The organism is Arthrobacter silviterrae, from assembly GCF_011045165.1.
GTDB lineage: Bacteria > Actinomycetota > Actinomycetes > Actinomycetales > Micrococcaceae > Specibacter > Specibacter silviterrae.
Genome location: NZ_JAAKZI010000014.1, coordinates 1 through 57671, shown reverse-complemented (window position 1 = coordinate 57671; position 57671 = coordinate 1). Strand labels below are relative to the sequence as shown.

50 protein-coding genes, 2 tRNA genes and 1 pseudogene (1 of these 53 running past the window's edge) are annotated in these 57671 nt (G+C 67.6%); 30 read left to right on the top strand and 23 right to left on the bottom strand.

The features are described 5' to 3' along the window. Positions 1–206, top strand: partial view of an ATP-dependent DNA helicase UvrD2 gene (locus G6N77_RS09735; RefSeq protein WP_276609789.1) — the 3' portion only. It extends 1942 nt beyond the left edge of the window; only the last 206 of its 2148 coding nucleotides appear in the window; its start codon lies off the left edge, out of view; it ends in the stop codon at positions 204–206. Here G6N77_RS09735 and G6N77_RS09730 read toward each other — a convergent pair. Beyond that, positions 167–1270 carry a ThiF family adenylyltransferase gene (locus G6N77_RS09730; protein WP_165181944.1) on the bottom strand — a complete coding sequence of 368 codons (1104 nt, stop codon included), beginning with the start codon at positions 1268–1270 and terminating at the stop codon, positions 167–169. The genes G6N77_RS09735 and G6N77_RS09730 overlap by 40 nt on opposite strands. A 167-nt stretch (positions 1271–1437) precedes the next feature. Here G6N77_RS09730 and G6N77_RS09725 point away from each other — a divergent pair, with 167 nt between their 5' ends. Continuing rightward, positions 1438–2229, top strand: coding sequence for a M48 metallopeptidase family protein (locus G6N77_RS09725; protein ID WP_165181942.1), 792 nt, complete (start codon positions 1438–1440; stop codon positions 2227–2229). A 5-nt stretch (positions 2230–2234) separates the two neighbouring features. Here the strand turns inward: G6N77_RS09725 and G6N77_RS09720 are convergent, their stop codons facing one another. After that, positions 2235–3653, bottom strand: coding sequence for a zinc-dependent metalloprotease (locus tag G6N77_RS09720; protein ID WP_165181940.1), 1419 nt, complete (start codon positions 3651–3653; stop codon positions 2235–2237). A 243-nt stretch (positions 3654–3896) separates the two neighbouring features. On the opposite strand from G6N77_RS09720, the gene G6N77_RS09715 reads away from it, so the two are divergent. The 4 genes from G6N77_RS09715 (at position 3897) to G6N77_RS09700 (ending at position 9388) form a co-directional block, all read left to right on the top strand. After that, on the top strand, positions 3897–5000 hold the full coding sequence (locus tag G6N77_RS09715) for a YlbL family protein (protein WP_240901841.1): 1104 nt from the start codon (positions 3897–3899) through the stop codon (positions 4998–5000). A gap of 116 nt (positions 5001–5116) precedes the next feature. Next, positions 5117–8146 carry a UPF0182 family membrane protein gene (locus G6N77_RS09710; protein WP_165181938.1) on the top strand — a complete coding sequence of 1010 codons (3030 nt, stop codon included), beginning with the start codon at positions 5117–5119 and terminating at the stop codon, positions 8144–8146. Between the two features lie 141 nt (positions 8147–8287). After that, positions 8288–8361: transfer RNA gene (locus G6N77_RS09705), tRNA-Met, on the top strand. A 148-nt stretch (positions 8362–8509) separates the two neighbouring features. Then, the gene (locus G6N77_RS09700; RefSeq protein ID WP_165181936.1) at positions 8510–9388 is read left to right on the top strand and encodes an SDR family oxidoreductase; all 879 of its coding nucleotides are present in this window, start codon (positions 8510–8512) and stop codon (positions 9386–9388) included. 292 nt (positions 9389–9680) lie between these two features. Here G6N77_RS09700 and G6N77_RS09695 read toward each other — a convergent pair whose 3' ends face one another. Further along, positions 9681–10352, bottom strand: coding sequence for a TetR/AcrR family transcriptional regulator (locus tag G6N77_RS09695; protein ID WP_205678167.1), 672 nt, complete (start codon positions 10350–10352; stop codon positions 9681–9683). Continuing rightward, positions 10349–11200, bottom strand: coding sequence for an enoyl-CoA hydratase-related protein (locus tag G6N77_RS09690; RefSeq protein WP_165181934.1), 852 nt, complete (start codon positions 11198–11200; stop codon positions 10349–10351). The genes G6N77_RS09695 and G6N77_RS09690 overlap by 4 nt, the downstream gene beginning before the upstream one ends. Before the next feature lie 70 nt (positions 11201–11270). On the opposite strand from G6N77_RS09690, the gene G6N77_RS09685 reads away from it, so the two are divergent. The 7 genes and pseudogenes from G6N77_RS09685 (at position 11271) to G6N77_RS09655 (ending at position 20590) form a co-directional block, all read left to right on the top strand. After that, on the top strand, positions 11271–12428 hold the full coding sequence (locus tag G6N77_RS09685; protein ID WP_165181932.1) for an acyl-CoA dehydrogenase family protein: 1158 nt from the start codon (positions 11271–11273) through the stop codon (positions 12426–12428). Between the two features lie 43 nt (positions 12429–12471). Beyond that, the gene (locus G6N77_RS09680) at positions 12472–13695 is read left to right on the top strand and encodes an acetyl-CoA C-acetyltransferase (protein ID WP_165181930.1); all 1224 of its coding nucleotides are present in this window, start codon (positions 12472–12474) and stop codon (positions 13693–13695) included. Positions 13696–13699: 4 nt separating this feature from the next. Then, a complete protein-coding gene (locus tag G6N77_RS09675; RefSeq protein ID WP_165181928.1) occupies positions 13700–15868 on the top strand; it encodes a 3-hydroxyacyl-CoA dehydrogenase NAD-binding domain-containing protein in 2169 nt (722 codons plus the stop codon). Continuing rightward, a complete protein-coding gene (locus G6N77_RS09670; RefSeq protein WP_240901839.1) occupies positions 15868–16743 on the top strand; it encodes a crotonase/enoyl-CoA hydratase family protein in 876 nt (291 codons plus the stop codon). The genes G6N77_RS09675 and G6N77_RS09670 overlap by 1 nt, the downstream gene beginning before the upstream one ends. A 192-nt stretch (positions 16744–16935) precedes the next feature. Continuing rightward, positions 16936–18423 (top strand): annotated as a pseudogene (locus tag G6N77_RS09665) (long-chain-fatty-acid--CoA ligase); the annotation flags it as partial. After that, positions 18423–19556, top strand: coding sequence for a CaiB/BaiF CoA transferase family protein (locus tag G6N77_RS09660; protein WP_165181926.1), 1134 nt, complete (start codon positions 18423–18425; stop codon positions 19554–19556). The pseudogene G6N77_RS09665 and the gene G6N77_RS09660, both read left to right, overlap by 1 nt. Next, positions 19553–20590 carry an MBL fold metallo-hydrolase gene (locus G6N77_RS09655; RefSeq protein ID WP_165181924.1) on the top strand — a complete coding sequence of 346 codons (1038 nt, stop codon included), beginning with the start codon at positions 19553–19555 and terminating at the stop codon, positions 20588–20590. Before G6N77_RS09660 ends, G6N77_RS09655 begins: the two co-directional genes overlap by 4 nt. Before the next feature lie 69 nt (positions 20591–20659). Here G6N77_RS09655 and G6N77_RS09650 read toward each other — a convergent pair whose 3' ends face one another. After that, a complete protein-coding gene (locus G6N77_RS09650) occupies positions 20660–21196 on the bottom strand; it encodes a MarR family winged helix-turn-helix transcriptional regulator (RefSeq protein WP_165181922.1) in 537 nt (178 codons plus the stop codon). Between the two features lie 193 nt (positions 21197–21389). On the opposite strand from G6N77_RS09650, the gene G6N77_RS09645 reads away from it, so the two are divergent. From G6N77_RS09645 to G6N77_RS09610, 8 genes are all read left to right on the top strand, one after another. Continuing rightward, positions 21390–22157, top strand: coding sequence for an electron transfer flavoprotein subunit beta/FixA family protein (locus G6N77_RS09645; protein ID WP_165181920.1), 768 nt, complete (start codon positions 21390–21392; stop codon positions 22155–22157). Between the two features lie 12 nt (positions 22158–22169). Beyond that, the gene (locus G6N77_RS09640; protein ID WP_165181918.1) at positions 22170–23135 is read left to right on the top strand and encodes an electron transfer flavoprotein subunit alpha/FixB family protein; all 966 of its coding nucleotides are present in this window, start codon (positions 22170–22172) and stop codon (positions 23133–23135) included. Positions 23136–23243: 108 nt separating this feature from the next. Continuing rightward, the gene (locus G6N77_RS09635) at positions 23244–24176 is read left to right on the top strand and encodes a cytochrome b/b6 domain-containing protein (RefSeq protein WP_165181916.1); all 933 of its coding nucleotides are present in this window, start codon (positions 23244–23246) and stop codon (positions 24174–24176) included. 76 nt (positions 24177–24252) lie between these two features. Next, positions 24253–25392, top strand: coding sequence for an acyl-CoA dehydrogenase family protein (locus tag G6N77_RS09630; protein WP_165181914.1), 1140 nt, complete (start codon positions 24253–24255; stop codon positions 25390–25392). Then, positions 25389–26525, top strand: coding sequence for an enoyl-CoA hydratase/isomerase family protein (locus G6N77_RS09625; RefSeq protein WP_205678164.1), 1137 nt, complete (start codon positions 25389–25391; stop codon positions 26523–26525). Before G6N77_RS09630 ends, G6N77_RS09625 begins: the two co-directional genes overlap by 4 nt. After that, entirely contained in the window at positions 26522–27460 is a 939-nt protein-coding gene (mmsB, locus tag G6N77_RS09620; protein WP_165181912.1) for a 3-hydroxyisobutyrate dehydrogenase, read from the top strand. Before G6N77_RS09625 ends, mmsB begins: the two co-directional genes overlap by 4 nt. Positions 27461–27473: 13 nt before the next feature. Then, positions 27474–28250 (top strand): enoyl-CoA hydratase, encoded by a 777-nt coding sequence (locus G6N77_RS09615; RefSeq protein WP_165181910.1) that lies wholly within the window; start codon positions 27474–27476, stop codon positions 28248–28250. A gap of 148 nt (positions 28251–28398) precedes the next feature. Continuing rightward, positions 28399–28475, top strand: a tRNA-Met gene (locus G6N77_RS09610). Between the two features lie 78 nt (positions 28476–28553). Here the strand turns inward: G6N77_RS09610 and G6N77_RS09605 are convergent. The 7 genes from G6N77_RS09605 to G6N77_RS09575 form a co-directional block, all read right to left on the bottom strand. Continuing rightward, positions 28554–29621, bottom strand: coding sequence for a sulfate/molybdate ABC transporter ATP-binding protein (locus G6N77_RS09605; protein ID WP_165181908.1), 1068 nt, complete (start codon positions 29619–29621; stop codon positions 28554–28556). Beyond that, on the bottom strand, positions 29618–30556 hold the full coding sequence (locus G6N77_RS09600; RefSeq protein ID WP_165181906.1) for an ABC transporter permease: 939 nt from the start codon (positions 30554–30556) through the stop codon (positions 29618–29620). Before G6N77_RS09600 ends, G6N77_RS09605 begins: the two co-directional genes overlap by 4 nt. Then, a complete protein-coding gene (gene modA, locus G6N77_RS09595; RefSeq protein ID WP_165181904.1) occupies positions 30534–31337 on the bottom strand; it encodes a molybdate ABC transporter substrate-binding protein in 804 nt (267 codons plus the stop codon). The genes G6N77_RS09600 and modA overlap by 23 nt, the downstream gene beginning before the upstream one ends. Continuing rightward, a complete protein-coding gene (locus G6N77_RS09590) occupies positions 31334–31741 on the bottom strand; it encodes a TOBE domain-containing protein (RefSeq protein ID WP_165181902.1) in 408 nt (135 codons plus the stop codon). Before G6N77_RS09590 ends, modA begins: the two co-directional genes overlap by 4 nt. 134 nt (positions 31742–31875) lie before the next feature. Further along, a complete protein-coding gene (locus G6N77_RS09585; RefSeq protein WP_165182001.1) occupies positions 31876–32859 on the bottom strand; it encodes an NAD-dependent epimerase/dehydratase family protein in 984 nt (327 codons plus the stop codon). A 74-nt stretch (positions 32860–32933) separates the two neighbouring features. After that, positions 32934–33905, bottom strand: coding sequence for an aldo/keto reductase (locus G6N77_RS09580; protein ID WP_165181900.1), 972 nt, complete (start codon positions 33903–33905; stop codon positions 32934–32936). Continuing rightward, complete coding sequence (locus G6N77_RS09575) at positions 33902–34795, bottom strand: helix-turn-helix transcriptional regulator (protein WP_165181898.1); 894 nt, start codon at positions 34793–34795, stop codon at positions 33902–33904. Before G6N77_RS09575 ends, G6N77_RS09580 begins: the two co-directional genes overlap by 4 nt. Positions 34796–34961: 166 nt before the next feature. Here G6N77_RS09575 and G6N77_RS09570 point away from each other — a divergent pair, with 166 nt between their 5' ends. Beyond that, positions 34962–35813 carry an aldo/keto reductase gene (locus G6N77_RS09570; protein ID WP_165181896.1) on the top strand — a complete coding sequence of 284 codons (852 nt, stop codon included), beginning with the start codon at positions 34962–34964 and terminating at the stop codon, positions 35811–35813. Between the two features lie 103 nt (positions 35814–35916). On the opposite strand, the gene G6N77_RS09565 is transcribed toward G6N77_RS09570, so the two are convergent. Beyond that, the gene (locus G6N77_RS09565) at positions 35917–36702 is read right to left on the bottom strand and encodes a PspA/IM30 family protein (RefSeq protein WP_165181894.1); all 786 of its coding nucleotides are present in this window, start codon (positions 36700–36702) and stop codon (positions 35917–35919) included. A gap of 118 nt (positions 36703–36820) precedes the next feature. Further along, positions 36821–38863: a TPM domain-containing protein gene (locus G6N77_RS09560; protein ID WP_165181892.1), complete on the bottom strand. Its 2043-nt coding sequence runs from the start codon at positions 38861–38863 to the stop codon at positions 36821–36823. A gap of 293 nt (positions 38864–39156) precedes the next feature. Here G6N77_RS09560 and G6N77_RS09555 point away from each other — a divergent pair, with 293 nt between their 5' ends. From G6N77_RS09555 to G6N77_RS09545, 3 genes are all read left to right on the top strand, one after another. Continuing rightward, positions 39157–40872, top strand: coding sequence for a S1C family serine protease (locus G6N77_RS09555; RefSeq protein ID WP_240901837.1), 1716 nt, complete (start codon positions 39157–39159; stop codon positions 40870–40872). A 293-nt stretch (positions 40873–41165) separates the two neighbouring features. Further along, positions 41166–41957: an electron transfer flavoprotein subunit beta/FixA family protein gene (locus tag G6N77_RS09550; protein WP_165181999.1), complete on the top strand. Its 792-nt coding sequence runs from the start codon at positions 41166–41168 to the stop codon at positions 41955–41957. Between the two features lie 9 nt (positions 41958–41966). Next, positions 41967–42935 carry an electron transfer flavoprotein subunit alpha/FixB family protein gene (locus G6N77_RS09545; protein WP_165181890.1) on the top strand — a complete coding sequence of 323 codons (969 nt, stop codon included), beginning with the start codon at positions 41967–41969 and terminating at the stop codon, positions 42933–42935. A gap of 94 nt (positions 42936–43029) precedes the next feature. Here the strand turns inward: G6N77_RS09545 and G6N77_RS09540 are convergent, their stop codons facing one another. From G6N77_RS09540 to G6N77_RS09525, 4 genes are all read right to left on the bottom strand, one after another. Next, positions 43030–44226 (bottom strand): S53 family peptidase, encoded by a 1197-nt coding sequence (locus tag G6N77_RS09540; protein WP_165181888.1) that lies wholly within the window; start codon positions 44224–44226, stop codon positions 43030–43032. Positions 44227–44386: 160 nt separating this feature from the next. Then, entirely contained in the window at positions 44387–45190 is an 804-nt protein-coding gene (locus G6N77_RS09535; protein WP_165181886.1) for a class I SAM-dependent methyltransferase, read from the bottom strand. Positions 45191–45245: 55 nt separating this feature from the next. Next, on the bottom strand, positions 45246–45719 hold the full coding sequence (locus G6N77_RS09530) for a tRNA (cytidine(34)-2'-O)-methyltransferase (RefSeq protein ID WP_165181884.1): 474 nt from the start codon (positions 45717–45719) through the stop codon (positions 45246–45248). 17 nt (positions 45720–45736) lie between these two features. Continuing rightward, on the bottom strand, positions 45737–46714 hold the full coding sequence (locus G6N77_RS09525) for a J domain-containing protein (protein ID WP_306987090.1): 978 nt from the start codon (positions 46712–46714) through the stop codon (positions 45737–45739). Positions 46715–46847: 133 nt separating this feature from the next. Here G6N77_RS09525 and G6N77_RS09520 point away from each other — a divergent pair, with 133 nt between their 5' ends. After that, positions 46848–47612, top strand: coding sequence for a hypothetical protein (locus G6N77_RS09520; RefSeq protein WP_165181870.1), 765 nt, complete (start codon positions 46848–46850; stop codon positions 47610–47612). Between the two features lie 29 nt (positions 47613–47641). Here the strand turns inward: G6N77_RS09520 and G6N77_RS09515 are convergent, their stop codons facing one another. The 4 genes from G6N77_RS09515 to folE form a co-directional block, all read right to left on the bottom strand. After that, entirely contained in the window at positions 47642–48490 is an 849-nt protein-coding gene (locus G6N77_RS09515) for a pyrimidine reductase family protein (protein WP_306987087.1), read from the bottom strand. Then, positions 48487–49458: a dihydropteroate synthase gene (folP, locus tag G6N77_RS09510; RefSeq protein ID WP_165181882.1), complete on the bottom strand. Its 972-nt coding sequence runs from the start codon at positions 49456–49458 to the stop codon at positions 48487–48489. The genes G6N77_RS09515 and folP overlap by 4 nt, the downstream gene beginning before the upstream one ends. An 8-nt stretch (positions 49459–49466) precedes the next feature. Then, positions 49467–50705, bottom strand: coding sequence for an NAD(P)/FAD-dependent oxidoreductase (locus tag G6N77_RS09505; RefSeq protein ID WP_240901835.1), 1239 nt, complete (start codon positions 50703–50705; stop codon positions 49467–49469). Positions 50706–50774: 69 nt separating this feature from the next. Then, the gene (gene folE / locus G6N77_RS09500) at positions 50775–51380 is read right to left on the bottom strand and encodes a GTP cyclohydrolase I (protein ID WP_165181880.1); all 606 of its coding nucleotides are present in this window, start codon (positions 51378–51380) and stop codon (positions 50775–50777) included. A 115-nt stretch (positions 51381–51495) separates the two neighbouring features. On the opposite strand from folE, the gene G6N77_RS09495 reads away from it, so the two are divergent. Continuing rightward, positions 51496–52182 (top strand): helix-turn-helix transcriptional regulator, encoded by a 687-nt coding sequence (locus G6N77_RS09495; protein WP_165181878.1) that lies wholly within the window; start codon positions 51496–51498, stop codon positions 52180–52182. Between the two features lie 68 nt (positions 52183–52250). On the opposite strand, the gene G6N77_RS09490 is transcribed toward G6N77_RS09495, so the two are convergent. Beyond that, complete coding sequence (locus tag G6N77_RS09490) at positions 52251–53747, bottom strand: S8 family serine peptidase (protein ID WP_165181876.1); 1497 nt, start codon at positions 53745–53747, stop codon at positions 52251–52253. A gap of 156 nt (positions 53748–53903) precedes the next feature. Here G6N77_RS09490 and G6N77_RS09485 point away from each other — a divergent pair, with 156 nt between their 5' ends. The 3 genes from G6N77_RS09485 to G6N77_RS09475 all read left to right on the top strand — a co-directional run. Beyond that, complete coding sequence (locus G6N77_RS09485) at positions 53904–55124, top strand: cysteine desulfurase family protein (protein ID WP_165181875.1); 1221 nt, start codon at positions 53904–53906, stop codon at positions 55122–55124. A 110-nt stretch (positions 55125–55234) separates the two neighbouring features. Next, a complete protein-coding gene (gene mnmA / locus G6N77_RS09480) occupies positions 55235–56374 on the top strand; it encodes a tRNA 2-thiouridine(34) synthase MnmA (RefSeq protein WP_165181873.1) in 1140 nt (379 codons plus the stop codon). 550 nt (positions 56375–56924) lie between these two features. Continuing rightward, the coding region (locus tag G6N77_RS09475) for a DDE-type integrase/transposase/recombinase (RefSeq protein ID WP_165181871.1) at positions 56925–57671 on the top strand (747 nt) is incomplete at its 3' end.

Sequence of the window (57671 nt, the reverse complement as noted above, 5' to 3'; positions counted from 1 at the left end):
TCTTCGAGGAATTGCGTGCCTGGCGGCTGGGGGAGGCCACCTCGGCGGAGGTACCTGCCTTTGTGGTCTTCACGGATGCCACGCTGATGGCCATTGCCGAGGCCGCCCCGAAGGACCTGGCGGAGCTGGCCGCCCTGCCCGGCGTGGGGCCCTCCAAGCTGGAGCGCTACGGCGAGGCCGTGCTGGAAATCGTGGCCAGCGCCTGACGCTGCAGCTGGCAGCCGCAGTCCGGGTGGGCCGGGTACTCCTGCCTGCTCCACCGCCCATTGGCCGGATGGAACGTCATGACGGAGGACCAGGCACCGGGCTGGTTCACGGCATCCAGAAATAGGAGGACCTGGGCCGCCGCCGTGCCCGCCAGGGCGGTGGCCAGCGCGGCCCCCTCCAGCAATTCCGTGCGTGGCCGCCGCCCGTCCGGCGCTGCAGGCCCGGCACTGCCCGCGGCGAGCTGCTCGCAGACCTCGTGCCACAGGGGATCGCCCGCGCCGCGGTGGCGTTCCACACATTCCGCGCACGCCGTTTCACCGGGCAGCACCAGCGGCCCCACCGTGCCGTCCTGCTCGCGGATCAACACAAAGAGGTGGGGACGGTCAGTGCTCATGAACCGGGCGGCCGTTTCAGCGCTGACGGCGTCGTGGGCCACCACCACGGCCAAGTCCAGGCACCGGGCGTCCGGCCCGCCGGAGCCGCCGTCGTGCAGCACGTGGGCGTGGCAGCTGGGATCCTCCCGCAGCAGGTGGCGGCGCACCGCGGCTGAACGGGCAAGCCCGATGTCCGCCAACCTGAACGATCCCGGGCTGACATCCACTGCGGTGACTGTTTGGTCATCCTCCAGCAGGATGGTGCCCACCCCGGCACTGACCAGCGCCCGGGCCAGCGCCGCCCCCGTGCGGCCCAGCCCCATGACATGCACGACGCCGTGTTCCCGCCTGTCGATGTACGTCCGGCTGGGTGTCCGGTACAGGCCCAGCATGGCCGAGCGTTCCGGCTCGAGCCGTTCGGCACGAAAACCGTGCACCGCCAGGTCTGCGTCCCCAAAGAGCATCCCGTTCAGGGTTGCCAGGATTTCCTGCGCCCGCCCCTGGGTCAAGCCCAGGGACTCGGCGCAGCCCGCCACCTGGCCGTCAGGGATGCCACGGCGAAGTGCGTCAATGAAAAGCAGGTCGTCCGGCTGCAGCCCGTCAATGACGGTGCCCCCGGCCCCCACCCCGATTTGGATGCTGTGGGCTCCGCGGCGGACCACCCGAAGCCCGGGGTTGATGGTTGTCATGTCGGCCTCCTGCAGCACTGGCTCCCTGCCCGCGACCCGGGCAGGGATGCTGCCTTGATTTTGGCACGGGACCGGTAATCCTGCACGAAGTTATCCACAGGCGGCAGTTGTCCACAATTTGGCTTTTCCGTTCGATGGCGCTGCCGCCGGCGTAGTACGGTCGATGCATGGCAGCACAAATCCTTCCGGCCTCCAACCGTCCGCCGCAGCCCGGCCAGCAGCGGCCCGAGCCCCGCCGTGCGCCCCTGGGCAGGGGAACGCCGGGGCCGCTCGGCGATTCCATCTCCGCGCACCGTGCAGCGAACGGTGCCCCGGTGGTGGTGAGGCGCACCCGCCGTCGCAAAACAGGCATCGCCGCGTTTTGGGAAGCGGGCCGGGCCGTCATCGCCGTGCCGGCGCGCATGACCCTGGAGGATGAGGACTACTGGGTGCCCCACATGGTCTCCCGCCTGGATGCCGACACGCGCGCCAGGGCCGGGGGCCGGCGTCGTGCTGCGCCCGCCAGCGATGACGCGCTGATGCAGCGGTGCCGGCTGCTGTCGGCGCGGTACCTGGGTTCGCGGGCCGAACCGGATTCCGTGCGGTGGGTGCGCAACCAAAACGGCCGGTGGGGCTCGTGCACCCACGCACGCCGGACCATCCGCATTTCACACCATGTGCAGGGAATGCCCGAATGGGTCCTGGACTATGTCTTGCTGCACGAGCTGTCCCACCTGATCCACCCCAACCACAGCGCAGCCTTTTGGGCGGAGCTTGCCGGCTACCCCCACCTGGAGCGCGCCAAGGCATTTTTGGAGGGGGCTTCCTTTGCCTCGGCGCGCAACATCCAGGGCATGGCCGGCGACCTGGACGACGAATCCCCCGGTGACGGGGAATCACCGGGGGACCAGGGGGACGGCGTCGACGGGGACGCCGGCGGACCGGGCTCCGGGGAGCAGTGGGCCGCCGAACTGTTCTGAGGCAGTTACTGGCCCGTCTCAGGCCCTTCCGGGTGCTCAGGCCCTTCCGGGTGCTCAGGCCCTTCAGTGGTCTCTTCCGGGGGGACTTCGTCAAAGCCGCCGTCCAGGAGCTTCGCCAGGGCCGCGTCAACGTCGGACTCGGACGCATCCGAGGCGGAGCGGCGGGCGCTGAAGCCTGCAGCGTCATCCAGGTCCGCGGAGGTGGGCAGCAGGTCGGGGTGCGCCCAGATGGCGTCGCGCCCGGCAATGCCGCGCTGTTCCTTGAGGGAGGACCACAGCGCCGCAGCCTCGCGCAGGCGCCGCGGGCGCAGCTCCAGGCCCACCAGGGAGCCGAACGCGTGCTCGGCGGGGCCGCCGGTGGCCCGGCGCCGGCGGATGGTCTCGCGGATGGCCGCCGCGGCAGGCAGGTTCGCGGCCGCGGCGAAGGTGACTTCATCCACCCAGCCCTCCACCAGTGCCAGGGCCGTTTCCAGCTTGGACAGGGCGGCTTCCTGTTCCGGCGTGCGGGCCGGCATGAAGACGCCTTCGGACAGGGCGGCCTGCATTGCCTCAGGGTTGGAGGGGTCCAGGTTGTGGGCCAGGTCCTCGATGCGGGACATGTCGATGTGGATGCCGCGGGCGTAGGACTCAATGGCGCCGAGCAGGTGCCCGCGCAGCCACGGCACCTGCACAAACAGCCGCGCGTGTGCGGCCTCGCGCAGGGCCAGGAACAAGCGGATTTCCTGCTCGGGAACCTCCAGCCCTTCACCAAACGCCTTCACATTTGCCGGCAGCAGCGCCATTTGCAGGTCCGCCAGCGGTATACCGATGTCGGTGGAGCCCACCACTTCCTTGGCCAGCGCACCCACGGCAGCACCAAGCTGCAGGCCGAACAGGGCCCCTCCCATGTTTTGCATCATGGAGGCCGCACCGCCCATCATGGACTTCATTTCCTCGGGGAGCTGCTCATTCATGGCGGTGGAAATGGCGAACGCAATGCTGTTGGCCACGGGCTCGGTGAGGCGCTGCCAGGTGCCGAGGGTTTCCTCCACCCATTCCGCGCGGGACCAGGCCTTGCCGATGATCGCCGTGGCGGCCAACTCGGTGAACGGATCCAGCCACATTTCGGCCAGCCGGAGCGCCTCATCCACCTCACGGGACTGGGCCGGTGACACGGACGGGTCATCGCCGGCGGCCGCCTTCCTGGCGGCGTCCCGGGCCAGGTCCCAGTTGACGGGGGTGTCGGAGGATCCGCTCATCATGGCCTGGACCTGGGAGAACATTTGGGCCAGGACCTTGGGGTCCGACGGCAGGCCGGCAGCCTTGGCCAGTTCGGCAGCATCAAAGCCCTCCATGCCCTGTCCACCCAGCAGATTGGCCAGCATTTCGGACAGCGGATCCTTCGGCGTGTCGTCGTCGTCGTTGTTTGCTGGTGTGGGTGACATGATGGCCCGATCGTTGCAGGGGATGCTGATGAGGTTCACGTTACCGCCGCCGTGCACGCTTGTCTCCCCGCGGGTCGGTCCTGTTCGCTACAGGCAAAGGTGCCCCAAACCGCCACAAAACCGGGCACCTGTTCCCGGTGCATTCACAGCCCGGACACGGGCTGACACAGTAGGCTGGTGGATGGTGTTCGCCGCCCGGCGGCACAGGGCCCACCGCCGCGCAGCCTGGAAAGGTACAAAGAATTGAGCCAGCAGAACCAGGAGGACCGGCCCGCCGCCGCACCCCGCACAGGGACCCGCGACAGGCGGCTGCCGCTCATGGCGGTCTCCGGCGTGGTGGCCCTGGTGCTGGCCGTTGCGGCCCTGGCCATACCGGTTCCCTACGTGGTTGAATCGCCCGGCCCGGCCATCAACACGATCGGCAAGGTGGACAACCAGCCAGTCATCAGCGTTGCGGGCCACGACAGCTTCCCGGCCAACACAGGCAGCCTTGACCTGACCACGGTGCACCTCACCGGCGGGCTGCCCGGGAGCCAGGTGAACCTTTTCGAGGTCCTCGCTGCCTGGCTCAACCCCTCGGACTCGATTTACCCCGAGGAGCTCATTTATGCGCCCGGCGTCAGCCAGCAGGCTGTCAACAGTGAAAACACCGCGGCCATGACCGGCTCCCAGGAAAACGCCACGGCCGCGGCCCTGACCGCGCTGAACATCGGCTACAAGACTGTGCTGGCCGTGGCCTCCGTGCCGGCCGACGGCGCCTCCGCCGGCATCCTCAAGCCCGACGACGTCCTGGTCTCCATTGGCGGCAAGCCCGCCTCTGCGCTAACCACCATCCAGGGCGTGCTGGCTGCCGGCCAGGGCGCCCCCGTCACGGTGGACGTATTGCGCGGCGGGGCTGCCAAGTCCGTCACGGTCACGCCCCGCAAAGGCACGGACGGAAAATACCTCCTCGGGATTGCGCTGCAAAACAAGTACACCTTTCCGTTCGACGTGAAAATTTCGCTGAGCAACATTGGCGGCCCCAGCGCCGGCATGATGTTTGCCCTCGGCATCATGGACACCCTGACACCCGGCGAACTGACGGGCGGGCGGCACTTTGCCGGCACGGGAACCATTGACAACACGGGCAATGTGGGCGCCATTGGGGGCATTGCGCAAAAAATGGTGGGCGCCCGCAACAGCGGTGCCGACTACTTCCTGGCACCTGCCGCAAACTGCACGGACGTGGTGGGCCACGTCCCCAACGGGCTTCAGGTCATCAAAGTCGCTACCCTGAAGGAAGCATATGACGCTGTTTCTGCCATTGGCTCCGGCAAGGACGGATCCAGCCTGCCCACATGCAAGTAACAATTGAGCATCATGCGGAACCCGGCCGCGCCGCCATTCGTGGCACCAGTGTGGCCGGATTGCGCAAGGACCGCCCGGCACCACCGTCGAATCACCACCAGTAAGCAGAGGTAAGAGTGACATCCCGCCCAGCACCGTCCCCGAGCAGTTCCGCCAGGCCCAGACGCCGCAGTGCCCTCCTGCCCACCATCATCGTGGTGGCAGCGCTGGTCATTGGCCTGGTGATTTTCGCCGGCGTCTACACGGACTTCCTCTGGTTTGACCAGCTGGGCTACAGCACCGTGTTTTGGCGAGAGCGCCTGGCCAAGCTGATCATTTTCCTCGCAGCCTTCCTGGTCATGGCCGTTGCCGTGTACTTCTCCATCCGCGTTGCGTACCGGGCCCGCCCCATTTATGCCCCGGACAACGCCCGCGACGACAACCTCAACCGCTACCAGGTGCAGCTGGAACCCATCCGCCGCGTGGTGATGGTGGGCGTGCCTGTGGTGTTTGGGCTGTTCGCCGGCACCGCCGCCATGGCGCAGTGGGAGAAGGTGCTGCTGTTCCTGTACCGGGTGCCGTTCGGGAGCACCGACCCGCAATTCCAACTGGACATCAGCTTCTACACGAACACCCTGCCGTTCCTGGGCCTGCTGATCGGGCTGTTCATCAGTGTCGCCGTCGTTTCCTTCATTGCCGGCCTCCTCACGCACTACCTCTACGGTGCCGTCCGGCTGACCGAGCGGGGCATCTTCACCTCCCGCCAGGCGCAGATCCACATGGCAGTCATAGCCGCCGTGTTCCTGCTGCTGCTGGGCATCAACTTCTGGCTGGACCGCTACGCCACCCTCCAAGACAACGGTGGCTACCGTGCCGGCGCCATGTTCACTGACGTGCACGCCGTCATCCCCACCAAGTCCATCCTGGCTGCAGCCGCCATCATCGTGGCGATCCTGTTCGTCGTGGCCGCGTTCATGGGCCGGTGGAAGCTTCCCCTCATCGGCACCGGGATGCTGGTGGTCACGGCCATCGTGGCCGGCGGGATCTACCCCTACGCCATCCAGCAATGGCAGGTCAAGCCTTCCGAGGGCGACGTGGAAGCCACCTACATCGGCCGCAACATCGACATGACAAGGCAGGCCTACGGCCTTTCCGACATGACGGTGACCCCCTACAACGCGACGACGACGGCGACTGCCGGGGCCCTGCGCAAGGACGCCGACACCGCAGCGAACATCCGGCTGCTGGACCCCAACCTGATCTCCTCAACATTTGCACAGCTGGAACAGTACCGGCCGTACTACGAGTTCCCCAAGACGCTCAATGTGGACAGGTACACCATTGACGGCAAGGTTCAGGACGCCGTCATTGCCGTGCGTGAACTCAACCCGGCAGGCATCAACCCCGGCCAGCAGACCTGGTACAACCAGCACCTGGTCTACACGCACGGCTATGGCGTGGTGGCCGCCTACGGCAACACCGTCACCTCCGACGGCAAGCCGGTGTTCATGCAATCCGGCGTCCCCTCGACGGGCGTGCTCGGCACGGACACCAGCTACCAGCCGCGCACCTACTTTGGCCAGTCCATGACGGACTACTCCATTGTTGGCGCACCCGAAGGCGCCACCCACGTGGAACTGGACCGCCCTCAGGGTTCCAGCACCACCTCCACCGACACCACCGGCACGGCCGGAGAGTCCATGACCACCTTCACCGGCAACGGCGGCCCCAGCGTGGGCAACTGGTTCAACCGGCTCATGTACGCCCTGAAGTTCCAGTCCTCCGACCTGCTGCTGACCAACGGGGTCAACAGCAAGTCGCAGATCCTCTACGACCGCACCCCGGAACAGCGCGTGTCCAAGGTGGCCCCGTACCTGACCATCGACGGCAACCCGTACCCCGCCGTCGTCGACGGGCGGATCAAGTGGATCGTGGATGGCTACACCACCAGCTCCTACTACCCGTATTCGCAGCAGCAGCAGCTCCAGGACGCCACCACCGACTCACTGACCACCGCGAACGGCGTGGGCGCCCTGCCCAACACGTCCGTCAACTACATCCGCAACTCGGTCAAGGCCACGGTTGACGCCTATGACGGTTCGGTGCAGCTGTACGCCTGGGACACCGAGGACCCCATCCTGAAGTCGTGGGAAAACATCTTCCCCACCACGGTCAAGCCGCTGACGGACATGTCCGCGGACGTCATGTCCCACGTTCGCTATCCGGAGGACCTGTTCAAGGTCCAGCGCGAGCTCCTGGGCCGCTACCACGTGACCGATCCGAAGACGTTCTACAACAACACGTACGCGTGGAGCGTGCCGGATGATCCCACCACGGCGGCCGTGGACAAGCAGCCGCCCTACTACCTGTCCCTGAAGATGCCCGGCCAGCAAAAGACTGCGTTCTCCCTGACCACCGACTTCATCCCGCAGGTGGTGTCGGGCACCGAATCCCGGAACATCCTGTACGGCTTCATGGCCGCCAATGGCGACGCCGGCAATGTCAAGGGTGTCAAGAGCCCCGACTATGGCAAGCTGCAACTGCTCGAACTCCCGCCGGACACCCAGGTGCCCGGACCGGGTCAGGTGCAAAACACCTTCCAGTCGGACCCCACCGTTTCGGAGCAGTTGAACCTGCTCAAGCTGGGACAGTCCGACATCAAGAACGGCAACCTGCTCACGCTGCCCATGGGCGGCGGCCTGCTGTACGTCCAGCCCGTGTACGTCCAGTCCACCGGCTCCACGTCCTACCCGACGCTGCAGCGCGTACTGGTCGCCTTCGGCAACAAGATTGGGTACGCCGCCACGCTCAACCAGGCGCTAGACCAGCTGTTCCAGGGCGACTCGGGTGCGCAGGCGGGTGACGCGAATGTCCAGAAGGACAAGTCTGCGGCGGGCAGCTCCACTACGGGCGGCACCGGCGGGGCCACGGGTTCAAACCCGGCACTGACCAAGGCGCTCAATGATGCCAGCCAGGCGATGAAGGACAGCCAGACGGCCCTGACCAAGGGCGACTTTGCCGCCTACGGCGTGGCACAGAAGGCCCTGGACGCCGCACTCCAGGCGGCCATCGCCGCGGAGGGTGCGGCCGCCAAGACAGGCACGACGCCGAGCGCCAGCCCCGGCGCCACGGCCAGTCCCAGCGCCAAGGCAACCCCGACGCCGTAGGCGACGGACCCACACGGCTGGCAGGGCATCCCTGAAGGGGTGCCCTGCCAGCTTTACGTGGCCGCCGGATGAACGGGAGACGAACGTCACGTGGCGCAAATTTGGCGGCAGGGGCGCCCCGGCGTAAAGTTGAGACCACATCGCGGGGTGGAGCAGTTCGGTAGCTCGCCGGGCTCATAACCCGGAGGTCACAGGTTCAAATCCTGTCCCCGCAACGAAAATATGGAAAGTTCCCGGTCCTCGGACCGGGAACTTTCCAGTTTAACTCCGGGCCCCGACTTTCCCACGCAGACTTTCCCACAGGGACTGTTGCCCGCATGGCTGGCGCCGTACAGTGGCCTCACGGGACCACGAGGAGGAGCCATGGCAGCGACGGACCATGAAGCAGGCACAGACGCAGGCCCAGACGCAGGTGCTGCCAGCCTGGCCGGGAAGACAATCCTGATGTCGGGAGGGTCCCGTGGAATCGGCCTGGCGATCGCGCTGCGCGCCGCCCGGGACGGGGCCAATGTGGTCCTCCTGGCCAAGACGGACAAGCCTGACCCGCGGCTGGACGGCACCATCCACACGGCTGCCGCCGCCATTGAAGCGGCCGGCGGCAGGGTGCTGCCCGTCGTGGGGGACGTGCGCAGCGACGAAGCCGTCTCGCGCGCAGTGGAAGGGGCGGTGAGCGCCTTTGGGGGCATCGACGTCGTGCTTAATAACGCCAGCGTGCTCACGCTGGCGGGCACCCTTGAGCTGACGCCCAAGCGCTACGACCTCATGCAGGACGTCAATGTGAGGGGGACGTACATGCTGACGCGGGCCGCGCTGCCGCACCTGCTGCACGCCGGGAATCCGCACATCCTCACGCTGAGCCCGCCGCTGAACCTTGCACCCCAGTGGCTGGGCAGCCACCCGGCCTACACGCTGGCCAAGTACGGCATGACGCTGTGCACGTTGGCGTTCGCCGCCGAATTCGCCGGCCAGGGGGTGGCCGCCAACGCGCTGTGGCCGCGCACCACGATCGCCACGGCCGCCGTAGCCAACATTCTAGGCGGGGCGGAGATGGTGCGGCGCTCGCGCACGCCGGAGATTGTGGCGGATGCCGCCCACGCCATCCTCACCACGCCGGCACGGGAGCTGACGGGGCAGGTGCTCATCGACGAGGACGTGCTGCGGGAACGTGGCATGGAAGACTTCGGCCAGTACGCGGTGGACCCGTCCGCGGAGCTCATGCCCGACTTGTACCTGAACCCCTAACCCGACGCTCCATCACGTTATGTGGTCTTTCCCCCGACGCTCCATCACGTTATGCGGTCTTTCCCCCGACGCTCGGTCACGTTATGCGGTCTTTCCCCCGACGCGTCTGCACTTAGTGGTGCCGAGTCGCGGAATTCGTGCCGGAAGCTGATGGAGCGTCGGCTGGGAGGCCCCGAAAGGTGATGGAGCGTCGGCCGGGAGACCGCATAAGGTGATGGAGCGTCGGCCGGGAGACCGCATAAAGTGATGGAGCGTCGGCTGGGAGGCCCCGAAAGGTGATGGAGCGTCGGGGTTAGATGGCCGGGATGGCTTCCTTCACTATGACGCGCAGGGTGCTCGACAGCAGCGCGTGCGCCTGGGCCCGGGTCAGCGTCTTGCGCAGCAGCCACTCGCGGGCGCCGCTGCGCGCCAGCTGGGCATAGACCCGCATCATGGCGCGCACCTCCTCCTGCCCCGTGTGGCGTCCGGCCAGCCCCATGGCCTCCAACAGCCGCTCCACGGAGTCGTTTTCCGCCTCCACCAGGATGCGTTCCAGGTCCGGATCCCGGCCCATGCCGCCGGAGCCCAGCGCCAGCCACGTGCCGCCTGTGCGCTCCAGCGCCTCCAGGAACCAGTGCACTGAGGCGTCGATCCGCTGGTCCAAGCTTCCCTCCGGCAGCCCGGCCACGGCCATTTCGGGGACCGTGGAGTTCAGCCGCACCACCTCCAGGTACAGCCCGCGCTTGTTGCCGAAATAGTGGTTCACCAGCCCCCGGGCCACCCCGGCAGCGGCCGCAATGTCCGTCGCCGACACGTCCTCATACGGCCGGTCGTTGAACAGCCGCTGGGCGCAGGCAAAAATTTGCTGGCGCCGCTGGTCGGGGGCCAGGCGCTGCCGCCGGGGGCCCGTCCCGCCACCGGAAAGTTCGACGCCGGGCACCTCGGTCTCCGGGTCGGTGCGGAGCCGCACGGGGGCCGCGTTCACGGCGTGGTCCCTGCGGAGCGCCAGGGCAGCCACGGCGGGAGGTCGGCCGGAACGGCCAGGGGGAACCGCGGTGCCCGTTTTTCCAGGAAGGAGGCCACTCCCTCCGCGGCGTCGGGGTTGGATCCCAGCCCGGCGATGAGTCGTGAGTCCACCGCATGGGCGGGGTAGGGCGATTCCATTCCGCTGAGCCGGTTGAGCATTTGCCGGATCACGGCAGTGGAGACCGCGGACGTGTTGGCGATGAGGTCTCGGGCCAGGGCATGCGCCGCCTCCAGCACCTGGTCCGGTTCGTGGACGGAGGTGACCAAACCGGCGTCGAGCGCTTCCTGCGCGCCAAAGAGGCGGCCCGTCAACATCCAGTCCGCAGCGCGCGTCATGCCCACCAGTCGCGGCAGGTACCACACCGAAGCACCTTCGGGAAAGATGCCGCGACGGCTGAACGGGAAGGAAAAGCGGGAGTCGGTGGAGGCCAGGCGGAAGTCACAGGACAGGGTGATGGTGATGCCGCCCCCCACGGCCACCCCGCGCAGGGCCGCGATGACGGGTTTGTCCATGCCATAAATGGTTTTGGAACAACGCCCCGCCGGCTCCTGCCACGATTCGGGGTCCACTCCCTCCGGGACCAGGTCGAAGCCGCCGCCGCTGAGGTCGGCGCCCACGGAAAAGTCCGGCCCTTCGCTGGTGAGGACCACCACGCGGACGGCGGGGTCGGCGTCGGCCGCCTTCAAGGCGCGCTCCAGTTCATGGGCCATGGTGGGCGTGTAGCCGTTGCGGGCCCCGGGCCGGTTCAGCGACACCGTGGCAACCCCGGCGTCGAACGTGCATTTGATGGCGGTGTACGTGCTCATTATCATCACTTTCCCGATTAACCCCGGCGTGCCATTGACACGCTGTCAATAGTTAAGCACTATTGGCAGTATGTCAACAAGTACTTATTCCGCGCCATGGATCGATGAGGATTTGCGCGACGTTGCCGCGCTGCTGCAGGACTATTTCGTCAAGGAAGTGGCGCCGCTGGAAGAAAAATTCCAGGCCCAGGGCCACCCGGACCGGGAACTGTATGCGCGGGCGGGGGAGCTGGGCCTGTGCGGCATGAGCATCCCTGAGGAATATGGTGGCGGAGGCGGCACCTTTGCCAACCTGGCACTTTTGCTGCAGGAGCAAACCGCAGCCGGAGCGGGCTCCCTGGGCTTTGCCGTCAGCGAGGGCATTGTGGCCCACTACCTGCTGGCCTACGCCACCGAGGAGCAGAAGCTGCGCTGGCTGCCCAAGCTGTGCAGCGGCGAATGGATCGGCTCCATTGCCATGACCGAGCCCGGCGCCGGCTCCGACCTGCAGGGGATCACCACGCGGGCACGCCTCGACGGGGACCACTACGTGGTGAACGGTTCCAAAATCTTCATCTCCAACGGCCAGCTGTGCGACCTGGTGGTGATTGCCGTCAAGACGGACACCAGCCAGGGCGCCAAGGGCGTATCCCTCCTGGTGGCAGAGGTGGGCGATGAAACTCCCGGCTTCACAAGGGGCCGCAACCTGGCCAAGATCGGGCTGAAGGGGCAGGACACCTCGGAGCTGTTCTTTGACGGACTGCGCATCCCGGCCGCGAACATACTGGGCGGGACCGAGGGACAGGGCTTCTACCAGCTCATGAACCAGCTGCCGCAGGAACGGCTCATCACCGCCATCATGGCCCAGGGCATCGCGGAGGCCGCACTCGCCGCCACGCTCGAGTACACCAAGGGCCGCGAGGCGTTTGGCAAGCCGCTCTTTGAACTGCAAAACACCCGCTTTGAACTGGCCGAATGCGCCACCATCAACCGGGTCAACCGCGTCTTCCTGGACGACTGCATCACCCGGCACGTCGCTGGCGGGCTCGACGCCGCCACCGCCTCCATGGCCAAGTACTGGATCACCGACAGGACCGGGGAAGTGGTGGACCGCTGCCAGCAGCTCTTTGGCGGCTACGGCTACTGCCTGGAATACCCGATCGCCGGCATGTATGCCGACAACAGGGTGCTGCGCGTGCTGGCCGGGGCCAACGAGGTCATGAAGGAACTCATTGCCCGTTCGCTCTAAAAACCCACAACGCTTCAAACCGATTGGAAGGACCTGGCCCAAGGTGAGCCCACAAGGAAACACACAAGCATTTGTCTATGACGCCATCAGGACCCCGCGAGGCCGCGGCAAGAAGGGATCGCTGCACGGCACCAAGCCCGTGGACCTGGTGGTGGGCCTGATCAACGAACTCCGCAGGCGCCACCCGGGGCTGGATGAAAACCTCATTGACGACCTCATCCTGGGCGTTGTCTCCCCGGTGGGGGACCAGGGCGCCGTCATTGCCCGCACGGCCGCGCTGGCCGCCGGCATGCCGGACACCGTGGCCGGCATGCAGATCAACCGCTTTTGCGCGTCCGGGCTGGAGGCGGTGAACACCGCGGCCCAAAAGGTCCTTTCCGGCTGGGACCACCTCATCATTGCCGGGGGCGTGGAGTCCATGTCCCGCGTGCCCATAGGGTCCGACGGCGGCGCCTGGGCTATGGACCCCGCCACCAACTTCGACACCTACTTTGTGCCCCAGGGCGTGGGTGCCGACCTCATTGCCACGATCGAGGGCTTCAGCCGAACGGACGTGGACAGCTACGCGGTGCGTTCGCAGCAGCTGGCGGCAGCGGCCTGGCGGGAGGGCCGCTTCGCCAATTCCGTCATCCCGGTCCGCGACCGCAACGGCCTGGTGGTGCTGGACCATGACGAGCACATGCGCCCGGACTCCACGGTGGAGTCCCTGGCGGCCCTGAAGCCCTCCTTCGCGGGCATGGGCGACGCCGGCGGTTTCGACGCCGTGGCCCTCCAGAAGTTCCACACCGTGGAGCGCATCAACCATGTCCACACGGCGGCAAACTCGTCGGGCATTGTCGACGGCGCCGCCCTGGTCCTGGTGGGCAGCGCCGACATGGGGGAGCGGCTGGGGCTGGTGCCCCGGGCCCGGATTGTGGCCACTGCAACGTCCGGTGCCGACCCCACCATCATGCTCACCGGCCCCACCCCGGCCACCCGGAAGCTGCTGAAAACGGCCGGGCTGACAGTGGACGACATTGACCTGTTCGAGATCAACGAGGCCTTCGCCGCCGTCGTGCTTAAGTTCCAAAAGGACCTCGGCATCCCGGACGACAAACTCAATGTCAACGGCGGCGCCATCGCCATGGGGCACCCGCTGGGCGCCACGGGCGCCATGATCCTGGGCACCATGGTGGACGAGCTGGAAAGGCGCAATGCCCGGCGCGCCGTCCTGACCTTGTGCATAGGCGGCGGCATGGGCGTGGCAACCTTGATTGAGAGGGTCTAAAAACGTGACTGACACCAAGAACACCATCCGCTGGGACCGGGACGCCGACGGGGTGGTCATCCTCACCATGGACGACCCGGACCAGTCTGCGAACACCATGAATGACGCCTACTCGGCGTCCATGCAGGCCGCCGTGGCGCGGCTCACGGCAGAAAAGGACTCCATCACCGGCGTCATCCTCACCTCCGCCAAGAAGACATTCTTCGCCGGCGGGGACCTCAACGACCTCATTGCTGCAGGGCCCGGGGACGCCCAGCGGATCTTCGACCTCGGCCAGGCCATCAAGGCCCCGATGCGCGCGCTGGAAACACTGGGCCGCCCCGTGGTGGCCGCCATCAACGGCGCAGCGCTGGGCGGCGGCCTGGAAATTGCCCTGGCCGCCCACCACAGGATTGCGGCGGACACCCGCGGCTCGGTGATCGGCCTGCCCGAAGTCACCCTGGGCCTGCTGCCCGGCGGCGGCGGAATTGTCCGCACCGTCCGCCTCATGGGCGTGGCCGACGCCGCCATGAAGGTGCTGCTGCAGGGCCAGCGGTACAAGCCCCGCGAGGCCCAGGCCATTGGGCTGGTGGATGAGGTGGTGGACACCGTGGAGGAGCTCATCCCCGCCGCCAAGGCGTGGATTGCCGCACACCCGGACGCCGTCCAGCCCTATGACCAGCCCAAGTACAGGATTCCCGGCGGCACCCCCGCCAGCCCAGGCTTTGCCGCCATCCTGCCGTCCTTCCCGGCAAACTTGCGCAAGCAGCTCAAGGGCGCCAACTACCCGGCCCCGCGGGCCATCCTGGCGGCCGCCGTCGAAAGCACCCAGGTGGACATCGACACGGCCCTGGAAATTGAGTCGCGCTACTTCGTGGAGGTGGTGGCCGGCCAGGTCTCCACCAACATGACCAAGGCGTTTTTCTTCGACATGGCGCACATCAAGGCCGGCGGCAGCCGCCCGCAAGGATTTGGGAAATACACCGCCAGGAAGGTGGCCGTCCTCGGGGCGGGCAAGATGGGGGCCGGCATCGCCCATGTGTGCGCCCGCGGCGGCATGGAGGTGGTGCTCAAGGACGTGTCGCTGGAGGCGGCGGAGCGCGGCAAGGAGCACTCGCGGATGCTGACCGACAAGGCGGTGTCCCGCGGCAAGTCCACGCAGGCCCAAGCCGATGAATTGCTGGCGAGGATCACCCCTACGGCGAATGCGTCGGACACGGCGGGTGCGGACCTGGTCATCGAGGCCGTGTTTGAGAACGTGGACGTCAAGCAACAGGCCTTCCAGGAGATCCAGGACCTGGTGGCCGAAGGCGCCGTGCTCGGTTCCAACACGTCCACGCTGCCCATCACCCAACTGGCCGGCGGCGTCCGGGACCAGCCCCACTTCATCGGCCTGCACTTCTTTTCGCCTGTGGACAAGATGCCGCTGCTGGAAATCATCGCCGGCCAAAACACCTCCGACGAGACGTTGGCGCGCGCCTTCGACATTGCCCAGCAGATCCACAAGACGCCCATTGTGGTCAACGATTCCCGCGGCTTCTTCACCTCCCGCGTGATCGGAACGTTCCTGAACGAGGCCATCGCCATGGTGGGCGAGGGCATTTCCGCGGTCTCCGTGGAACAGGCCGGTGCGCAGGCCGGGTATCCGGCCCCGCCGCTGCAGCTGGCCGACGAGCTGAACCTGACCCTCATGTCGAAGATCCAGAAGGAAACCAAGGCAGGCCTGGAGCACGACGGCGGCGTGCAAAAGTACCAGCCCCACCCCGCCTACGAGCTTCTGGACCGGATGATCGGGGAATTTGGGCGCAAGGGCAAGCTGGGCGGTGCCGGCTTCTACAACTACGACGGCGGCCACCGCACCGGGCTCTGGGAAGGCCTGGCGGAAAACTGGGGCGGCACGGCGGAAATCCCCTTCGAGGACATGAAAGAGCGCATGCTTTTTGCCGAGGCCCTGGAAACCGTCAAGTGCCTGGACGAGGGGGTGCTGCGCAGCGTGGAGGACGCCAACATCGGCTCCCTCCTGGGCATCGGCTTCCCCGGCTGGACCGGCGGGGTGGTCCAGTTCATGAACGGGTATGCGGGCGGCCTGGCCGGTTTTGTGGCCAGGTCCCGTGAGCTTGCCGCCCGGTACGGCGACCGTTTCCTGCCCCCGGACTCGCTCGAGGCCAAGGCCGGGCGCGGGGAAAAGTACTGATGGCCGCCGGTTTCGCAGCGTCCGTGGCCGGTGGTGCCATGGGCCAGGCCTGGACGGCGTTCACCGTGGAGGCGGGGCCCGCCCCGGGTGTCGCCGTCGTCCGGCTGTGCGGGCCCGGCCGGGGCAACATGATGGGCCTGGACTTTTGGGCCGAACTGCCCCTGCTGTTCGCCGCGCTCGACGCCGACCACTCCGTCCGCGCAGTGGTCCTCGCCGGCACGGGGAAGCACTTCAGCGTGGGGCTCGACGTGCAGGAGGTGTTGGGCCCGTGGCTGCTGAAGCTCAATGCCGAAACCGGCCCCACGGCGGCCGTCCGGTCCGAGTTGCTGCGGCTCATAGGCCAATTGCAGGACGGCGTCACCTCCGTCGCGGCCTGCCGCAAGCCCGTCATCGCGGCGGTCTCCGGCTGGTGCATCGGGGGCGGGGTGGACCTCATCAGCGCCGCGGATGTGCGCCTTGCCTCGGCGGAGGCGAAGTTCAGCGTCCGGGAGGCACGGCTTGCCATCGTGGCCGACGTCGGCAGCCTGCAGCGCCTGCGCGGCATCATCGGCGAAGGCCAGCTGCGCGAGCTGGCACTGACGGGCAAGGACATTTCGGCGCAGCGTGCGGAGAAAATCGGCCTGGTCAACGATGTCTACCCAGACCCGGAGTCGTTGCTGTCGGCCGCGCTGGAAATGGCCGCTGAGATGGCCGCCAATTCGCCGCTGGCGGTGGCCGGCACGAAGGCCGTGCTGAACGAGGAACGGGAGGAGCGCATTGCCCGCGGGCTGCGCCACGTGGCCCTGTGGAACTCGGCGTTCCTCCACAGCGGGGACCTCGCGGAGGCCGTTGCGGCCCTCGGGGAACGCAGGCCTGCCGAATTCCGGGGAAGGTGAGGGCCGGCGTCGAACGCCAACCGTCCGGCAGCCGTGCCGGGCGCCGTTTTACACACTGCTTTTTTGATTGTCACCCACGACATGGATTGAGGAGTCACCGTGTATCTGACCCAAGGACTGCACCGTTCGCTGCAAGCCACGCCCCGCGCCATTGCCACCATTTACAAGGACCGGTAGCGCACTTATGCCGAACATGGTGACAGGGTGGCGCGTCTTGCCGGGGCCCTGCAACAACTGGGTGTGGCTGCCGGGGACAGGGTGGGAATTGTCTCGCTCAACTCCGACCGCTTTGCCGAATACCTGATGGCCGTGCCGTGGGCGGGTGGCGCCGTGACGCCCATCAACATCCGCTGGACGCCCGCTGAAGTCGCGTATGCCATGAACGATTCCGGCACCAGGGTGCTGCTGCTCGACGACGCCTTCGCCCCCATGGCGGCCGTGCTGCGGGAGGCCGCCCCGGGCGTCCAGACGTACATCCACTGCGGCGACGGCCCCACCCCGGCCGGCATGCTCTCCTATGAGGAGCTGGTGGCCGGATCGGAACCGGTGGAAGACGCCTACCGGCACGGGGAGGACCTGGCCGGGATCTACTACACCGGCGGCACCACCGGCTTCCCCAAGGGGGTCATGCTCAGCCACACGAACTTCGTGACCTCGGGCCTGGGCACCGTGGCCACGGGCGAGCTGCTGGAGGCCGGCGCCACGCTGCTGCACGCAGCACCCATGTTCCACCTGGCAGACCTGGCCGCCTGGAGCGGGCTCACCATCCTGGGCGGAACACACCTGATGGTGCCGTTCTTCGAGCCGGTTTCCGTCATGGCCGCCATCCAGGAACACCGGCCCACCGACGTGCTGCTGGTGCCCACCATGATCCAGGTCCTGGTGGACCACCCGGAGTCGGCGAACTACGACCTGTCCTCCATGAAGCGGATGCTGTACGGCGGCTCCTCCATCGCCGAGGGCGTGCTCCGGCGCACCATGGAGCGGCTGCCGGGACTGCGCCTGGTGCAGGCCTACGGGCAGACGGAGGCTTCGCCGGTAGTCACATTGCTGTTGCCGGAGGACCACCACGGCGACTGGCTGCGCTCCGGCGGCCGGGCGGCGCCGCACTCGGAGGTGGCCGTGCTGGACCTGGACGGGCGCCCTGTGGCGGACGGCGACGTCGGGGAAATCTGCTGCCGCGGCGCCCACGTCATGCAGGGGTACTGGAACAAGCCCGAACAAAGCGCCGAAGCCCTGCGCGGGGGCTGGCTGCACACCGGGGATCTGGGCTACCTTGACGCCGACGGCTTTGTGTTCGTGGTGGACCGGCTCAAGGACATGATCATCACGGGCGGCGAAAACGTGTATTCGGCGGAGGTGGAAAACGCGCTCAGCATGCACCCGGCAGTGGCGTCCTCAGCCGTCATTGGCGTTCCCGATGAGAACTACGGCGAGCGCGTGCACGCCGTGGTGGTGCTGGCCGCCGGTTCTGGGACGGAAGGGGAGGCGGCCACCGCGGCGGCCTTGCAAGCCTTTTGCAGGGAGCACATTGCCGGGTACAAGGTGCCGCGCAGCTTCGAATTCCTGGAGGCGCTGCCAGTGTCCGGCGCCGGCAAGATCTTGAAGCGGGAGCTGCGGGAGGGCTACGCGGCGGCTCAGGAAACGGCGGCACAGGAAACGGCCGGGGCGCAGGGGTAGTGGGTGGAACGCTGGCGGGCCTGAGGGTGGTGGAACTGTCCGGCATGGGGCCTGCCCCGCACGCGGCCATGATGCTGGCGGACCTGGGCGCCGAGGTGGTGCGCGTGGTGGGCCCGGCACCTCCCGTGGGCGGGTACCGTGTGGACACCCACCTCCAGCGCTCCCGCACCACGGTGCGCGCAGACCTGAAGAACGACGGCGAGCTGGCCTCGGTCCGGTCCCTTGTCGCCGCCGCCGACGTTTTGCTGGAGGGCTACCGCCCCGGGACCGCGGAACGGCTGGGGCTGGGTCCCGCGGAGTGCCTGGCCGCCAACCCCCGGCTTGTATACGCCCGCATGACCGGCTGGGGCCAGGACGGGCCCCTGGCGCAGCGGGCCGGGCACGACATCAACTACATTGCCCTGACCGGGGCCCTCCATGCGATGGGCCCGGCAGACCGGCCAGTCCCGCCGCTGAACCTGGTGGGCGACTTTGGCGGCGGCTCCCTGTTTGTGGTCACCGGCATCCTGGCCGCCCTCTGGGAGCGGGAGCGTTCGGGGCTGGGCCAGGTGGTGGACGCGGCCATGGTCGACGGCGTCAGCGTGCTCTCCCAGCTCATCCTCGAGCTGCGCTCCGTGGGGCTGTGGAACGACACCCGCGGAGCCAACCTGCTGGACGGCGCCGCCCCCTTTTACCGCACTTATGAATGCGCCGGCGGCGGATTCGTTGCCGTGGGCGCCATCGAGCCGCAGTTTTACGCGGCGCTGCTGGAGGGACTGGGGCTTGCCGGTTCCGGAAGCGCCGGTTCCGGAAGCGCCGGTTCCGGGTCCGGCAGTGCAGGCCTGCCCGACCGGGACGACCCCTCCCAGTGGCCGACGCTCGCCGCAGTCCTGGCGGCCGCCTTTGCAACGCGGACACGGGACGCATGGGCGGAACTGTTCGAAGCCACCGACGCCTGCGTGACGCCCGTATTGACGTTTGCCGAAGCCGCCTTGCATCCCCACGTGGCCGCCCGCGGGACGCTTTCAGGCTCCGGGGCTGACATTGTGGCTGCCCCGGCTCCGCGTTTTTCCCGATCGGCAGCGCCGCCGCCTGGGACGGATGTGGCGGCTGCGGACATCGAGTCAATTCTCAACGCCTGGAGGGCACCATGATCAGCGTTACGGGCAACGACCAGTTCACGGCGTGGCAGAACAAGGTGATGCCGCCCGTGGAGGAAGTCCGCCCGGGCGTGTGGTCCATCCCAGTCCCGTTCCCGGGCAACCCCATGCGCTACACCCTCGCCTACCTCCTGCTGGGTGACGGCGAGGCGGCGCTCGTGGACCCGGGCTGGGACTCCGCCGAAGGGTGGGAAGCACTCAAGGCGGGCCTGGCCGCGTCGGGGGCAACGGCGTCGGACATCACAGGCGTCGTAGCCACCCACTACCACCCCGACCACCTGGGCATGGCGGCGCGGCTGCGGGCTGGCGGGAGCAGCTGGATGGCCCTCGGCGAGAGGGAACGGCTGCCGGCGGAATGGTCGGCGGACATGGGGACGTTTGTGGCCGGCGACCGCACACAGTTCACGGCGTGGGGTGTGCCGGAGGCCGTGTTGGGGGAGGTGACGTTCCGGGCGGGGCAGTGGGAGGGGCTGCGCAGCATCGCGGAGCCCGAGCTCAGGCTGGCGGACGGTGCCGTGCTGCCTGTGGCGGGCCTGGCCGTGCGCGTGCTTGCCACACCGGGCCACACGCCGGGGCACATCTGCCTGCTCGACACGAAAAACTCACTGCTCCTGACCGGGGACCACGTCCTGCCGCGGATCACCCCGCATGTCTCCCTCGAGGCGCACGGGCACGACAATCCTGTGGGGGACTACCTCCGTTCGCTGGACGTCCTGGCCGACGGGAACGCCATGGAGGTGCTGCCGGCCCACGAATACCGTTTCCGGGGGCTCGCGGCAAGGGTTGCCGAACTGCGCCGCCACACCCTGGGGCGCTCCGGCGAGGTGGCAGCCGTGCTGGTGGCCGGGAACGCCCGGACGGTGTGGGACGTGGCGAAGGAACTAACCTGGTCACGCGGTTTCGACTCGCTGCGCCACTTCACCCTGCGCCTGGCGCTCGCCGAAACGGCCAGCCACCTGGTGTACCTGCGCGGGCAGGGTGCGACCGTGGACATTGACATCCCCCGCGGCGCCTCCCGGGTTCCTTGAAAACTGGTGAGGCAGGTGCTGCACCGCCGATCCGGCAACACGCAGGTGCTGCCAGCAATGCGGCAAGGCCTACAGCGGCTCGGGGCGCTCCGGCGGGTCCGTGAAATCGCCCGCGGCGCGGCGGAAGCGGGCCAGGATGCCGGTCAGCGTGAGGAGGTCCTCCTCGGGAATGCCGGGCTGTTCAAACACGGCGCCGTTGAGCACGCGGGTGGCCCTTTCCACCAGCGTGCGCCCGGTGCCGGTCAGCACCACCAGGGTGGCACGGCCGTCGGTGGGGTGGGCCTCCCGGCGCACGAAGCCGTCCTTTTCCAGCCGGTCCACCACATTGGTCACGGACGTGGGATGCACCTGGAGGCGGGCGCTGGCGCTGGCCATGGGAAGCGCCCCGTCACGGGAAAAGGACAGCAGGCGCAGCATTTCCAGCCGCGCATAGGACAGCCCCAGCGGCTTGAGCACGGCGTCGACCCGGCTGTACATGAGCTGGTGGGCCCGCATCACGGAAGAGAAAGCGGCCATGCCGTCCGCCGCATCCGTCCAGCCGTGCACAATCCACTGGCGCCTGGCCTCGGCGATGGGGTCCATGGGCAAGGGAACTGAAGCGGCCATGGGAATCCTTTCTCGCGGCTGGCGGTTCGGCCGGCGGTCGGACTGGCAGCTGGGGCCGGCGGTGGGGCCGGAACTGGGGCGGGTGACCCGCAGCTAAGCAACAATTTACTTGGAATACCTAGTAAATACTAGTAGTTCCTAGTAATCTGGACGCAGTGCCACCATTTTGGCAATTCCAGCAAAGGGGCTGTACATGAAGATCGTTGTGTTGATCAAGCAAGTGCCTGACACCTCGGATGAACGAACGCTTGACCCTTCCACCGGGTGGCTCAACCGAGACGCCGGGGACAACATCGTGGACGAGATCAACGAGCGCGCCCTGGAAGTGGCGCTCCAGGTCAAGGACAAGGACAAGTCCACCGAGGTGGCGGTGCTGGCCATGGGGCCTGCCGAAGCTGCCAAAGCCATCCGCAAGGCGCTTTCCATGGGAGCCGATTCCGGCATCCACATCCTGGACGATTCCCTCGCCGGGGCCGACGCCGTCAGGACGGCGGCCGTCCTGGCCGCCGCGCTGAAGGACACTGCCGCCGACGTCATCCTGGCAGGCAACGAGTCCACCGACGGCCGCGGCGGCGTGGTCCCGGCCATGATCGCCGAACACCTGGGCCTGCCCCTGGCAGGCTCGCTGTCCACCATCACGCTGGCTGGAGACAAGGTTTCCGGGGAGCGCCAGGACGACAACGGAACGCTGTCCGTCAGTTCCGGGCTCCCCGCCGTGGTGACCGTGACCGAGCGCGCCGCCGAGGCCCGCTTCCCCAACTTCAAGGGCATCCTGACCGCAAAGCGCAAGCCCGTGGCCACCCTGGCGGTGTCCGGGCTGGACGTTCCGGCAACCCCTGCCCGCACGGTGATTGTCTCCAGTGCAGAAAGGCCGGCCCGTGTGGCGGGCACCAAGATTGTTGACGAGGGCAACGCCGGCACGCTGCTGGCCGAATACCTCATTGAAAACCGTTTGGTCTAGGAAGGGCTGGGCATGGCAAACATTGTGGTTTTTGTTGAACTGAACCGCCAGGGCGGCGTTTCGGCCTCGGCCCGCGGGCTGCTGGCTGCGGCCGCATCCCTGGGCACCCCCGTGGCCGTGGTGGCGTCCCCGGCAAACCTGACCGACGACGCCGTCACCCACCTGGGCGGGCTGGGCGCCACCGCGATCTACCAGGCTGTGGGGGCGGATGCCGACACCGTGCTGGGCACGCCCGCCGTGGACGCGCTGGCCAACGCCGTGGCAGCCCTGGCGCCCGCCGCCGTGCTGGCCGCGCACTCCGTCGACGGGCGCGAGGTTGCAGCCCGGCTCGCCGTTCGGACGGGCGGGGCGCTGATTGCGGACGCCGTGTCCGTGCGGGAGGACGCCGGGCGGATCGTGGCTGGGCATTCGGTCTTTGGCGGCACATATTCAGTGGAGTCCGCGGTCGACGGCGGCCTGCCCGTCATCACCATCCGCCAGGGAGCCATCGACGGTGCCGCCCCCGCTGCCACGGCCGAAGTCAGCACCGTGGCGCTCGCACCCGGCAGCGGGGCCCGGATCGACTCCGCCAACGACGCCCCGGCAACCAGCAGCCGCCCCGAGCTGCGGGCCGCCAAGACGGTGGTCTCCGGCGGGCGCGGCTTGGGCTCGAAGGAAAACTTTGTCCTGGTGGAACAGCTGGCCGACGCGCTCGGCGCGGCCGTCGGGGCATCCCGTGCCGCCGTCGACGCCGGCTATGTGGCCCAAACGGCGCAGGTGGGCCAGACGGGCGTCAGCGTATCCCCGCAGCTCTACATTGCTCTCGGCATCTCCGGCGCCATCCAGCACCGGGCGGGCATGCAGACCGCCAAGACCATTGTGGCCATCAACAAGGACGGCGACTCGCCCATTTTTGACGTGGCCGACTTTGGCGTGGTGGGCGACGTGTTCACCGTGGTGCCGCAGCTGATGGACGCACTGGCGGCCCGAAAGGCGTAACGGTGGCCGGCCCCAGCGGGCATCTGCCTCCCAGACCTGTTAGAAATAAGGCAGTTGAAAGGCGCCCGCGGTGCCGCAGGAAGTTTTCCCGAAAGAGGTTCATAACTGATGTCGACCCCCGCAAAGAATAAGTCCGGGAGCAGCAACCGGTGGGCCAAGCCTGCCATGGTGGGGGCCGGCGTCGTCCTTGTCCTGCTGGTGCTGGTGCTGGCCGCGCGCTGGTTCACGGGCCTGGACGGGGTGAAGTCGTGGATGGTGACGTACCCGGGCCAGTCCGAACTGCCCGCCACGGCGCCCGTCGGGTTCCCGGCCTGGCTGGGCTGGCAGCACTTTTTGAACGTGTTCTTCATTGTTCTGATCATCCGGTCCGGCTGGCAGGTGCGCACCTCCAAGCGGCCCCCGGCCCACTGGATCCGCAACAACAAGGGCCTCATCAAGACGAATAACCCGCCCACCAAAATCAGCCTGGACCTGTGGTTCCACCTGAGCCTGGATGCCTTGTGGGTGCTCAACGGGCTGATATTCATCATCGTCATCCTCGCCACCGGACAGTGGCTGCGCATTGTGCCCACCAGCTGGGACGTGTTCCCCAACGCCGTCTCGGCCGGGCTGCAGTACCTGTCCCTGAACTGGCCCACGGAGAACGGCTGGGTGAACTACAACTCGCTGCAGCTGCTCACCTACTTCCTGACCGTGTTCATTGCCGCGCCGCTGGCCATCCTCACGGGCATCCGGATGTCGGGCGCCTGGCCGAAGAACGCCAAGGCATTGAACAGGGCCTACCCCATTGAGCTGGCCCGCAGGGTCCACTTCCCCGTCATGCTGTATTTTGTCCTGTTCATCATTGTGCACGTGACGCTGGTGCTGGCCACCGGCGCCCTGCGCAACCTCAACCACATGTATGGTTCCAGCGACGCCGTGAACTGGTGGGGCTTTGGCATCTTTGCCTTCTCCCTGCTGGTCATTGTGGGCGCCTGGTTCGCTGCCCGCCCCCTGTTCCTGAGGCCGATCGCCTCATTGACGGGCAAGGTCAGCAAGTAAGGTCCCGCACCCGGCCCACCAGGCACGGGCGGGACGGAACGATGGGCCAAGGCCCGCAAACGTCAAGGGAGACGCCATGTATTCACTCACCGAGGACCAGCAGGCAATTGTGGAAATGGTGCGTGACTTTGCCGCCACGTCGCTGGCCCCCCACGCCGCCGACTGGGACGAGCACAAGCACTTCCCGGTGGACGTGCTGGCCGAGGCCGGGGCCCTGGGCATGGGCGGCATTTACGTGGGCGAGGACTACGGCGGCTCCGGGATGACCCGCACGGACGCCGTGCTGATCTTTGAGGAGCTGGCGGCGGCCGATCCCTCCATCGCCGCCTACATCTCCATCCACAACATGGTGGCCTGGATGATCGACGCCTTTGGCAATGACGCCCAGCGGGCCCGCTGCCTGCCGGGGCTGACCGCCATGACCGAGCTGGGCAGCTACTGCCTCACCGAGCCCGGGGTGGGCTCCGACGCCGGTGCCCTGGCAACGCGTGCCGTGCGCGACGGCGGCGACTACGTCATCAACGGCACCAAGCAGTTCATCTCCGGGGCCGGCACCTCGGCGTGGTACGTGGTCATGGCCCGCACCCAGGACACCGGCAGCCACGGCATCTCCGCCATCATCGTCCCCAACGGCACGCCCGGCCTGTCCTTCGGCGCGGAGGAGAAGAAGATGGGCTGGCGCGCCCAGCCCACCCGCCAGGTGGTCTTTGAGAACGTCCGCGTCCCTGTCACCAACCGGCTGGGCGAGGAGGGCGACGGCTTCATGATCGCCATGAAGGGGCTCAACGGCGGCCGCGTCAACATTGGCGCCTGTTCGTTGGGCGGGGGACGGGCAGCCTTTGAAAAGTCCGTGGCCTACCTCAAGGAACGCCAGGCCTTCGGCGGCCCCCTCATCAAGCAGCAGCACCTCCTCTTCGAGCTGGCGGACATGGACACCGAGCTGGAAACCGCCCGCACCATGCTGCTGCGCGCCGCCGAAGCGCTGGAGGACAAGGACGCGGACCTGGTCAGGCTCTGCGCCATGGCCAAGCTCGTGGCCACCGACACCGGCTTCCGCGTGGCCAACCAGGCACTCCAGCTCCACGGCGGCTACGGCTACCTCTCCGAATACGGCCTGGAGAAGATTGTCCGGGACCTGCGCGTGCACCAAATCCTGGAGGGCAGCAATGAAATCATGCGCCTGATTGTGGGCCGCCTGGCCGTGGAAAAGGCATGAGCACCACCAGGGACCGTGCCGCGAGTGAAGGTGCGCAGGGCGGCAAGTTGCAGGAGGATGGGTCCATGGAGAACACTGACGTTCTGGTGCAGCGCACGGGACACCTGGGGCATGTGGTGCTCAACCGGCCGCAGGCCATGAACGCGCTCAACCACGGCATGGTGGTGGCCGTGGCGCGGGCCCTGGACGCGTGGGAGAGCGACGACGCCGTTGCCACCGTGCTGATTTCCGGTGCCGGCGAGCGGGGCTTGTGTGCCGGCGGGGACATCGTCACGATCTACCACGACGCCCGCACCGGCGGCAATGCCACCGAACAGTTCTGGCGGGACGAATACCACCTCAACGCCCGCATCAGGCGCTACCCCAAACCCGTCGTGGCGCTCATGGACGGGGTGGTCCTGGGCGGGGGAGTGGGGATTTCCGCCCACGCCTCCCACCGGGTGGTCACCGAACGCTCCCGCGTGGGCATGCCGGAAACCGGCATCGGCTTTGTCCCGGACGTGGGCGGTAACTACCTGCTCTCCCGCGCCCCCGGGGAGCTGGGCACGCACGCAGCGCTCACCGGCGGCATGGTCAGCGGCGCGGACGCCGTGGCCATGGGACTGGCCGACCACTTCGTGGACGCCGCGAACCTGGCCCCGCTGGTGGCCGCACTGTCCGAGCGGACCGCAAGCGCCGCCGTCGCACTTTACGGGCAGGTACCGCCGGCCTCGGCACTGCTGGCCGAGCGGGCCTGGATTGATGACGCCTATGCCGGGGACGACGCCGGCGCCATCTTTGCGCGGCTGGCGCGCCGCAGCGAGCCGCTGGCCGCCAAGGCCGCGGCAACCATTGCGGCCAAGTCGCCCACCGCGGTGACTGTGACGCTGGCGGCGCTGCGGCGGGCGCGTGCGCTCGACTCGCTCGAGGACGCGTTGAACCAGGATTTGAGGGTGTCCCTGCGGGCATTGCGCTGGCCCGACTTTGCAGAGGGGATCAGGGCGCAGCTGGTGGACAAGGACCGCAACCCGGCCTGGTCCCCGGCAACGCTTGCCGACGTGCCGGCCGACGTCGTGGCACGCGCATTTGAAGACCTCGGCCCGCATGAACTGGGCCTGGGAAAGCTACGGAAGGGAACGGTGGCAGGGCAATGAGCAACGATGCAGCGAAGCGGACTGTTGGGTTTATCGGGCTGGGGCACATGGGAGGGCCCATGGCCGCGAACCTGGTGAAGGCCGGGTATCAGGTCACCGGCTTTGACGTGGTCCCGGCGGCCCTGGAGGCGGCACGGGCGGCCGGGGTTGCGGTGGCGGCATCCTCCGCCGAGGCTGCCGCGGGCGCGGATGTGGTCATCACGATGCTCCCGGCGGGAAAGCATGTCTTTGCCGCCTACGAAGGCGACGGCCCCGGCGGCGGGCTGCTCGCCGCGGCCAAGCCCGGCTCCCTGTTCCTGGAGTGCTCCACGATTGCCGTGGAGGACGCCCGGACGGCCCATGAAATGGCGCTGGCCGCCGGCCACCACAGCCTGGACGCGCCCGTCTCCGGAGGCGTCATGGGCGCCGAGGCCGGGACGCTGACGTTCATGGTGGGCGGGACCGCGGAGGACTTTGCCGACGCCGCCGAGTTCTTCGAGGTCATGGGCCGGCGCATTGTCCACTGCGGCGGGCACGGCGCCGGGCAGGCCGCCAAGGTCTGCAACAACATGATCCTGGGCGTGTCCATGATCGCCGTGAGCGAGGCCTTTGTGCTCGGCGAGCAGCTGGGCCTGACCCACCAGGCGCTCTACGACGTGGCCGCGAACGCCTCCGGCCAGTGCTGGGCGCTGACCACCAACTGCCCCGTCCCCGGACCGGTTCCGGCCAGCCCGGCCAACCGCGACTACCAGCCCGGATTCGCCGGCGCCCTGATGGCCAAGGACCTGGGCCTGGCCGTGGAGGCGCTGAACGCGACAGGCGTCGAGGCGTCGCTGGGGCGCGCGGCGGAGGAAATCTACCGCCACTTTGCCCTGGACGGCGGGGCGGGAACTGACTTTTCCGGCATCATCAACACCATCCGGGCGGCCTCCCACGCAGCCGCCCCCGAAGAGTAAGGCACACCCCTCAATGGGCACATTTTCCCTGATCCTTGCCGAACAGCGCGGCCGGGTGGGCCTCATCACGCTCAACCGCCCCGAGGCACTGAACGCGCTGAACGACGCCATGGGCCGGGAAATCCTGGCCGCCGCGCAGGCGTTCGACGCCGACCCTGGAGTGGGTGCCATTGTCATCACCGGCTCCTCCCGGGCCTTCGCCGCCGGTGCGGACATCAAGGAAATGGCGGGGAAGTCCTCCGTGGAGATGTACCAGCTGGACTGGTTCTCCGCGTGGGACGCCCTGGCCCGGGTGCGCACCCCCATGGTTGCCGCCGTCGCCGGCCATGCGCTGGGCGGCGGCTGCGAGCTGGCCATGATTGCCGACTTCATCATCGCCGCCGACAATGCCAAGTTCGGCCAGCCCGAAATCAAGCTGGGCGTCATCCCCGGCATGGGCGGCTCGCAGCGGCTCACCCGCGCCGTTGGCAAGGCCAAGGCCATGGAAATGGTGCTGACCGGGCGCGTCATGGGCGCCGTTGAGGCCGAACAGGCGGGCCTGGTGGCGCGCGTGGTGCCCGTGGACTCGCTCCTGGATGAGGCCCTGGCCGCCGCCGCCACCATTGCCGCCATGTCCAAGCCCGTGGCCATGATCGCCAAGGAAGCCGTCAACGCCGCCTACGAGTCCACCCTGGCCGAAGGTGTCCGGCTGGAACGCCGGCTCATCTTCTCCTGCTTCGCCACGGAGGACCAGAAGGAGGGCATGGCGGCGTTCACCGAAAAGCGCCTCGCGGAATTCAAGCACCGCTAGGCTGCCGGCGGCTGAGCCTGTCGGGACCCGGGGATGCTGGAACGGACAAATGAGTTTGATATATCGGGATCCATTGTCCGTTCCGGCATCCCGCCGAACCCTCCCGAGTTGGTGATCCGCCCAAACGCATGTACTGTTGAGGACGCAACGCGGGGTGGAGCAGTTCGGTAGCTCGCCGGGCTCATAACCCGGAGGTCACAGGTTCAAATCCTGTCCCCGCAACCATGATGAGGAAAGTCCCCGGCCAGCTCGCCGGGGACTTTCCGTTTTCCGGGTGCGATTCGCAGCCTGCCGGGCCCGCCCCTACGCCGGATAAATAGCCACCTCGGCAGCCTTGACCACAAAGAAAACGGCCGATCCCGGCTCCAGCCCCAGGTCCGCCATGGCCGCGGGGGAGATGTCCGCCGCCAGCCGGCCGGCCCGCACGCGGATGTGGTCACCGTGCGGTTCCAGCTCCGTCACCGCCACCGGAAAGCAGTTGCGTGGGCTGCCCTGCGGCGGAGCCAGGAACACTGACACGGCCGACGGCGGGAACGCCGCCAGGCCCTCCGTCCCACCGTCCGCGGGGGTGCCGGCCCCTGCGAAGCCGCCGGTCAGGCGGCCGGCGACCAAGCCGGCGTCGGCCGTTTGTACGGAGGTGCCGGTGACGGAACCGGTCAGGACATTCAGCCCGGCCAGCGAGGCCGCAAAGCTGCTCCGCGGATGGGCCAGGACGGCAGCCGTGGGCCCGGATTCCACGATCCGGCCGCGGTCCATGACGATGATCCGGTCTGCGAGCATGAGGGCGTCGAGGACATGGTGGGTGACGATGATGGCGCGTCGGCCGGCCAGCACCCGCTTGAGCAGGCTGCGCAGGAACGGGGCGCTGTTGATGTCCAGGGCGGCCATGGGCTCGTCCAGCAGCAGGAGTTCCGGATCGGTTGCCAGTGCCCGGGCCAGGGCCACGCGCTGGGCCTGCCCGCCGGAAAGCTGGGCGGGCCTGCGGGCGGCCAGTTCCAGGGCGTCCACCTCGCCGAGCCAGTGCCGTGCCACGGCACTTGATTCCGCCCGGCCCAGTCCTTTGCTCCGCGGCCCGAAGGCGACGTTGTCCAGCACGCTCAGGTGCGGGAACAGCAGGGGGTCCTGGGCCAGCAGTCCCACCCCGCGGGCATGCGGCGGCAGCCACAGCGGTGCCGGCCCCGTGCGGAACAGGGTGCGGGCACCCAAGGTGGCCTGGCCGGCGTCGGGCTTGAGCAGCCCGGCCACAATCTGCACCAGCGTGGACTTGCCCGCCCCGTTGGGGCCCATGACGGCCAGGGTTTCCGCCGGGCCCACTGACAGGGACACGTCTAGGTGGCGCTCGGCAATGGTGGCCTTCAGTTCCAGTGTCACGGCCGGGCCCCATCCGGGCCGGTGTCCGCCGGAACGCCGGCGCTGGAGCCCGCGTCAACATTCAGGCCCCGGCCGGAGGCCCCGCGGGGCGCCGGCAGTTTCGGTGTGCGGTACGTCAGCCCCACCACCACCACGGCAACGGCGATCAGCAGGAAGGACAGGGCCACGGCGGCGTCGGGATCGGTCTCTCGCTGCAGGTAGATTTCCAGTGGAAGCGTGCGGGTGACTCCCTGCAGGCTGCCGGCAAAGGTCAGCGTGGCGCCGAATTCGCCCAGGCTGCGGGCGAAGGCCAGCACGGCCCCGGACACCAGCCCGGGCAGCACCAGGGGCAGCGTGATCCGGCGCAGAACGGTGGAGGGGCGCGCGCCAAGGGTGGCGGCGACGGCCTCATACCGCTGCCCGGCCGTGCGCAAGGTGCCCTCCAGGCTCAACACAAGGAACGGCAGGGCCACGAATGCCTGCGCCATGACCACCGCCGTCGTGGAAAAGGCGATGTTGATTCCGGCCAGGGACAGCGACTTGCCGATCAGCCCCTCCCGGCCAAAGGTGTACAGCAGCGCCAGGCCGCCCACCACCGGCGGCACCACCAGCGGCAGCAGGATCAGCGCCCGCAGGATCCGCTGCCCGGTGAACCGCGCCCTCGCCAGGACCAGCGCCAGCGGGACGCCAAAAACAATGCAGAGCCCCGTGCTGGCTGCGGCCGTCCTGAGGCTCAGCAGCAGGGCGGCACGCGAGGAATCCGAGGTGATGAGGGGGATGAAGTTGCCCCAATTGACCTTGGCCACCATGCCCAGCAGCGGCAGCAGGATGAAGAGTGCGCCGGCCGCCGCCAGGGCGAAAACCCACCGCGGCACCGCCTGGTACTCCCACCTCTTGACGGCCTTTCGGCGGCCCGGCCCGGACTGTCCCGCGCTATGGTGCGCCAAAACCGGCATCGCCGAGCACCTTCTGCCCGTCCGGCCCCGTGACCAGTTTGATGAAGGCCGCGGCCAATTCCGGGTTTTTGGTGGTGGAGACCGTGGTGATCGGGTACTTGTTGACAGTGGGGTTTGCGAGCGTGAGCGGCACCGCCTTGACTTTGCTCCCCGCCGTGGTGGCGTCCGTGACGTACACCAGGCCGGCGTCGGCCTCGCCGGAGGTGACCTTGCCCAGGACGCTGGTGACGTTAAGTTCCTCGCTCACCGGTTTAACCACGACGCCGGCGCTTGCCTCGTCTGCCTTGGCGGCGGCCCCGCAGGGGACTTGGGCGGCGCAGACCACCACCTTGACGCCCGGCTTGGCGAGGTCGGCAAAGGAGGTGATGCCCGCCGGGTTGTTGGGCGGCACCACGATGGTCAGGACGTTGGTGGCAAAGACGGCGGGGGTGCCGGAGACCAGTTTGGCATTGCTGAGCTTCTTCATGTTTGCCTGGTCGGCCGAGGCAAAAACGTCCGCCGGGGCCCCTTCAACAATCTGGGTGACCAGCGTGGAGGAACCGTCAAAACTTAGGGACACCTTGACCTTCGGGTTGGCCGCCTCAAACTGCGTAGCCAGCTCGCTAAACGTCTTTTTCAGCGACGCGGCTGCAAACACCGTCAGCGTTCCGGAAAGCCCGGCCGTGCTGCCCGCCGATGTCGACGCACCGGGTGTGGCGGCGCCTCCTGAGCACGCGGCCAGGGACATGGCGACAAGGACGGCGGCTGCGGCGGCGGCCGGCTTGCGGAACAGTTTCTTCATGGCTTGGCCCCTTGGGGGATTTCGATGATCACGGTGGTTGACTTGACCACGGCGGTGGCCACGGAGCCGGGTTCCAGCTTCAGGTCCCGGACGGCCTCGCTGCTCATGAGGGACACCACGCGGAACGGGCCGCACTGCAATTCCACCTGCGCCATCACCTTGTCCATGATGACGCTGGTGACCAGGCCCACGAACCTGTTGCGCGCCGAACTGCCCACGCCTGTTGGATCGTCCGGCAACTGGGACTGCGCCTTGGCCAGTTCCGCCAGCTCCGTCCCCTCAATGGCGATGCGCCCCTGCTTGTCCTTGTGGCCATGGAGCGTGCCGTTGTCCAGCCAGCGCCGGACGGTGTCGTCGCTGACGCCCAGGAAGCGGGCGGCTTCGGAAACGCGGATTAGTGCCATTTCGGCAGTCTATAACCTCAACTGCGGAAGTCCAAGGGTGTTTCAGCCGTAGATGCTGAAACGGTGATTGTGGCTCGGAACTGTCCGCAGCGGCGGCTCGGAACTGCGGAACGGGCAGGGAGTTTCAGTCCCGGCTACAGCCCCGCCAGCCGGTCCGAAAGTGCCATGTGCCCGGCATCCACCACGCGGGCCTCGGGGTGGTCCACGTGCCACGCCATGATTTGCCGCGCGCCGGTGGCGTACGGAATGCGGGCGGCAAAGCCGGGCACGTAGCGCTTGATCTTGGCGTTGTCGAAAATGACTGAATGGGACTTGTCGCCCAGCAGCCCGGGTCCCAGCTCCGGAGCGGCGGCGGCAATCGTGTCGCTGGCAACGTGAACCAGCACGGGGTCATCGACGTCCGCCGCGGCGGCAACGGCGCGGTACACGGCATCCCACGGCAGCACCTCGTCGGAGGTGATCGTGAAGGATTCACCCACGGCCGCGGCCAGTCCGAGCAGGCCCGTGAACGCGACGGCAAAGTCGTCGGCGTGCGTGAGCGTCCACAGCGAGGTCCCGTCCCCGTGCACCACCACCGGCAGCCCGGCGCGCATGCGGTGCACATCGGTCCAGCCAAACAGCAGCGGCAGCCGGGTCGCGTCATAGGTGTGCGAGGGGCGCACCACCGTGACGGGGAACCCCTGCGAGCGGTACGCAGTGACAAACACGTCCTCGCAGGCGATCTTGTCCCGTGAGTACTGCCAGAACGGGTTGCGCAGCGGCGTGGACTCCGTGATGGGCAGTCTCAGCGGCGGCTTCTGGTAGGCCGAGGCCGAGCTGATGAAAATGTACTGCCCGCAGCGCCCGGCAAAAAGCTTCACAGCCGCCCGGGCCTGCTCCGGCACAAAGGTGACAAAGTCCGCCACCACATCAAAGCGCCGCCGCCCAAGCACCGCGGACACCGCAGCAGGGTCGCGGACATCCGCCACCAGCTGCTCGACGCCGGCAGGCACCGGCCGCTCGGACCCCACCCCGCGATTGAGCACAGTGACGTTGAATCCGAGGGCCACGGCCCGGGCCACTGCGGCCGCACTGATGACGCCTGTCCCCCCGACAAACAGCACCCGCAGTCCGGGCAGTGCTACAAGTGGGCCCGGACGTGCGGTGCCGGGTCCGGGCTGGTCCAGCCACCGCAGGTCGTCGTTGTAGCCGCTCACCAGGCGTAGTCCTCCGGGGCAGTCTTGGGGCCGGGGAAAATTTGGTCCAGCTGCGCCAGCGCGTCAGCATCCAGGGAGACCTCCAGTGCGCGGAGCCCGGCCGCCAGCTGATCAGAGGTCCGCGGCCCGATGATGGGTGCGGTCACTGCCGGCTGGTGCAGCAGCCAGGCCAGGGCGATGTCGCCCGGCTCCTGGCCCCGCTGTGCGGCAAACGATTCAAACGCCGCGATGTCGTCAGCAAAGGCTTCCAGCGCCTGGGCGGCGCGGCCACCCAACCGGCGGACGCCGTCGTGCTCCTTCTTCAGCACCCCGCCCAGCAGGCCGCCGTGCAGGGGCGACCACGGCAGCAGCCCCAGCCCGTAGTGCTGGGCCGCCGGGATCACCTCCCGCTCCACGCTGCGCTGCATGAGGCTGTAGATGGACTGCTCGCTGACCAGGCCGGTGACGGGGCGGCGCGCGGCGGCCTCCTGCGCGGCGGCAATGTGCCAGCCGGCAAAATTGGAGCTGCCGGAGTAGATGATCTTGCCTTGCTGGACAGCCACGTCCACCGCCTGCCAAATCTCATCCCACGGTGTTCCGCGGTCCACATGGTGGAACTGGTAGAGCTCAATGTGGTCCGTCTGCAGGCGCTTCAGGCTCGCATCCAGGGCCCGGCGGATGTTCAGCGCGGACAGGTGCGAGTCGTTGGGCTTGTGGCTCATCCAGCCGTAGACTTTCGTGGCCAGCACCGTGTCATTCCGCCGTCCGCCGCCCTTGGCAAACCAGCGGCCGATGATTTCCTCGGTCCAGCCCCGGTGGTCCTCGCCGCCGTAGGCATTGGCCGTGTCGAAGAAGTTCAGCCCCGCCTCGCGCGCCTCATCCATGATGCGGTGGGCGTCGGCCTCCTGCGTGTGCGGGCCAAAGTTCATGGTGCCCAGGCACACCCGCGAAACTTTCAGCCCGCTGCGGCCCAAATGTGTGTACTTCATGGCAGGTTGATCCCTTCACTGGTGGATGCCGGCTGCCCGCCTGGCGCCTGCTTGCCCGCAGCGTGGCTGCCTGCCCAGGAGGACAGCAGCTTGAGGGCGTCCTGCGACGGGGAGCCGTTCCGGGCGGTGAAAGTCCGTACGCTTTGCTCGGGGTCGTCCGGCAGCAGGAGCTGCTCAAAGTCGAGCTCAAGGTCCCCGACCACGCCGTGGTGCAGCCTCAGCGTGCCGGAGGACCTCCGGGCCACTGTGTGGCGTGCCCACCACTGGCGGAAGTCCTCGCTGTTGACCGCCAGCTCGCCCACCAGCGCGCTGGCCTGGGGGTCGCCGGGGTGCCGGCCCACATCGGCCCGCAGGGCTGCGACGGCATCTGCCGCGGCCCCATGCCAGTCCCGGAACAGCACCCGGGCGGCGGGGTCCAGCATGATCCACCGCGTGTAGTTCCGCTGTTCGCGCGCCATGGCCGGAAAGTCGGCCAGCAGCAGGCGGCCCATCCGGTTGGCTGCCAGGACGTCCGTGCGCCGTCCCAGCACGACGGCGGGCACGTCGCCCAGGGCGTCCAGCAGCTGCCGCACGGGTGGCCGCACCCGCTGGGCGGCCGGCGGGTCCACGGCCTGCCCGCCGCAATTGTCCAGCAGGTCAAGCATGTGGGCCGATTCGGCCTCGCTCAGCTGCAGCGCGCGGGCCACGGAGGCCAGCACGGAGCGGGAGGGGTGGATGTTGCGGCCCTGTTCCAGCCGTGTGTAGTAGTCGGTGGAGACGTCCGCCAGCCGGGCCACCTCCTCCCGCCGCAGCCCCGGCACGCGCCGGGCGTTGTAGACGGTGTCCGGATCCGGTTGGAGCCGGGCACGCATGGCGGACAGGAACTTGCCGAACTCAACGCTTTGACCCATGCCACCATTGTGCCCCGGCACGGCGGATCAATCCATCGCCGTGGGTAGGACTGTGAAACCTAGGATGGGCCCGCACCTGCTTGTGGCTGCTTCCGCGGCCGGCGGGCCGTAGGCTGGGGGAAACCGCTTTCTCTGGGCGGCTTGCATGAAAGGAAAAAAGTTGGACATGACTGAATCAACCCCGAAGGGAACGGCCGTACCGGAGCTGGCCCTTAACAACGGCGTGCGGATCCCGCAACTGGGTTTCGGCGTCTTTCAGATACCGCCGGAGGAAACGCGCGTTGCCGTGGGGGAGACCCTCAAGGCAGGCTACCGCCACATTGACACTGCTGCGGCGTACCGCAACGAGTCCGGCGTGGGAGCCGCCCTGGCGGAGTCAGGCCTGCCGCGCGGGGACGTCTTCATCACCACCAAGCTGCGCAATGGCGAACAGTCCAGCCCCCGGGCCGCCTTCGAGGCCAGCCGCAAGGCACTGGGCGTTGACTGGATCGACCTGTACCTGATCCACTGGCCCGTCCCGTCGCAGGGGCTGTTCACCCAGGCGTGGAAGGAATTGGAGTCCCTGCAGGCGGACGGCCTGGTCCGGGCCATCGGCGTTTCCAACTTCCTGCCGGAGCACCTCGACGAGCTGCTGGCCGGAGCCACCGTGGTGCCGGCCGTCAACCAGTTTGAGCTGCACCCCACGTTCCAGCAGGCGGAGCTGGCGGCCAAGAGCCGCAGCCACGGCCTGGCGGTGGAGGCCTACAGCCCGCTGGGACAGGGCAAGGACCTCGGCAGTGCCGCCGTCACGGGTCTGGCGGCGAAATACGGTGCCAAGCCGGCGCAGATCGTGCTGGCCTGGCATCTGGGGATGGGCAACATCGTGATCCCCAAGTCCGCCACGCCCGCGCGCATCCGGGAGAACCTGGCAGCGGCGGCCATTTCGCTGACCCCGGAGGAGCTGGAGCTGGTCTCAGCCCTCGAAACAGGCGAACGCATCGGGGCGGACCCTGCCCTGGCGGCGTTCACGCAGATGTAGGCCGCCCGCCGGACGGTCCAAATCCGGACGGTCCAAATCCGCCGAAAGCACAGCAATGGCGGGCAGATGTGGAATCTGCCCGCCATTGCTGTGCAGTCGGCGCCTAGAGCTTGTCGAAATCCGCCTCGTCGACGGTGTCGGTCTCCGCAGCCGGCGCGATGGCGGCCTGTGCCGGTGCGCCGCCGGACTTCAGGGCGGCCAGGCGGGCTTCCACCTCGGTCTGCTCGCCCAGGTCCTCCAGGCTGTTGAACTGTGCGTCCAGGCTGGAGGCTGCGAGCTCGTTCTGGCCGCGGACCTTGGCCTCTTCGCGGCGGATCTTGTCCTCGAAGCGGCTAACCTCGCTGGTGGGGTCCATGATGTCGATGCTCTTGAGGGCGTCGTTGACCTGCAGCTGGGCATCCGCTGTCTTGGAACGGGCAATCAGCTCGTTGCGCTTGCTGGCGAGTTCAGACAGCTTGCCCTGCATTTGCTGCAGGCCGGTCTTGAGCTTGTCCACCACATCCGTCTGGGCGGCAATGTTGGGTGCGGCAGCCTTGGCCTCGTTCTCCGAGGAAATCTGGCGCTGCAGGGCCACCTTGGCGAGGTTGTCAAACTTCTGCGCGTCCGTGGGATTGCCTGCCGTGCGGAACTCGTCGGCCTTGCGGCTGGCGGCGAGGGCCTTGGAGCCCCAGTCCTGGGCGTTCTTCACGTCCTCGTTGTAGTCGTCTTCGAGCATGCGCAGGTTGCCGATGGTCTGTGCCACCGCGCCCTCGGCCTCGGTGATGTTCGCCTTGTAGTCGCGCACCATCTGGTCAAGCATCTTCTGCGGATCCTCGGCCTGGTCCAACAGCGAATTGATGTTGGCCTTCGCCAACTGTGCAATCCGGCCGAAAATTGACTGCTTTGCCATTCTTTTCCCCTTATTTTTGCTATTGAAGAACATCAGTGGTCGGTCTCTTTGCGTCGTGCTGGCCAAACATTTCCTTTGAGTCTAGCGACTCCGTTACCTGCTGAACGGGCGGGCGGGGCTAGAAGTTTCCGCCGCCCCCGCCAAGGCCTCCTCCGCCATCTCCGCCACCGAAACCGCCGCCGCCAAAGCCGCCGCCCCCGCCGCCGAAGCCGCCTCCGCCGCCAAATCCGCCGCCTCCGAGCAGCCCGCCGATGATGCCGCCGAGGATGGCGCCGCCTACCCCGTTCATGCCGGATCCGCCACGGCCGCCATAGCCCCCGCCGTAGCCGCCGCCAAACCCGCCGCCGCCGAACCTGTCCACGTCCTGCTGGGCGTACTGGATGGCCTGCTGCGCCAGGGCCTGCGCCTGCTGTGCGTATGTCAGGGCGTTCGCAGGGTCCTTGTCAGCGATGGCCATGGCGTATTCCAGGTTGCGCTGGGCCTCCGAGAGCCGGGTGCGTGCCTCCGTGCCGACCCCGCCGCGGCGGGCCGCAATGAAGTCCTGGGCGGCGGAGATGTGTGCCTGCGCCCCGGCAATGGTCTGCTGCAGGGACGCCTGCGCGCGCAGGGCTTGCTGCTGCTGGTCGCGAATGCCGGTGAGCAGCTCGTCGAGCTGGTTGTGGGCGCCCTGCACGGCCCCCAGCAGCGCCACGGGATCAGTTTTGCCGGCCGAACCCTTTGCCTTGGCGTCCTGGAGGACGGCCTCCGCGGCGGCCACGGTGGGCGCGTAGCGGGCGAACTCGGGGGAGGCCACCATGGACTTGGCCCGCTCCAGGTCGGTGAGGGCCTCCGGCAGCGCCGTGGACAGCGCCGCTGCGGCGTCATTGATGTTCTTTTCCGTCTTGCCGATGGCTTCGAGCAAGACGTTGCACTGCAGCAGCGCCTCCTCCGCAGCCTTGACGGAAAGGGCGCCGTTGGCGGTGTCGCCGGAACCCAGCTTCGCGTCGGCGTCGTCCGCTGCCGTGCCCACAAAGGCCAGCCGCTCCTGCGCCTGTTGGACGTTGTCGCGCACGGTGGCCAGGGCGGAATCGGCGTACTTGCCGGCCAGCACGGAAAGCGTCTGTTCGGATGAGGCAATGGCGGTTCCTGCCTGCGCGGCGTCCGCACGCACTTGGGCTATGACCTGCGGCGCCGTGCGTTCCAGCTCCCGCAACTCGTCAAAGGACTTCTTTTCCGCATCAAGGGCCGCATTGGCATCCTCACTGCGCTTGATGATTTCACCCAGCCACTGGCGCTGCTCGTCAATGGTGTCGGGGATTTCATCGTCCAGTTGCTGCTGCAGCTTGAAGGATTCGCTCAGGTGCACCTTGGCCTGGTTCAGCGCGGCCTGGTAGGGCTTGACTGCCTCATCGCCATACGAAGCCTGGGCAAATCCAATGTCATGCTCACTGTTCTTGATGGCATCATCGGCGGCAATCAAGAGCGAGCCGGCCTTGGAGCGCAGCTCGGCGATGGTCATGCCGGCATTCGGGTCCAGGGCCTTGCCATCGGGGCCGTAGCCCTTGGCCGTGGCCTCTGCGGCGGCCTTCTTCCGCTTGCTCCGGATGGCAAGTGCGGTTCCCGCACCGCCAAGCACGACGGCGCCGCCGACTCCCAGCGCCACGAACCCTCCCGTGGGGTTGGGTACGTTGCCGGAGCCTCCGCCGGCGGCGTCACCCAGCGCCGCGGCGGTGTCAATGGCGGCCTGCGCCCAGTCGTCCTTGCCCAACTGGGGGACCACGGCGTTCTTTTGGACATTGTCGTTTTTGGCCTTGCTGATCACGGAAGTGTTCGCAAGCAGCGCATACTTTCTGTCCTTGACGGCCACGGCCAGGATGGCGTCGTGTTGGCCAAACTGCTTTTGATTGGCCACGGCAGTGGCCCAGTCGGTGGGGGCCGTGCCGTCAAAGGAATTCACGTACACCACAAACAGGGTGATTCCCTGCTGCTGCTGCAACTTGGTGATGGCCGCCTGGACGTCGGCCTTTTTGCTGCCCAGCACGTTGGCATTGTCAATGATGTACGTGCCCCCCGGTATGGTCACGGGAGGATCCGCCTGGGCTGCCGCGGCCGGGAAGACCATCAGCGCGGCAAACGCCACCGCCGCGAGCAGCTGGAAAAACAACTTGAACCTTGAAAACATCGCCCACCCTAATGTGCGCCAATTGTGCAGGACCGTGCTTGTGCCTCACCCATGATTCTATGGCGGAAAAATTGGCGGCGTCCATGTCGGCCTGCGGGGCTCCGCACCGCCGTGCACCCCGGCGCCGGGCGGGCCGCGGAAGCCGTTTGTGCCGGCGTCGGACATAATTGAAGCAGGGCGAATCCTTCACAGCTACCTTCCAGCGAACGTTCGTAAACGCACCAGCCCTGCAGACCATGATGAATATCAAGCAAGGGTTCAGCCCAAGAATTTTTCAATGAAGGGAAAAGCAAATGTCCGAGATCAATGGCGGGGACGGCATCCGCAACGAGGACGGCCCCGCAGGCATGCAGGAGGGCGACACCACCCCCATTCCGCAGGGTGCGCCGCTTGGCGACACCACCCCCATTCCCGCTCCGTCGCAGCCCGTAAATGCCTGGCAGGCACCCACCGCCCAGTACCCCGCCGCAGCAGAACCCCCGGCGCAGGCGCAACAGCCGGAGCCGCAGCGGGCCGAAACGCAGCCGGAGGCATCCCAGGCCGAGACGCGGCCAATGCCGCCCTACGCGGGCCCGCAGCACTCCGCGCCCCAGTACCCCTCGGCGCAGTCCCCGGCAACACCGTCCTACGGCCAGCCGTACGGCCAGCCCTACAGCCAGCCTGCGGAGGGCCAGGCCTATGGATCAACCGGGCAGCAGCCCAACGGTTCCACGCATGCGGACGCCGGGTACCCGGCGTCGAACACGTACCCGCACGCACTGGCCCCGGCCGTGACAGCCGCCCCCCAGGCGGCCAAGCCGCGCAGGAAGGTGGGCATGGGCATGTTTGCAGCCAGCGTCATTGCCGCAGCGCTCATTGGCGGAGGCGCGGCAGCCGGCACCTCGGCCCTGATTGGTTCGCAGAACTCCGGCACGGTGGCCGCCTCGAACCAGCAGGCAGCCCCGCTGGTCATCAACAACCCCACTTCGGTCAACCAGATATCGGCCGCGGCAGCCAAGGCCATGCCGTCCGTGGTGACCATCTCCGCCACCAGCGGCAGTTCCGGCGGCACGGGTTCGGGCATCATCCTGGACACGGCCGGGCACATCCTCACGAACACCCACGTGGTGACGCTGGACGGGGCCGCCGCCCACGCCACCATCCAGGTGCAGACCAGCGACGGCAAGGTATATGCCGGCACCGTGGTGGGAACCGACCCGCTCTCCGACCTGGCAGTGATCAAGATTGATGCACCGAACCTGGTGCCGGCCACGCTGGGCGACTCCACCAAAATCAACGTTGGCGACACAGTCATTGCCATCGGTTCGCCGCTGGGCCTGAATGCCACGGTCACCGAGGGCATCATCTCCACCCTGAACCGCACCATCCAGGTTGCCTCCTCCGCCGTCCCGGCCACCCCCAACGACTCGTCGCAGGGCCAGGGCGGCGGCAACGGCTTCCAGTTCTCGCCTCCAGGCGGCGGCCAGAGCAACACCGCTGCAACCGGGTCCGTGAACCTCAACGTCATCCAGACGGATGCGGCCATCAACCCCGGCAACTCCGGAGGTGCGCTGGTGGACAGCACGGGCAAGATCATCGGCGTCAACGTGGCCATTGCCTCCACGGGAAGCTCCTCCAGCTCCACCAGCCAAAGCGGCAACATTGGCGTGGGCTTCTCCATCCCGATTGACCACGCCAAGCGCATCGCCAACGACATCATCTCCTCCGGCAAGGCCACCCACGGCCAGCTGGGCGTCTCGGTCAGCGGCACCTCGGCCCTGGGCAGCAACAGCCAGTTCTCGGCAGGGGCCACGGTGGCGGACGTGACCTCCGGCAGTGCCGCGGCGAAGGCGGGCATCCAGAAGGGTGATGTCATCACCGCACTGGGCGGGCGCACCATCTCCGATGCCTCGTCCCTGACGGCGGCCGTCCGGGAGGAGGCCGGCGGGGCCACCGTGAAGGTGACGCTGGTTCGCAACGGCAAGACGCTGGAAAAGGACGTCACGCTGGACACCATGCCGGCCAACTGAGCCGGAGCGGCATTGGAGTAGAGCACGGCAAGGAACGGATGGTGCGCCACTTTCACAGTGGCGCACCATCCGTGCTTAACGGCGCGCCGGCTTACGAGTCCGCGAGCGCGGCCGCCATGACAAGCTGGCCGGCGAAGTAAAGATTCGACCCACTAAATTCCGGCCCGGGCCCGGCACGAACTAAACTACTAGACGAAAGGCCAAGGGCGATCCGCCGGCCCCGCCCAGGCGCTGGAAACGGGGCGCGGAACCATGCTCCCATGACACAAAGGACAGTAGTGGAAAACTCAGCACTGAACATTGTGGTACTCGTCAAATACGTGCCGGACACGCAATTTGACCGCCACCTCACGGGTGAAAGCCACCGCCTGGACAGGAACGAGAGCATTCTCTCCGAACTTGACGAGTACGCGCTGGAGGCCGCCCTGGCCCTGGCCGACGCCCGCGGCGGCGCCAAGGCCGGCAACACCGTCACGGCCCTGACCCTGGGCCCGGCGGCAGCAGCCGCCGCGGTGAAGAAGTCGCTGCAGATTGGCGCCACCTCAGGTGTCCACGTCAGCGACGATGCCCTCGCCGGCTCGGACGCCTCGGCCACGTCGCTGGCACTCGCGGCCGCCGTCAGGACGCTGGGACCCGTGGATCTGGTCATCACCGGCATGTCCTCGACGGACGGGGAAACCTCCATTGTCCCCGCGCAGCTGGCCGCCCGCCTGGGCCTGCCCCAGGTCACCTTCGCCTCCTCCCTGGAACTGGACGGCACCACCGTCACTGCCAGGCGCGACGGCGACGACGTCTCGGAGGAGGTCCAGGCCCAGCTGCCCGCCCTGGTGTCCGTGACCGACCAGGCCAACGAGCCCCGCTACCCCAACTTCAAGGGGATCCTGGCAGCAAAAAAGAAGAAGGTGGTGACGCTGTCCCTGTCGGACATCGGGGTGGAGGCCGGGGCCGTGGGCTCCGCCGGATCGCTGACCCGCGTCACCGCGGCGGCGGAGCGCCCCGCCCGCACGGCCGGAACCATCGTCACCGACACGGGCGACGCCGGCATTGCGCTCGTTGACTTCCTCGCCGCGCAGAAACTGATCTAAGGACCTCCCATGACTGCAATCGTTGTTTTCATTGACCAGGTGGACGCGCCCGGCAAGCTGCACCCCATCCACCACCAGCTGCTGACCCTGGCCCGCGGCGCCGGCGAGCCCGTGGCCGTGGTGGCCGGCCCCGTGGGCGCCGAACTGGCCGCCGAGCTGGGCAGCTACGGCGTGGCCCGTGTGGTCCATTCCGGGCAGGCCGAGCTGGCCGATTACCTGGTGGCGCCCAAGGCCGAGCTGGTGGCGCAGGCCGCAGCGGCCGTTTCCGCCGCGGCCGTGCTGGTGGATAACAGCCCGCAGGGCAAGGAAATCGCGGCCCGCGTGGGCGTGGCGCTCAACGCCGGCGTCATCACCGATGCCGTGGGCGTGTCGAACGACGGCGGCGCCCTCGTGGCCCATAAATCCGTCCTGGCCGGTTCATGGACCGTGGATGCCCGGGCCACCACGGCCGTGTCGGTCATCAGCGTCAAGGCGCACAGCGTGGACGCCGCGCCGGCACCCGGGGCGGCCGTTGCCGCCGTCGAACGTCTTGAGGTGGCATTCTCCCCGGCCAGCCTGGGGGCTCGGATTACCAAGCGCACACCCAGGGAATCGTCGGGGCGGCCGGAGCTGGAGGATGCCCGCATTGTGGTGGCCGGCGGTCGCGGCCTGGACGGCGACTTTGGCCCCGTCGAGGAGCTCGCCGACGTGCTCGGTGCGGCAGTGGGCGCCTCCCGGGCCGCCACGGACGCCGGCTGGATTTCCCATGCCGCGCAGGTGGGGCAGACAGGCAAGAAGGTTTCCCCGCAGCTGTACATTTCCGTGGGCATCTCCGGGGCCATCCAGCAAAAGGCCGGCATGCAGACGTCCAAGGTGATCGTGGCCGTCAACAAGGATTCGGAGTCGCCGGTGTTTGAAATTGCCGACTTCGGCATTGTGGGCGACCTGTTCAAGGTGCTCCCGCAGGCCGTGGAGGAGATCAAGCGCCGCCGCGCCTAGCCTCCCAACTGTGCATCAGAAACTGCACTCGAATCAATCTAATACGGTTGATCTTGCTGCAGTTTCTGATGCACAGTTGCTTAAGCGGCGGTCCCTAGAAGCCGGCCACCCCGTTCGGGGTGCCCAGTCCGGTGGTGCCGTCCCAGCCAGCCCGTGCGTTGCACCACTGCGTCGTGGGGCACGTGCCGTTGGAGCCCGTGGTCACGTCGAACAGGCTCCCTGCGTGGGCGTACGGAATCGCATTGGCGTAGCTGCCGGTGGCGGCGGAGCCGGTGTTGCCGCTGAGGGCGTACACCGAGGCGATGATCGGCGAGGCCTCGCTGGTGCCGCCGAACTGGCCCCACGTCGAGGATGAGTTCGACGTCGGGTAGTAGACGGCAAGCCCGCCGGTGTTGGGGTCGGACGCGGCGGCCACGTCATTCATGGCGCGGCCTGCACAGCCGGTGTCTGAGGCGGATGCCGCCGTGAGGGCCGCGTTCAGGCTTGAACAGCCCGAACCAGTCCCGCTCCACACGGTTTCGTTCCATCCCCGCGTGTTCGAAGCGGCGGAGAGGGACGTGCCGCCAACTGCGACAACGTAGCTCGACGACGCCGGGTAGGAGGCGCCCTGGTAGCCGTTGTCGCCGGCGCTCGCGGTGACCGCAATGCCGGGGAAGTTGTAGTACTTCCCATAGGTGGAATCGGAGGCGTCCGAACCCCCGTAGCTGTTCGAAATGGCCACGACGCCGGGGAGCCCCGCGGCGGTCTGGACTGCCGTGCCGAGGTTGCCGAAGGACGCCGAGGTGGCCTGCAGCACCACGATCTTGCAGTCGGGACACGCGGCGGAGACGGCGTCGACGTCGAGCGCCTGCTCCTGCGCCCAGCCCGTGTTGGCGCGCGGCAGCTTGGTGCCGCCTGTTTGGTTGAGGATCTTCAGGCAGCCGTTCGCCGTGGTGCACGCGGGCAGGCCGAACTGTGCACGGTAGACGCCCAGGTCGCGCTCGAGGTTGGGGTAGCCGTAGGCGTCGACAATCGCCACCGTCCGGCCTCCGGAGGACAGGCCCGTCAGCTTGTAGGCGCTCTTGAGCTGGGCCGGGGTGAGGGCGGTGGCGGGCGGGGCGGCGGCATTCGTGATGGGCCGGCCGGAGGGGTCGGCCGCCTGCCGGGCGGTGCAGGCAGCGTCCCCGTGCTTCGGAGTTGCGCAAACCTGGATCGACCGGCTCGACGGCGCAGCCTGCGCCGGCGCGGACCCTGCGACGAGCGCTGTCAGCATGAGCAGGCCGGAGCCTGCCAGGGCGAAGATTTTTTTCATGTACCAAATCTCCTTCGTGAACGACCGCCCGGCGTGTGACATTTTTGTCACACGGACTTTACATTTTAGTCAAGGCGATCTGGATGGAGACTGGCAGACCGGTTGCGGCTTTGGCAACGGCTGGCGGGCTATTGCCAGCAAATTCACAGCTTGGTGGCGCTCAGGCAGGGACGGAGCCGACGCCGATCAGCGCGTCCGAGTTCATCTCCACCTGCGGCCCCACTGAGTGGATGAAGTCGCGCCGGACCCGGGCGATGGCCTCGGGATCGCGGGGGAGCAGGGTGCGCCACCCGCTGCCCATGACCAGGTTCCAGGCCATGTCGTCATCCACGGACAGGGTCAGCGGGTGCCGGGAAACGGACACGTCTTCAAGTCCGCGCTCCGACAGCCAGCCGGCCAGGGATTCCGCGGAGGCAATTTTGGCCATGTTCTGGTTGGGCAGGGGCACCACGCCGGCCAGCCGCGGGCGTTCCTTGATGGCGGCCTCCAGAATGCGGCCGGCAAAGGGCTCCAGCGCCCCCTCCACCCACGTGCTGGCGACCAGGCGGCCGCCCGGGCGCAGCATGGACGCCAGGTGTTCCACTCCCGCCTCCATGTCGGAGAAAAAGAACATGCTGTAGGAACACAGCACGGCATCGAAGGTGCGGTGTCCGCGCCACTGGGTGACGTCGGCTTCGGTGAGCGTGGTGTTCAGGATGTGCCGCTCGGCCAGGTTGGCCGCGGCAATGCGCAGCAGCCCGGTGGAGAGGTCGACGCCGTCGACAGTCCCGTTGGGTCCCACGGCCAAGGCTGCCGGCAGGGTGGCCGCCCCGGTGCCGCAGCAGGCGTCGAGGACCTTTTCGCCCGGCTGCAGCACGGCCGCCTCCGCCACGTCGCGGCCCATGGGGTCCCACAGCTTGTCCGCCCACAACTCAAATTGCAGGGCCCCGTCGGTGAAAGCCAGGCCAGGATCGCGAGCGGACATGTATACCTCCGGTGGTTGGAACTGTGGATGAAAGGTGGGGCGGATGCGGCCCGGGTCAGGGCTGCAATTGCGCCCCGGCAAAGCCGTTCTGCCGCCAGGCCTCGTACACCGCGATGGAGGCGGAGTTGGCCAGGTTCAAGGAGCGCAGGGCCGGGAGCATGGGCAGCCGGACGCGAGCCGTCACGTGGGGGTCGTGCTTGGCGGAATCGGGCAGGCCCACCGACTCTCGGCCGAACATGAGCACGTCGCCGGGCCGGTAGGCGATGTCGGAATAGCCTGTTTCCCCGTCCGAGGTGAAGGCAAAGACCCGTTCCGGGGCCAGCGCCTCCCACGCCGCGTCGAGGGACTTGTGGACCGTCACCACCGCCAGGTCGTGGTAGTCCAGCCCGGCCCGGCGCAGCTTGGCGTCGGAAAAGTCGAAGCCCAGGGGTTCCACCAGGTGCAGCTCCGCCCCCGTGATGGCCGCCAGGCGGATGGCGTTGCCGGTATTGCCGGGGATCTCCGGGGTGACAAATAAGATGCGAAACACCGTTTCAGCTTACCGTGTCAGTACATGCCGCCGAGCAGCCGGCTGAGCACCTGCAGGTCAACCACGTTGGGGAGGGGGCCCGATGCCAAAAAGTGCTTCGCCTCGCGCACAAACCGGGCCGCGTTGGCCACGTTCACCACGGCTGACCCGTCCGGTTCACCGCCCCGCACATAGTCGATGACCGGCTCAAACAGGTTTCCCGTGCTGCTGTGCACGCAAACCCAGGAGGTCACATTGCACTCGGGGAACAATTCCTGCAGGGCCCGCGTGGCCGGAATCAGCTGCGGGGGAGCGGCCACCCGGCTCCCGTGAATCAGCATGCTGCCGTCCCAGCGGAAGGCGCCGTCGGGCACCAGCATGGAACCCACCACGGCAATGCGGTACCCGGAGACCAGCACATGGTCCAGGTAGCCGCGGCCGCCGGGGGCAGCCAGCCCGTTGATGAGCCGGGCCGCCGGGATGCCCGGCAGCACCTGCTGCATGATCAGCTGGGCTGTGCGCGCCTCCCTGGCCAGCCGAGAGGAGGCCCCAAAAACGCCGCGTTTGCGCGGGGCGCCGTGGACGGGCTGGGCGGCGACGGACCGGGGCAGCAGGGGCACGCCGCCGTCGGCCGTGGAGTCGTAGGGCGGAACATACACGGCGGGATCGCCCGCGGTGTTCCGGGTCTCCTGGCCGCGGCGGGTGCTGAAGGTGCCGTTGAACCCCGCACCGGAAAACGGCTCGCCGGCCCCGCTTCGGCCCGAACTTCCTGCTGAACCCCCCGTGGCTGTGGCGCGGCCGGTGGCGGGCCGGTAGCTTCTGTCGTAGCTGCGCCGCGCATCGGGATCGTTGAGGACCTCGTACGCCTCGGTGACCTTGCGGAACATGGCCGGGTCGCCGCCGTGGTCCGGGTGGGAAATCCTGGCCGCCTTGCGGTACGCAATCTTGATATCGCGCTGGGTCGCCGTGCTGGGCACGCCGAGGACCTGGTAATGCGTGAGGAACTGCTCGCCCACTGGGGACCTTTCGATTGCGCCGGGATTCTGCCATTCTAGCGGGGCGCCCTGCGGGGATTCGCACGGTGCCGCGCGCAAAGGACGGTGCCCCGGGAGGTGCCCGGGGCGGCCGCCTGTCGGTAAGGTGGGGTGCGTGAATCGATTCCTGGGGGACACGGCGGGCCCGTCCACAACTGCCCGTTGGGCCCGGCGGGCGGACGGCAAGAGCGGCGCCGTGGCGGTTGCCGCAACTGCCCTGTCCATGGCCCTGGCCGGCTGCACCATTGCCCTGCCGGCCCCGCAGCCTGCCGTGACCTCCCGCCCCACGGCAGCCGCAAGTTATGCCGTGCCCACCATCCAGGCCGGGCACAACGCCGCTGCCGTGGCCGCGAAGAACATGACGTTCGACGCCGGTGCCACCCTTTCGCCCAACGTCGCCGTCGGCTTTGCCAGTGTTTTGGACCAGCCTGGCCAGTCCGCGGACGGGACCCAGCTGCCTCCCGCGTGGAAGCTCGTGAAGAACAATGTGGCCGGGGAAACCCAGTACTCCAATGCTGCCGGCTGCGCGGCGGCCTACTGGGTCACGTCCAACCAGGGCCCGCTCACAGCGGCCGGTGATGACAAGGCCTCCACCGAGAACCTGATGAAATACCTGATTCCCTCGGTTGTCCCGGAGGCCCTGCAGGAATCGTCCCTGCCGTGGTCATCGGAAGCCGGCCGGAAGGCCCCTTCAATCAGCTTCCTCGCCTACCGCACGAAGGCCGCGGCGGGCGTGCCGGCCAGCATGGTGTGGGGCAGGCTCCTGGGCACTGCGGGCACGGGGCTGGTGGTCAGCCTGTCCTGCCCGACCGATGCCCTGCTGGCCAGGACCACCCCGGAACTCATGGCGAAGCTCGCAGTGGCCCCGCCCACCTCCTGAGGTCCGGTGCCTGTGGTGGCCGGATGCGGTCAGGGACGGGGGCGAAGGTAGCGCAGGAACAGCATCGACTCGGCCTTCAGGATGTGGGCCAGCTCCATCCGCTGCGGGCCTGTTGCATGGGCCGCACCCGGATGCACATGTGAGATGCGCCGCGCCGATCCACCCGCCAGCAGCGGCGACACGGTCAGGCACAGCTCGTCCACCAGGCCCGCAGCCTGGAAGGTGCCCAGCAGGGTGGGCCCGCCCTCGGAATGGATGCGCGGCATCCCCAGCGAGGACAGCAAAGCCAGGAGGGTGCCGGCGTCGAGCGCCTCCGCCCCGGCATCCATGACCTGCGCGACGCCGGACAGTGCGGCCCGGCGGTCGGCCGGCGCTGCCGCCGTGGTGAAGACATAGGGGGTGGCCGGGGCGTCGTGGAAGACAGGCAGCCGCGGGTCAAGGTCCAGCGACCCGGACACGATGGCCAGTGGCGGATGCGGCACCAGCCCGTGTTCCCGGCGCCATTTCTGTGCCTGCTTGCTGAGGAGCTGGCCGCCGTAGCCTTCGGTGCGGATGGTCTGGGCGCCCACCAGGATCACGTCGGCATGGCGGCGCAGCAGCTGGAAAATGTGCTGGTCGGCGGCGTTGCCCAGCGTGCCGGAGCGGCCGTCCACCGTGGCCGCACCGTCTATGCTGGCGACGAAGTTGAAGCTCACCCAGGGGGAGGCCGCCTCCGCCGGGCGGCCCGCGGCGTACAGCTTGAGCAGCCCGCTGTCAGACAGCCCCCCGGAAGGCAGGGCCCCGGGAGACAGTCCTTCGGCAGGCAGGGCCCCGGGAAGCGCTTCGGAACCGGGAAGCGCTTCGGAGCCGTCCGCCGCCGGGAAGACCCGCTCAATCACTGCTGGTTTCCTGCGGGGTGGGCCGGCTCGTTGACGTCACCCATGTTGTGTTTGAGGTACGCAGGGGCGCGCCAGCCCAGCACGGCCTCCGTCATGCGGATGGCGGAGTTGGCGGAGGCCACATTGTGCATGCGCAGAATCCGGGCGCCGCCCAGGATGGCAATGACGCCGCTGGCCAGGGAACCCTCCAGGCGCTCCGACTTGTCCTGGTTGAGCGTTTCGCCGATGAAGTCCTTGTTGGACACGGCGGCCAGGGTCGGGTAGCCCAGGGCGGCAATTTCCTGGAACCGGCGGGTGATTTCCAGGGTGTGCAGCGTGTTTTTGTTGAGGTCGTGCCCCGGATCGATGATGATCTTCTGGGCCGGGACGCCCAGGGAGACGGCCAGCTCCACTTTTTCCTGCAGGAAGGCGGCCACCTCGGCAACCACATCCACATAGTGCGGATGCGGGTAGACGGTGCGCGGCCTGGCCAGTGAATGCGTGATGATCAGGTGCGCGCCGGACTCCGCCACCACGGAGGCCAGCTCGGGATTGGCCAGCCCCGTGGTGTCATTGATGACGTGCGCCCCGGCGGCAATGCTGCGCGCCGCCACCTCCGGCAGGAACGTGTCCACGGAAATGATCACGTCGCTGGCAGCCGAAACCGCCTCAATGACGGGGACCACCCTGTCGCCCTCCTCGCCTGCGGTCAACGGCGGGCCCGGAGCAAACGGGACCCCGCCAATGTCAACCCAGTCGGCGCCCTGCTCCGCGGCGGCCAGCGACGCAGCCACCGCGGCGTCGAGCGCAAAGGTGGCGCCGCCGTCGTAAAACGAATCCGGAGTCCGGTTCACAATGGCCATGAGCGCCACCTGCCGGCTGAAGTCCAGGGTCCGGGCACCAAAGTGGTGAACGGCGTGGAGCAGCGGCGGCGTGTAAAACGGCGCCGCTGAGCCGGCTGCGGTGGTGGAGGGCTGCAGAGTAGTCATCCCCTCCATCAAATAGCCTCTAGCGGCGTTTTCGGGTCAGCCAGCTTGGCCGTGTCGACTGTGCGGCCGGAGGAGATGAGGTCCTTGATGGCGTCCTGGACGTCCCAGATGTTCACGTTCATCCCTGCCACAACGCGGCCCTCCAGCACCCAGAAGGCAATGAATTCGCGGGCGGCGAGGTCCCCGCGGACCACCACGTCGGCGTCCTTGGTCAGCGCGCCAAAGCCGGAGTACTCCATGCCCAGGTCAAACTGGTCGGTGTAGAAGTAGGGGATGTCATCCAGAACCGCGTCCTGGCCCAGCATGGACTTGGCGGCCACCTTGCCGCTGGCAATGGCGTTGGCCCAGTGCTCGGAGCGGGCGTAGGCGTTGGTCACCGGGTGCAGGGAGTTGGCCACGTCGCCGGCGGCAAAAATGTCCGGGTCCGAGGTGGCCAGGCTGCCGGTGACCTCAATGCCGTTGTTGATGGTGAGCCCGGCATCCTTGGCCAGCCCAATGTTCGGGACAACGCCGACGGCGACAACCACCAGGTCCGCCGGCAGGACTTCCCCGGTGGTGGTCAGCACGGAGCTGACCTTCCCGTCCGTGCCCTGGATTTCGGCGGCACTGGAGGGAAGCACGAACTTCACGCCTGCCTCCTCGTGGCGGGCGGCAAACACCCCGCCCAGCTGCTTGCCGATCGCGATGGACAGCGGCACGTCCTCCAGTCCCAGCAGAGCCACGTTGTTGCCCAGCTCGCGGGCCGTGGCGGCAATTTCCATGCCGATCCAGCCGGAACCGATCATGACCAGGTTGTGCCCGCCGGCGGAAAGCAGTTCCTTCATGGCAACCGAGTCCGCCTTGCTGCGGAAGTAGTGCACGCCGTCGAGCTCCACACCCTTGAAGGGGATGACGCGCGGCGAGGCTCCGGTGGCGATCAGCAGCTTGGCGTAGGGCAGCGTTTCGCCGTTGGCGAGCGTGACGGTGTGCGCGGCGGGGTCCACGGCGGTGGCTGCCGTGGAGGTGAGCACTGTGACATTGTTTTCGCCGTACCAGGTGGCGGCCAGCGGCAGCAGGGCATCCTCGCCCTCCTTGCCGGACAGGAAGCCCTTGGACAGCGGCGGGCGCTGGTAGGGAATCTCGGGTTCGTCGGCGACAATCGTCACCGGACCGGCGTAGCCTTCCTTGCGGAGGGTCTCGGCTGCCGTGGCGCCGGTGAGGCCTCCGCCAATGATGACCATGCCGGGGGTGGTGGTTGATTCACTCATGATTGAAACTCTTTCCGTGGAAGTCCTTGTTTCCTGAATAACGCGTTTCCTGAATAAAAATGTGGGGTGTTAGCCCGGGAATTGTGCGCGCAGGGGGCCTTCGCCCGCCAGCTCGCCGGTGAACACCGAGGTGCGGGTCAGGGAGCCGGAAACTTCCACGCCGCGCAGGGACATGCACATGTGCTCAGCCTCCAGGACCACCCCGACGCCCCGGGGTGAGAGCGTCTCTTCCAGCCAGTCTGCCACTTGCTGGGTCAATCGTTCCTGGACCTGGAGGTCGCGGGCAAAAAGTTCCACGCCGCGGGCCAGCTTGGAGAGGCCGAACAGCCTTTCGCCCGGCAGGTAGCCCACATGGGCCACGCCGCGGAATGGCAGCAGGTGGTGCTCGCACAGGGAGTGGAAGGGGATGTCCTTGACCAGCACCAGCCCGGCGTACCCTTCCTCATTGGGGAACGTTGTCCACGTGGTGTCGCGCGGGGTGAGCATTTCAGCGTAGGCTGCTGCCACGCGGCGCGGAGTGTCCAAAAGGTGCGGGCTGTCAACGTCACGGCCCAGTGCCCGGAGGAAATCGGCAATGGCCGCTTGTGCCGCTGGAAGGTCAATGGATGGCGCTGCATCCAGAGCAGATTCCTCATAGGCGAGGAGGTCGGGGAGGGCGGCACTAGTAATTGACATGTGCTGATCCTTTCTAAATCTTGTATTCTTGACTTTAGAAGCGCAGGCTCGAAGCGTCAAGTGGGGCGTCATAAAGGACGGCCCCGGACAACAACACAATTGAAGGCACGCAGTCATGAACAAAGTCCAGCAACAGGCATCCCTGAGCGAGGCGGAGCGGCTCAGTGCCGTGGCGTCCCTGGGCGATCCGGTGCGCAAGACGCTTTTTGAGCTGCTGCGCCGGAGTCCGCGGGCCCTCAGCCGGGATGATTGCGCCGAAGCGCTGGACCTGCCCAAGAGCACCGTCCGCGCCCACCTGGACAGGATGGTGGCCGATCGGATCCTGGACGTGGATTTCCGCAAGGTGGGGGTGCGGACGGGCCCCGGTTCCGGCCGCCCCACCAAGCTGTACACCGTGGCGCTGGCCGAGGTTGGCGTCTCCGTCCCGGCCCGCCACTATGACCTGGCTGCCGAGCTCCTGGCCGCCGCCGTGCAGCATTCCATGGATTCCGGCGTTGAGGTCCGGGATGCGCTGGCCACCGTGGCGTTCGACGCCGGCAGGGAGTTGGGTGCCCAGGCTGGCAGCATCGCCGTCGTCCTGGAAAACACCGGGTACGATCCAGGCCCGGACGGCGAAGGCGGGACCATCATGGCCAACTGTCCGTTCCACCAGCTTTCCCGGGAGCACACCGGGGTGGTCTGCTCGCTCAACGGCGCGCTCCTGAACGGGGTGCTGGCCGGCTGCGGGGACAACAGCCACGTCATTGAGCCGGACAGCAACCTCTCGCACTGCTGTGCGCGGATTGTCCCGAAGGGCCCATAAAGCAGTTCCGGCGGCCGCCCTTGGGTTGTGAACCAAGGGGCAGCCGCCGGAAACCGGGTGGATGGTGCCTACTGCACGGCCGCCAAGGCGTTGACGATGCCGTCGCCGTAGTAGCTGTTGTTGCCCAGGGAGCCCACGCATTCAGCGCCCTTGGGTGCGGCCGAAAGCATGCAGATCTGGTCATCGGCCTGTTTGCGCAGCTGGGAGATCAGCTGATTCGGCTTCCAGCCGGGGTGCTCCGACTTCATCAGGGCCAGGACGCCGGCCACATGCGGGGAGGCCATGGAGGTGCCGCTGAGCAGCCCGTACTTGTTGTTCGGCAGCGTGGAAAGGATCCGGGATCCCGGTGCCGCCACATCGATGACGTTCAGGCCGCGGTTGGAGAAGTTGGACAGCTTGCCCGCCTGGTCGGTGGAGGCAACGGTCACCACGCCGTCCAGCTCGGTGGGCATGTCCTTGCAGTGGTTGTTGATCTGGCGGGCAATTCCGGTGGCGTCGTTCGGGCTGACGTTGTCGGTGGTCTTGTTGGCCAGGTCGTAGGAGGAGTTGCCGGCGGCCGCGGCGTGCACCACGCCCTGGTCCGTGGACCAGTTGACGGCCCGCTCCACGGCCACGCGTACGGCCAGCTGGTCCGGCTGGTCGTCACACCAGAACTGCACCGGGTCAATGTAGTAGCTGTTGTTGGTGACGTCCATGCCCTTCATGCCTGCCCACATGAAGCCGCAGATGGCGTATTCAGGGTAGATGGAACCGGCGTCGTTGACCACCTTGACGGAGGCCATGCGGACGTTGGGTGCCACGCCCACAATGCCCACGCCGTTGCGTGCGGCGCCGATGATCCCGGCCACGTGGGTGCCGTGCGAGGAGCTGGTGGGGTTCCAGCCCGTGGGCGAGGTGTCCGGGCGGCCGGCATTGGTGCAGTTGACCGAGTTGGCAACGTCGATGTTTGCCTTCAGGTCCGGGTGGTTCGGGTCGATGCCGCTGTCCAGGACGCCCACCAGCACGTTCCGTGATCCGTCCGTGAGCTGGTGTGCAGCATCCGCCTTGACCTGGGCAAGGTTCCACTGCTCAACCTCGCGGGGGTCCAGGGCGACGCCGTCGAACGTGGCATCGCCATAGGCCAGGTCGGCGTTGGCCAGCTGCTTGCTGCGCAGCTGGGGCGCCTTTTGCCACGGCGTGGCGATGCCGTCCGGGGTGCCCTCGGCGACGGCGATGGTGCGGGTGGCGCCCACCGACTCCACCGAGGAATTGCCGTACTTGAGCACATCCGCACGGAAACTGGCGCGGTCTGACTGGACAATGACCACGCCGATCTCCGGCCACTCCTGCACGGTGACTCCGCCCGCGGCCTTCACGGCCTCCAGGACCTTTTCAGTCTTGTTGGCGTTCTGGGCCTTTGCATTGACCACATAGCTCATCAGCACGCCGTCGGGCGCGGCAAAGTCGATGGGTGTGGACTGCTGGCCGGGCGCCGCCATGGCGCTGCCGCTGAACAGGGTGGTGGCGGCGACGGCGACGGCGCACAAGGCAGCCGCCGACGTTCGGCGGAACAAAGCTGTCTTCATGTTGTTAATCCCCCATGGATTATTGAGTGATGTCGGACACGCCAGATCCTGCCATCGGCCTGTGGGATTGACAAATTTGACACCGGCGCTGGCGTGTCCCTGCCCGGGGCCCGGGCCGGCGGGAGACACGCCGCCTTGATGCCGTAGAATTGACCGGTGCCCGTGTATCTTGACCACGCGGCGACCACGCCTATTTCGGCCCCGGCCCTCGCCGCACTGACCTCCGTTATTTCCCGTAGCGGCAATCCGTCCTCCCTGCACGGCGCAGGCCGCCGTGCCCGGGCCACGGTGGAGCAGGCGCGCGAAACCATCGCCCTGGCGGCCGGCGCCCACCCCAGCGAGGTCATATTCACCTCCGGCGGCACAGAGGCGGACAACCTCGCCGTCAAGGGCCTGTTCTGGTCCCGCCGCGCAGCCGATCCCCGCCGCACCCGGATCCTGGTCTCCACCGTGGAGCATGCCGCCGTGCACGAAACCGTGGAGTGGCTCGAAGCGCAGGAAGGCGCCGAGGCCGTCTGGATCCCGGTGGATGCCACCGGCGTGCTGGACCTGGACGCGCTGAAAAAGGAACTGGACAGCGGCGGCGCGGACACCGTGGCCCTCATTACGTGCATGTGGGCCAACAATGAGGTGGGCACGGTGGAGCCCATCGCTGAGGTCGTGGCGCTCGCCGCCGCCCACGGCATTCCCGTGCATTCGGACGCGGTGCAGGCCTTCGGCTCGGTGCCCATCAACTTCCGCGAATCGGGCCTGGCCGCCATGTCCATCAGTGGCCACAAGATCGGCGGGCCGGTGGGCGTTGGCGCCCTCCTGCTGGGACGCGCCGTGAACCTCACCCCCGTGCAGCACGGCGGCGGGCAGGAACGCAAGGTCCGCTCCGGCACCCTGGACACCGCCGGCATTGCCGCCTTTGCCGCGGCTGCCGAGGACGTCACCTCGCACTTGGATGTGGAGGGCGCCCGGATTGCCGGGCTCCGCGACCGCATCATCGCCGCCGTCCGGGAACTGGTCCCCGAAGCCGTTCTGCGGGGCGTGGACCCGGCCGTTAGCCCCGGCGGACGGCTCCCCGGCAACGCCCACTTCACCTTCCCGGGCTGCGAAGGGGATTCGCTGCTGTTCCTGCTGGACATGGCCGGGATCGAGTCCTCCACCGGCTCCGCCTGCACGGCCGGGGTGCCCCGTCCCTCCCACGTGCTGCTGGCCATGGGCCTGGACGAGGACACGGCCCGCGGCGCCCAGCGGTTCAGCCTGGGGCATACATCCGGCCCCGCGGACGTTGACGCCTTTGTGGCGGCTTTGCCGCAGGCCCACGCGCGCGCTAAACAGGCCGGCATGGCGGGCCATAAATCCACCATTGAAACCGCCAGCACCAAATAGCGCCCTCCGGTTGAGCGCAATCCGGCGGTTGAGCTTGTCGAAACCCGGGATGTCGAAATCACGCCGGTAATTGAGCCGCAAGAGATCCAAAGAACAGTGAAAGGTATGTAATGCGAGTATTGGCTGCCATGAGTGGCGGGGTTGACTCCGCTGTAGCTGCAGCACGGGCAGTGGATGCCGGGCACGACGTCGTCGGCGTCCACCTGGCGCTCTCCCGCATGCCCGGGACCCTCCGGACAGGCAGCCGCGGCTGCTGCACCGTGGAGGACTCCAATGACGCCTGGCGCGCCTGCGACCTGCTCGGCATTCCGTACTACGTGTGGGACTTCTCCGAACGGTTCAAGGAGGACGTGGTCCAGGACTTCATCGACGAATACGCCGCCGGCCGCACCCCGAACCCGTGCATGCGCTGCAACGAGCGCATCAAGTTCGCCGCGCTGCTGGAGAAGGCCATCGCGCTGGGCTTCGACGCCGTCTGCACGGGCCACTACGCCAAGGTCATCACCGACGCCGACGGCAACCCGGAACTGCACCGCGCCGCGGACTGGGCCAAGGACCAGAGCTACGTGCTGGGCGTGCTGACGCATGAGCAGCTCAGCCACTCCATGTTCCCGCTCGCGGACACGCCGTCCAAGGCCGAGGTCCGCGCCGAGGCGGAGCGCCGCGGCCTGTCCGTGGCCAAGAAGCCGGACAGCCACGACATCTGTTTCATTCCCGACGGCGACACGGCCGGCTGGCTGGCCGAGCAAATCACCATGACCGCGGGCGACATTGTCGATGAGACCGGTGCGAAGGTGGGCGGGCACGACGGCGCCAACCAGTTCACGGTGGGCCAGCGGCGCGGCCTGAAGCTGGGCACCCCGGCGGCGGACGGCAAGCCCCGCTTTGTGCTGGAAATCCGGCCCAAGGAAAACAAGGTGGTGGTGGGCCCGCACGCACTGCTGGCCATCGACGAGCTCAAGGGCATCAAGGTTTCCTGGGCGGGGCTGCCCATCGCCGAGGTGGCCACGGGCGAGGAGTTTGACTGCCACGCACAGGTCCGCGCCCACGGGGACCCCGTGCCGGCCCGTGCGTATGTCACCGAGGTGATGGACGACGGCGTTTCCCGCCAAAGCCTGACGGTCACCTTGGGCGAGCCGCTGCGCGGCGTGGCCCCGGGCCAGACCGTAGTCCTCTACCAGGGCACCCGCGTGTTGGGCCAGGCCACGATCGATTCAGCCAGGTCGCTGGCCCGCCCGGAGCTCGCGTAGATCCTCCCTCACCTTTCAGTGTGTTTTGGCGAACGCTCCCGCATCTCCGTCCGGACAGTGCGGGAGGCGACTGCGTTCCTGGGGTAATCATGTACTGCTGAACCGGGAATAAGTCGCTCCTTGAAGCAGGAGCCCTGTGAAGGTCCGGGTGGTTCGAGGGCGGCTGATTGGCGTGCCCGTTCTCGTTGGCGAAACGGACTCAATGTATCCGTCGAATGCCTCCGGCTCTTCATGACCAGACAGGGCAGCCGGGTTAGCTTGTGATGATTTGTGGCCCGCAAATAGTTCAGGACGCACACGGCTGCTTCCCTTATTCTCATCGAACGGCGCCATCCCGAAAAGGATGACAGCAACACCGGTAATGGTGAACACTTCCCGGAGAAGTGAAGGTAAAGTTATTCATGGCGCATAGCCCCAGATGGTAGTGATCGTCTGGCTAGTTGGTAGCACGGTTCTGGGTTGTTGGTAGCGCCGGCTGGGTGTTCGTGGTTTTCTGTCATTTACGGCGGCGCGCTGGGCGCCGCCGTTTCTTTGCAAGGAGGCAAAGATTATGGCGGATTACCGGGCGATTATGACCCTGTTGCTGCAGGGGCGGAGCTATCGGCAGATCGTTGACGCGGTGGGGTGTTCACACCGCGATGTGTCGGCGGCACGGAAGACCATCGATGACCGGGGTTTGGGCGCGGCCGCCCTGGCGGAGATGTCGGATGTGGAGGTTGCCGGGTTGTTCCCGGATGGGCGCAGCAAGGTCTCTGCCGGGTATGACCTGCCGGATTTCGCCCAGGTGGTGAAGTCGATGAAGGCGAACCCGCATTTCACCTTGCTGCAGGCATGGAGGACGTATGTTGGTGCCCGTTCCGTGTTGAGGAAGTACGGCTACGCACAGTTCTGCCATCTCTTCGGCGGGTACGCGGTGCAAAATGACCTGGTCGCGACGCTCCACCACGAGCCGGGCATGGCCATGTTTGTCGACTGGGCAGGCGACACGATCCCGATCTCCGACGCCGTGGCAGGCAAGAGCGTGAAGGCTTATCTGTTTGTCGCCGTGCTCCCATTTTCCGGGTACGTGTTCTGCCAGGCGTTCACGGACATGCGTGTGGAAGCCTGGGTCAACGCCCATGTCTGCGCGTTCATGTTCTACCAGGGCATCCCGCAGATCGTCGTCCCGGATAACACACTGACCGCGACCCACCGGAAGGTCAAGGGCGATCCGGCACGGTTCGTCAACGACAGGTACCGACAGATGGCCGATCACTACGGCACGGCGATCGTTCCGGCCCGCGTGAGGGCGCCAAGA

Coding starts and splice junctions, on each gene's coding strand:
- G6N77_RS09730 (WP_165181944.1), bottom strand. CDS start 1,270: ATGACAACCATCAACCCCGGGCTTCGGGTGGTCCGCCGCGGAGCCCAC.
- G6N77_RS09725 (WP_165181942.1), top strand. CDS start 1,438: ATGGCAGCACAAATCCTTCCGGCCTCCAACCGTCCGCCGCAGCCCGGC.
- G6N77_RS09720 (WP_165181940.1), bottom strand. CDS start 3,653: ATGTCACCCACACCAGCAAACAACGACGACGACGACACGCCGAAGGAT.
- G6N77_RS09700 (WP_165181936.1), top strand. CDS start 8,510: ATGGCAGCGACGGACCATGAAGCAGGCACAGACGCAGGCCCAGACGCA.
- G6N77_RS09690 (WP_165181934.1), bottom strand. CDS start 11,200: ATGAGCACGTACACCGCCATCAAATGCACGTTCGACGCCGGGGTTGCC.
- G6N77_RS09685 (WP_165181932.1), top strand. CDS start 11,271: ATGTCAACAAGTACTTATTCCGCGCCATGGATCGATGAGGATTTGCGC.
- G6N77_RS09670 (WP_240901839.1), top strand. CDS start 15,868: ATGGCCGCCGGTTTCGCAGCGTCCGTGGCCGGTGGTGCCATGGGCCAG.
- G6N77_RS09655 (WP_165181924.1), top strand. CDS start 19,553: ATGATCAGCGTTACGGGCAACGACCAGTTCACGGCGTGGCAGAACAAG.
- G6N77_RS09650 (WP_165181922.1), bottom strand. CDS start 21,196: ATGGCCGCTTCAGTTCCCTTGCCCATGGACCCCATCGCCGAGGCCAGG.
- G6N77_RS09645 (WP_165181920.1), top strand. CDS start 21,390: ATGAAGATCGTTGTGTTGATCAAGCAAGTGCCTGACACCTCGGATGAA.
- G6N77_RS09640 (WP_165181918.1), top strand. CDS start 22,170: ATGGCAAACATTGTGGTTTTTGTTGAACTGAACCGCCAGGGCGGCGTT.
- G6N77_RS09635 (WP_165181916.1), top strand. CDS start 23,244: ATGTCGACCCCCGCAAAGAATAAGTCCGGGAGCAGCAACCGGTGGGCC.
- G6N77_RS09630 (WP_165181914.1), top strand. CDS start 24,253: ATGTATTCACTCACCGAGGACCAGCAGGCAATTGTGGAAATGGTGCGT.
- G6N77_RS09625 (WP_205678164.1), top strand. CDS start 25,389: ATGAGCACCACCAGGGACCGTGCCGCGAGTGAAGGTGCGCAGGGCGGC.
- mmsB (WP_165181912.1), top strand. CDS start 26,522: ATGAGCAACGATGCAGCGAAGCGGACTGTTGGGTTTATCGGGCTGGGG.
- G6N77_RS09615 (WP_165181910.1), top strand. CDS start 27,474: ATGGGCACATTTTCCCTGATCCTTGCCGAACAGCGCGGCCGGGTGGGC.
- G6N77_RS09600 (WP_165181906.1), bottom strand. CDS start 30,556: ATGCCGGTTTTGGCGCACCATAGCGCGGGACAGTCCGGGCCGGGCCGC.
- modA (WP_165181904.1), bottom strand. CDS start 31,337: ATGAAGAAACTGTTCCGCAAGCCGGCCGCCGCCGCAGCCGCCGTCCTT.
- G6N77_RS09590 (WP_165181902.1), bottom strand. CDS start 31,741: ATGGCACTAATCCGCGTTTCCGAAGCCGCCCGCTTCCTGGGCGTCAGC.
- G6N77_RS09580 (WP_165181900.1), bottom strand. CDS start 33,905: ATGAAGTACACACATTTGGGCCGCAGCGGGCTGAAAGTTTCGCGGGTG.
- G6N77_RS09575 (WP_165181898.1), bottom strand. CDS start 34,795: ATGGGTCAAAGCGTTGAGTTCGGCAAGTTCCTGTCCGCCATGCGTGCC.
- G6N77_RS09570 (WP_165181896.1), top strand. CDS start 34,962: ATGACTGAATCAACCCCGAAGGGAACGGCCGTACCGGAGCTGGCCCTT.
- G6N77_RS09565 (WP_165181894.1), bottom strand. CDS start 36,702: ATGGCAAAGCAGTCAATTTTCGGCCGGATTGCACAGTTGGCGAAGGCC.
- G6N77_RS09560 (WP_165181892.1), bottom strand. CDS start 38,863: ATGTTTTCAAGGTTCAAGTTGTTTTTCCAGCTGCTCGCGGCGGTGGCG.
- G6N77_RS09555 (WP_240901837.1), top strand. CDS start 39,157: ATGTCCGAGATCAATGGCGGGGACGGCATCCGCAACGAGGACGGCCCC.
- G6N77_RS09545 (WP_165181890.1), top strand. CDS start 41,967: ATGACTGCAATCGTTGTTTTCATTGACCAGGTGGACGCGCCCGGCAAG.
- G6N77_RS09540 (WP_165181888.1), bottom strand. CDS start 44,226: ATGAAAAAAATCTTCGCCCTGGCAGGCTCCGGCCTGCTCATGCTGACA.
- G6N77_RS09535 (WP_165181886.1), bottom strand. CDS start 45,190: ATGTCCGCTCGCGATCCTGGCCTGGCTTTCACCGACGGGGCCCTGCAA.
- folP (WP_165181882.1), bottom strand. CDS start 49,458: ATGACTACTCTGCAGCCCTCCACCACCGCAGCCGGCTCAGCGGCGCCG.
- G6N77_RS09505 (WP_240901835.1), bottom strand. CDS start 50,705: ATGAGTGAATCAACCACCACCCCCGGCATGGTCATCATTGGCGGAGGC.
- folE (WP_165181880.1), bottom strand. CDS start 51,380: ATGTCAATTACTAGTGCCGCCCTCCCCGACCTCCTCGCCTATGAGGAA.
- G6N77_RS09495 (WP_165181878.1), top strand. CDS start 51,496: ATGAACAAAGTCCAGCAACAGGCATCCCTGAGCGAGGCGGAGCGGCTC.
- G6N77_RS09490 (WP_165181876.1), bottom strand. CDS start 53,747: ATGAAGACAGCTTTGTTCCGCCGAACGTCGGCGGCTGCCTTGTGCGCC.
- mnmA (WP_165181873.1), top strand. CDS start 55,235: ATGCGAGTATTGGCTGCCATGAGTGGCGGGGTTGACTCCGCTGTAGCT.